This window comes from Acinetobacter sp. UBA3106, assembly GCA_002365595.1.
GTDB lineage: Bacteria > Pseudomonadota > Gammaproteobacteria > Pseudomonadales > Moraxellaceae > Acinetobacter.
Genome location: DFAM01000006.1, coordinates 1 through 52,985, shown reverse-complemented (window position 1 = coordinate 52,985; position 52,985 = coordinate 1). Strand labels below are relative to the sequence as shown.

The window sequence follows — 52,985 nt, the reverse complement described above, 5'->3', positions numbered from 1 at the left end:
ATGTGCATTCTACAGTATTTCCAATCCAATGCAACACCCTTTTTTAACTTTTCATACTGTCAGGATATTTTTTAGTCGTTTTATCATTTTTTCCTACATATTTTGATCAAATTTGTTTTAATACCTGTATTCAAAGACCTGTTAATATATTTCATTACGTATTTTTAGCTTTAAGTACCGACTTAAATAAAGCTCTAGGATTTTTTATGCGTCACTTTCATTATATTTGGGTTAGTCTTTTATCAGTAGGATTAAGTTCTCCTGTATTTGCGCAGGATGTAGCTTCTCCTTCTGAGCCGGAAACTACATCAGAGCTAGAATCTACTACAGCACAGCCGCAGCCTGCACAGTATCCCCGTATTGAAGCCTTAAAAGAATTAAAAAATATTAAAGCCAAAGATTTGAAAGTGAATGCAAACGCAACTCAGCCTGAAAACCAGAAAGATCCTTTACAACCTTTAAATAGACAGATTTTTGCTTTTAATGATGTATTAGATCGTAACGTTGCCCGTCCTCTCGCTATTCAATATAAAGAAAAAGTTCCTACTGAAGTGCGCGGCTCTTATCGCCAGTTCCGTAAAAACTTAGGCGAACCGTGGAATGTGGTAAACCAGTTAATTCAAGGTCGTCCTCTTCGTGCTGCTGAATCTTTAGGACGTTTTACCATTAACACCCTGACTACTTTAGGCTTTGCCGATCCGGCCCGAAGAATCGGGTTATCTGCTGAAGACGAAAACTTTGGTACAACGCTGGGTTATTACGGTATTCCTTCTGGGCCATATCTTGTGCTACCTGTTTTTGGCCCAAGTACATTTCGTGATGGATTGGGCACCCTTGTAGACAGTCAAGCCCGCCCACAAAAATACCTTCTGGAAGATCATGACGGAATTTATTGGGCCGACCAAGCTTTACGCGGTATTGATGCCCGATCACAACTTTTAGAAATTGAAGATGTGTTACAAGGAGATAAATACGCTGCAATACGCGATATTTATTTACAGCGTAAAAATTTCTCCATTGCTGAAAAGAAAGGGCTCGAACCTGAAACCATGTTCATTGAAGATGATGAAGACAGCTCTGAAGATCCGGATCAACCAGATAACTCCGATCAATCCAATAATGAAACATCTGAGGATAATTTAGACACGACAACGACATAAGTCGTATCTATTTAATAGAAATATGATCAGTACAGCATCTTCCTTTGCTGATCATTAGATTGTTATAGTACAACTCTAGATGTTATCAATTTAAGGATCATACAATTTTTTTATGTATTTCATTCAACCGACTCGCAATATTCCTTATTTAGATCAGGTACTCAGTACACTCCCCAGTGTGCAAATGATTCACATAGATGATATTGATTTGTATGATCCAACTATCTTGGCTATTGCTGATGTGCAAGACTATCTCGCGCATCAGTGGTCACTTCCCACGATTGTGCTGGCTTTTGAAAATGAAGGCACCGCTTTAGCCCAAGCATGGGAATTGGGCGCTTTGGCTGGCTGGATCTGGAACAAGCTGCCACGTGATCCGGAAGACTCCTTACTTAAAATTGATGCGCAATATAAACGCAATCAGGATAGCCGTGACTTGCCCTCTGCGGCTTATTTACAAAAGTGTCTGCTTCCCAATCCTATAGAACTGATGAATTATAAGGTTGAAACCTTATTCCAACCGTCTGCCTATCTGTCTGGCGACTGGTACGATTACTGGAAAATCAGCGATAAAGAAATCATGTTTTATCTGGCAGATGTTTCCGGACATGGCGTTACCAGCAGTTTATTGACCTCTTGGATGGCGGCTTTTCATGGCCGATCCAAAACACCGCGCGAGTTGATTAAAAAACTCAATGGCATGCTGGTACAGGAAAATATTGAAAAGCACATTACCATGATTGCCGGAGTTCTCAATTTAGAAACTCATCAATTACGCTGGTCAAGTGCCGGACATTATCCACCTGCCATCATTATTGAACCCAACCAGGCGCCGAAAATCTTAAATACCAGCAGTTTTCCTTTGGGCCTGACAGAAGACCTTGAAGTGGAAGAGTTTGAATGTGTGCTGAATCGTCATGCCCGGTTTATTATTTGTTCTGATGGTGCACTCGAACCTTTTGATGGCGGACTGAATGAACAATTTGAAAAATTAGTCTTTCATTTGCAAAATCAATCATTCCAAGCACCTGAACATGTGGCAGATGACATCGCCATCTTAAGTTTACGCCGAATGAATTAATCGTATAATCAATACGTTAACTTTCAACTAAGCTATATACGACTGTTAGCTACTTGAGTCTATAGTGGCCCTATGTGATAATTTTAAGATCCTTCTCTGCAAATGGCATTTATATGTCAACAGGTCATGTTGAATATGCAAGCTTGAATGGAACGCATATTTTTAAGCTTATTGGCGAAGTGCGTGCTCAATCTTGTATCAGTCTAGACAAACTTCTTAGTCGAATTGAACAGCAATCAAATGTCGTTGGGGCAATCGTAGATTTAACCCAAACTACATTTATTGACAGTACGGTTTTAGGTGTACTTGCCAAGCTTGGTTTAAAGCTGAAGCAAACTCATCAGATTCAGGCTGTCATGTTATCTACCAATCCAGATATTACTACCTTGGCCAATAGTATGGGCTTGGGGCAGGTTTTTGTGATTTTAAATTACTGCGGTGATCCGAAAGTATGCACCCGTGAGTTAATTGAAGAGCACATTACCCATAATGTTATGTTAACCACTGTTTTAGATGCCCATAAAACATTGATGAAGTTAAATGAAAGTAACCAAAACATGTTTGAGCCTTTGGTGAAACAATTACAAAAAGAACAAGAGAGCTTAGAACAAGTGTCTCAGCAAAACGTATAAAAATATTTTTAGAGCTTATCTCCTATGACTTTACTCTCTGTTGTACAAATGAATTCCCAAGATGATATTGAAGCCAATTTCATTGTGATCGAGTCATTGATACAACAAAGTAAAGCCGGTGGTGCAGAGCTGATTGTTTTCCCGGAAAACTTTGTCTGTTTTGCCGCGGGAAAACAACGCGACACCGCAGCGCAGTTCGAAGCTATTCAGCAGCGTCTGGAAAAGCTGGCACATCAATATCAAATCTGGATTGTGGCAGGCACTCTCCCATGCCCGTTCCGTCCAGATGGCTCTACTATTACGGATGGTCGGGTACGTACGGTCAGCCTGTGCATTAGCCCGGAACGCACTGAAGCACGTTATGACAAGATTCACCTGTTTGACGTACAAGTGGGTGATGCGGTTGGTGGATATCAGGAATCGCAATTCTTTGAACCTGGAACAGATGTGGTCGTTGCCAAAACCCCGTTTGGTAATATTGGTCTGATGGTGTGCTATGACTTACGCTTTCCTGAATTGGCTTTAACTTTACGTAGCCAAGGCGCTCATATGCTGACTGCACCAGCTGCATTTACCTACACAACCGGTCAAATGCATTGGCAGTTACTGCTTCAGTCACGTGCGCTCGACAGCCAGTGTCAGGTTTTAGGCGCAGCTCAACAGGGCTGGCATGGCGAGAAACGTCAGACTTGGGGACATGCTGCCGCAACCAATAGTCGCGGTGAAATTTTAGATATCGTGCATACTGAAGGCGCAAGTTTGATTACTGTACCTTTTGATCTAGCTGAACAAAATGCCATCCGCAGTTCTATGCCTTTAATTCAGCATCGTAAAATCATCAATTTCTAATTCACCTGCCTTAAATTGAATTTTTAGCTTTAAATTTCTATAAAATTACAAAATCACTGCTTATTCTTTCTACAAAATCCCACACCATAACAGCTTAAATAAAAACGTAGAGATGATAAAAATGGCCTTAGAAAAAGCAGTCTATACAGCAAAAGCCAAAGCAACCGGTGGTCGTGACGGACGTGCAACCTCATCTGATGGAATTCTGGATGTTCAGTTAGCCGTGCCTAAAGAAATGGGCGGACCGGGTGGTGGCACCAATCCTGAACAACTTTTTGCCGCAGGTTATTCAGCCTGTTTTCTCGGTGCCATGAAATTCGTTGCCAATCGAGATAAACTCAATATCAGTAAAGATGCTTATATTGAAGGTGAAGTTGGAATTGGTCCGATTCCAACTGGCTTCGGAATTGAAGTAACCTTGAATATTCATTTAGAAGGTATGGATCAAGCAGAAGCACAAAAACTGGTGGATGCTGCGCATATTGTCTGCCCTTATTCCAACGCAACACGTAATAATATTAATGTGACTTTGAATGTGATGACCTAAGTAGAATCTAAATCTATCCTAAAATAAATCAGATAATTTTAGGATAGAGTCTATTCATCACATCTCAAATTTCTCATCCACATAAATTAAACTTGTTGATCTGATTCACTTAAAAAGTCAGATAAATGTCAGGTGAATCTAGCCATTTAGGGAATATCTCCAAACCCCATAAAATATATTGAGTTTTATTAAAAAATAATTTGCTGAGAAAAAGTCTCAACAGCATCATTAATTGAGATAAAAAGCTCAGAATCTAAGATATTTTTACTTTGGAGATGATTCGAACTAGGTAAAAGTTTTATCAAAATGAAGCCCAGCTAATCCCAGTCATCCGACTGCCCCATTTCGCGCTCAACTGATGAAAATAATTACCGAACTTTGTTAAGTTCGGCAATTTATCAAATCATAAACAGTAAACAGAACTTCGTTTTAATCCGCAGCTTCATTGGTGACGCGTAGTACTTCTTCCAGAGTGGTTTTTCCTGCCAGTACTTTACGCAGACCATCATCACGGATTGAACCGGACTGTTTACGTGCATAACTTTCCAGCTCATATTCAGCCGCATTGCCATGAATCAGACGGCGCATCGGTTCATCGACAGGGACAATTTCATAAATCGCTGTACGTCCCATAAAACCGGTATGCGCACAGTGATCACAACCTTTCGGTTTCGGTAACTTCAGTTCAGCTCCGACATCCAGATGCCTGAAAATTTCGGTTTCAAACGCATCTGCGTCATGCCAGGTGGCACAGCGTGGACATAAAGTTCGAACCAAACGCTGGGCAATGACGCCAATCAGAGAACTGGCCAATAAGAAAGGTTCAATGCCCATATCTTTTAAACGGGTGACCGCACCAATTGCCGTATTGGTATGTAGTGTAGATAAAACCAAGTGACCTGTTAATGATGCCTGAACCGCAATTTCTGCCGTTTCCAGATCACGAATTTCACCGACCATTACCACATCTGGGTCCTGACGCAGCATGGCTTTTAAAGCACGAGCAAAGGTCATGTCCACTTTAGTATTGACCTGAGTTTGTCCAATGCCTTCCAGCTGATATTCAATCGGATCTTCTGCCGTTAAAATATTTTTTGAACCATCATTCAAGTCTGATAAAGCTGCATATAAGGTGGTGGTTTTACCCGAACCGGTGGGTCCGGTCACCAGGATAATGCCGTGTGGACGATGCACCAGATGAGTTAAGCGTTCATAATCCGGTTGCATCAAACCCAAGTGGGTCATATTGAGGCGTCCAGCCTGCTTGTCGAGCAAACGCATCACCACACGTTCCCCATGCGATGACGGCAACGTCGAAACACGGACATCCACTTCACGTCCAGCAAGGCGTAAGGAAATACGGCCATCTTGCGGAATACGCTTTTCAGCAATATCCAGTTTAGCCATAACTTTAATTCGTGACACCAACAATGGTGCCAGTTCACGCCGCGGCTGCACAATTTCACGCAGCTGCCCATCGACACGTAAGCGCACCGACAGTTTTTTCTCAAAAGATTCAATATGAATATCGGAAGCGCCCACGCGAATGGCTTCTGACAATAAGGCATTGATCAGCCGGACAATCGGTGCATCATCTTCCTGATCCATCAGGTCTTCAGCTTCGGGTACCGAGTCGGCCAGACTGAGTAAATCAGGATGATCTTCCAGACCGGCAGCCACCTGTTGCGATTCACCGGTATCGCCGGCAAAACTGGAACTGAGTAACTGGTGAAATTCCTGTTCACTACACAACTGGTGCTGTGCAGGATGACCCAAATAGCGACGGGCTTCCTGTATTGCCAGCAACGGCGTATTTTCACGACGTACAATAAATGCCTGATCACCCTCGTAACGCAGCAATACGCCATGACGCTTGGCAAAACTATATGGTATTTGTAATTGTTTAAGTACTTGCATCAAAGTTTATAATGATGAATAAATTGATTTGAGTGTACTCTAAGCATAGGACAGCGTGAAGTCTGTTTTTCATGATTAAGTTATAAAGGAAATATGCCGTTGTCTAAAAACGATGAATTGATAGATGCAGAGCAGCCCAATTTAATCAAATGGTGGGGCGAACAAAGCTTTGAACTGAATCAGCCTAAAGCCTGGCAGTTTGGTTCACTGTTATTTCGTCTGACTCGTGGTCTACAGGAATGGCGCCTAGAATACCATCGCCCTCAAGTTCAATATGACTATGAACAGAAGTGGCATGCGATTGAAGATCCCAATTTTGGCTTTCCACAGCCGGTCAAAGTAGAACGTTATATGTTTAAGTCAACGCAAGATAAGTTACAGCTTATGCCGCGTTTGGCGGATCGCTCGGTGGTGATTAAACCGGTTGATCCTATTTATATCCCAGCAGGACAGCGCGGTACGCTGTATATCAGTACCCCGTTATGGATTGCAGGTTTTGTCGAAGGACAAAAAGATCCGCTGTTTGATATTCCAGTCATTCTACCTAAGGACACCTGGTTTGGCCCGAATCATCGTACCGGTGAAATTTGTTATGCCACCTCGGTCGATGGCCGTACTGAATTACATCAACTCAAGCCACGCGCTTTTCGCGCGGTGACCCCGATTGAATTCCATAATACCAGCCATCAACAACTGCGCTTTGACCGGATGAATGTGCCGGTTTCTGCACTTCCCCTGTTCTATAGTGAAAGTACCGGACGCTTATGGACTTCACAGATTAAAGTCTTACATGAAGGTTCGGATCGACCGCCACGCATTCGAATTGAAAACCGTACCCCGCCTCATGCAGGCGAAGTGATGTATCTGCATCCGCCACGTGCTCCAGCCAGTGCTTTGTTTAATATGTTTGACTCGTTTTTCTAGGGGGCATTATGGCAGACTCCAATATTCCAAAAGAAATTACCAGCAGCATCAAAGGTATTTTTACCAATATCAATACCGAACGCCTGACTGAAATTATCGTTGCCATTGTGCTGTGTTTTATCGGTTTTTTAATTGCACGTTTTGTCTCCAACACCTTTATTCGCACCATTGGTTCACGTTTTAATGCGCACCAAAGTCTGGTTTGGCGCCGCGGGATTTTTTATTTCATCTTCCTGATCTTTGTGATGGCCAGCCTGAAAGAAGCCGGTTTTAAACTGAGTGTATTTTTAGGGGCGGCAGGTATTTTAACGGTTGCGCTGGGTTTCGCATCACAAACTTCGGCCTCGAACTTGATCAGCGGTTTGTTCCTGATTGGGGAAGGTTCTTTTGAAATTGGTGATACGGTACAAATGACCTTGATTCGTGGTCATACCATTGAAGGTGAAGTGATTTCGATTGACCTGCTTTCGGTAAAACTGCTGACTCAGGACAATGTGTATGTCCGCGTGCCGAATGAACAGCTGATTCGTGCGCCCGTCTACAACCTGTCCAAATTCCCGATCCGGCGGATTCCAATTACCTTAGCCATTAATTTCCATGAAGACATCATTAAAGTTCGTGAAGTACTACTGGATGTAGCCAATAAATATCCATTGGTTCTGGCTGACCCTAAACCGGCGGTTACGGTTACAGCCTTCCGCGAATCATCCATTGAACTGTTATTTGCGATTTGGTGTGATCGTGAAAACTTTTTAAAAGTGCGTGACGAAATGCAGGAACGCATCCGTAACGGCTTTTTGGATAATCAGATTGAAATTCCTGTACCGAAAATGGGCTTTGTGGACCGTCCTGCAACTGTTCAGCCATTGAATGAAGAAGATATTGATCAGTACGCGAATGCTAAAGAAGTGAATCGTGAGGCGCGCTTGAAATAGTTCTTTTAATCATTTAATCCTCCCCGACCCTCCTTTATAAAAGGAGGGAGAATCCAGTCAAATACTTATTAAGATTCGAGTCCCCCTTTTATCAAAGGGGAATTTAGGGAGATTTTTGCGGCAGAGAACTTTCAGGAATCGGGGCAATATAGGCAATCAGCAACATCACAAAACCTGCACCCAGAAATGAAATCACCCGGGTTAAGGTCCCGATATGCGATAAATCGAACAGCACCAGTTTCAAGGTCACAATCACCAAAATACTGCCACCCAAAATCCAGACTGAACGCAACTTTTTACGACTGGCCAGACTCATGGTCATAAAGGCCAAACTGACCCACAACAAAGTCAGACTCAGTTGAACGGTTGCATTCCCCCATACCGCCAGCTCATTAAACGGCGTACCCAAATAAACATGTAATGCACGCAGCACGATATAACTGCTGAGCCAAAGCAAACTCAGCACCATCAGCACCGCGACAATGCCTTGATCCAGTCCCGATTTAACCTGCAAGGACAACATCCAGATAAAGCACGCCAGCATGGCAATACTGACCAGATCAAAAGGATTGATGATCGGCAGGATATAACCCTGAAAGGCCTGCTGGGTAAACAGTTGCGAACAGACAATCCAGGTTGCCATCAGCAGCAAACTACTGCGCGCTTGCCAGAACATTTTCCAGTCCGGATTATCCAGTTGCCAATAACACCAGGCACAGAACAGTAAAGGTAAAATTACCACACTGATATAAGGCATGCCGGGAAATAGCGTTAAGCTGGTCATGGCCAGACTGGTCAGGGTACCGAAACTGACCCATTCTTTTTCAGTACGTACGCCCAACAGCGGACGCAGCCACAATATAGTCAGCATCAATCCGGAGAGTGCAAAACCTAGACGGTCAAACATCGTGGGCCAAATAATCATGCCCTGCTGACTTTGATCAATCACAATAATCAGGGCAAATACAAACACCGGAATGAGGCCCAGCCATTTCGGAAACAGCCATGACCATGTGGCTTTACAACGTAGCAGGACTTCATTCATCAGCAGATAGAAGCCACTGACAATCAACAGACTCATCACCAGCTGGCTGGGATGCTCAATTTCATCGAGTAACAGCACAATCAACATCGTAGTTGCAGACAACATCTGCAGACAATGAAAAGCGATGGTTGAATTGGTCAGCTGATTCCTAAAAGATTCTCGGCCATTCGCGACTAATACCACAGCAAAATAGCTCAGACATAAGCCCCAATACATTTCATTGGGAAATTCATTTAGCTCTACCAAGTAATACAAACTAGATAAGCCGGCAACAATCATCAGTCCCATAGCCAGATAACGACTGATCTCTGACTGACGATACAGGGCATAAGTAAAAATGATCAACCCTTCCACCGCCCAGCCAATCACGCTCCATTGTTCATGCAACAGAATCGGTGGAATCAGGGCCAGGAAAATCAGCATTAAACTGAAATAGCTTTGTGAAATCAGCTGCACCGTCTGATGGCGTTTTGAAAGTTGATACAGACCTGCGTACACAGCTGCAAAAGCCAGACTCGCTCCGGCTTGCCATCGTATCTCTTCAAAATGCATCAGATAAATAAAAATATAACCGACCAGAGGTGCACCAAAAATCAGGGCAATATCTAAAGCAGGTTTCAGTTTAAACTGAGCCAGATCTTCTTTGGCCAGCAGCTGGCTGAAACGAAAACTCAGCCAGACAAAGATTGCCGTATGCACCGCCACCAATATGGTTAAAGTATTTTTTTCAAATTCTTTGCCGTGATAAAAGGCATAACCCCCTCCCACAAAAACCGTCATTAAGAAAGCAATTTGATTCAGCATTTTCCATGGGCGTAAGGTACTTAAAATCGCAACGGCCAGATTGATCACCACATAATAGGCAATCAGTTCAATCGCTGTCGCATTGCGCACCGGCAAGGTAAAAGGAGCAATATAGGCAATGATCATGGCCATCAGCGCCAGTTCAATGGATTGCTGTTTTAGACTGAGGATCAGGGTCACGCCCATAATCAGGGCAAAACATACTCCAGCGATGGCGAGCGTTGGAATCACGGCATTGTAATAGGCAAAAAACAGGGTCAGAAATAATGCGGCTAAGCCTAAACCTTCCAAGGCTAAGGCAAAGCTGCGGTTTTTACTTTGCATCCAGTAACCAAGTCCCGTCACTGCCGCACTGACCGCTGCTACAATCGCCAGTTTCAAGGCCAGACTGAGTTGCCAATGTTCGGTCGCAAAGCGCAATAACAAGATGATGCCGATGACCAGCACCAAGATCGCAACTTTTAATACTGGATTGCCTTGAAAAGTCCACTGCTTTAACTGTTCAATCAATCCCGAGTTAGATGGGACAACTTGAGATTCAGGAGGTTGAGCTGGTGGATTTTCAACAGTCGAATAAGCCAGCGTTTGAGTATGCTGCAATCGCGTTTGAATCTGGTTTAATAAGCCTTCTAAACGGCGTAACCATCTGAGAAAGAAAAAAATCCAGCCTGTGATCCCCACCGCAATTGCAAACTCCCAATCGAGAATGCCACCGACAATGGCAATAATAGAACACAAATATAAAGGAACTTTAGAGGTTTCCTGGACAGAAAGATTTTTTGTTTCAGCTATTTGTATAGTTGGGGACTGAATGGCATCGACATATTGCATGATACTCACCACAAAGGCCAAGCCACACAAATAAGTAAATGTGCGTGCCTCTAGAAACCATGCACCCACCCCGACAATAATCAGCACCATCAGCCAAATCATCCGGATTTCGCTCTGCCCTTTCCCCATTTTTTATTTATCTCAATCCTGATTAACTTGATCATACATCAGCTGTGACTTTGATTTTTAAGCATTCATCAGATATTCGGTAACATGCTTGTTTGATGATGTGTCTATGTTCATCGGCAAAATCACGTACAATAAGCTCGTTATTTGAATTAGGAATCTTTCAATGCCACCATTTGTTTTGGTCGATGGCTCATATTTTTTATTTCGTGCATACCATGCACTACCGCCCCTAACCACTTCGACTGGTTTACAGACCAATGCAATTCGTGGTGCCATTTCTGCCATTCAAAAGTTGATGCGCCGTATTCAACCGACGCATATGGCGGTGATTTTTGATACGCCTGAGCCGACGTTCCGTCATCAGCTTTCACCGATTTATAAAGGTGACCGTCCAAGTATGCCGGATGAACTGTCGCAGCAGATTCCCTATCTTCACAACCTGATCCGCGCTTTGGGTATTCCTTTACATACCCTTCCCGGTGCTGAAGCGGATGACGTGATTGGTACTTTGGCTAAACGTGCCGAAGCTAAAGGTTATCAGGTGCTGATTTCGACCGGCGATAAAGACATGGCGCAGCTGGTTACGGACAAAGTCACTCTGGAAGACAGCTTTAAAGATAAGCCGATGGATGTAAATGCTGTCTTTGAAAAATTCGGGGTATGGCCAAATCAGATTATCGATTATTTGACTTTAATGGGCGATGCTTCCGATGGCATTCGTGGTGTACCGGGTGTCGGAGCGAAAACCGCGGCCAAACTTTTGAACGAATATGGTTCAATCGGTGGCATTTTAGAAAATGTCGATAAAATTAAAGGCAAAGTCGGTCAAAGCATTAAAGACAATGTGGAAGGCATTACCCTGGATCATCAGTTGGCCAGTATTGTCTGCGACCTGGATATGGGTCTTTGTTATGAAGATTTAAAACTTGGCGATCCAAATGTTGAAGAACTGCGCCGACTCTATACCGAACTTGAGTTCCGTAACCAGTTACAGTCGCTCGATCATCCTAATAATCCGAATAATTCAGTCTATAAACAGGCGGCTAAGAGTATTGAGACTGATATAAATACCACAGCTGTCATTAACACTGAAGATGAGGCAGAGCTGACCAGTGTGGATGATCAACTCGGAAAAGCCAATTATCATACCGTTTTAACTCAGGCTGACTGGGACAACCTGTTTACTCGTTTCAGTACTGAAAAACGCTTTGCCTTTGATACCGAAACCACCAGTCTGGATTATCGTATTGCGGAGATGGTTGGCTTTTCGGTGGCATTTGATGCCAATGATGCTTATTACATTCCGCTGACCCACGACTATGAGGGTGCACCGGAACAGCTGAATCGTGAAACCATCCTGGCGCAAATTAAACCGATTTTAGAAGATGCTAGCGTTGAAAAAATTGGACATCATTTAAAATATGATGCGCACATTTTGCAAAATCACGGTATTGAACTGCAAGGCTGGTATTTCGATACCATGCTGGCCTCTTATGTTCTAAATTCAGTGGCGACCCGTCACGGTATGGATGATGTGGCCCGTGTTTATCTCAGTCACTTAACGACCACTTATGAACAAGTGGCAGGTAAAGGGGCCAAACAGAAAACTTTTAACCAGATCGAGATTGAAACAGCTGCGCATTATGCCGCTGAAGATGCGCATGTGACCTATCGTCTTTACGAAGTCTTGTCGAAGAAATTACAGGCCATTCCTGAACTGAACAATATTTTGCACAATATTGAAATGCCGGTGGCGCGTGTACTGACTGTCATGGAAGAAAATGGCATCGAACTGGATCTGAAGTTTTTAGATCAATTGAGTGTCGACTTTTCTAATACCATTCAAGACCTTGAAAACCAGATTATTGAGTTGGCAGGTCAACCGTTTAATGTCAGCTCGCCCAAACAGGTCGGTGAAATCCTGTTTGACAAACTCGGACTGAAAGGCGGCAAGAAAACAGCAACCGGTCAATACAGCACCAATGAAAGTATTCTGGAAAAGATTGAACATCCGATTACCGATTTAATTTTGCAATACCGTGGTCTTTGTAAACTGAAAAGCACCTATACCGACGGTCTGCAAAAACAGGCCAACAATGACAGTGGCCGTGTGCATACCAGTTATCATCAGGCACTGACAGCTACAGGTCGTTTATCCTCAACCGATCCAAACCTGCAAAACATTCCGATTCGTGAAGAAATTGGCCGCCAAATTCGTAAAGCCTTTATTGCTCCTGAAGGCCGCATCGTGCTGGCAGCCGATTATTCACAAATTGAACTGCGTTTAATGGCCCATCTTTCCCAGGATGAAGCCTTGGTCGATGCCTTTAATCACGGTCAGGACGTACACCGCCGTACTGCTGCCGAAGTGCTGGGAATTGCGCTGGAAGATGTCACCAATGACCAGCGTCGTCAGGCCAAAGCTGTTAACTTCGGTCTGCTCTATGGCATGTCCGAATTTGGTCTGATTCGTCAGCTTGGCTTTACCCGTGAAGAATCACAAAACTACATCAAGCAATATTTCCATCGTTATCCTGGCATTTATGAATATATGCAACGTACGCGTCAGATCGCTTTGGAACAGGGCTTTGTCGAAACCATTTCAGGTCGCCGTTTATATACCCCTGATATTGATGCGCGCAACATGATGGTGCGTAAAGCTGCTGAACGTGCTGCCATCAATGCCCCACTTCAAGGAAGTGCTGCAGACATCATTAAAATAGCCATGATTGAAGTCGATAAAATGTTACCGAAAGATCAGGCTAAAATGCTGTTACAGGTACACGATGAATTGGTATTTGAAGTTGATGCCGAGATTGCCGATGATCTGGCACCGAAACTGGCTGAAGTGATGCAATCGGTAATCCAGCTTTCCGTACCGCTGATTGTCGAAGTCGGTAAAGGCATGAATTGGGATGAGGCGCATTAATCCACAGATTTCCCCTCTTTTTAAAGAGGGGTTAGGGGAGATTCCTTTTCCCTCCTTCTAGAAGGTGAGGAATATATTCAGCAAGAGGATGGAGGTCATTTTTTAAAGCCCCTCTCTTGCGTAGCAATGCTACTCATCTCTCAGAGTGAGAGGAATTTTTCCAATAAAAAAGGACTCTATCGAGTCCTTTTTTATTGTCCAGATTTTACTGGCTAAACGTTAAAGTCCGGTCAAAAGTGCAATTGCCACTTCATTCATAATAATTTCAGCAATATATAAAGCAAAGAATGCCACAATTGGAGACAGATCAATCATGCCCATATTCGGCAAGATACGGCGGAACGGTGCCAGTAAAGGTTCTGCCAGTTCCTGAATCACTTCAATATACGGTGAACGGGACTGGGTAAACATCACCACCCAACTTAAAATAATCGTTGCAAAAATCAGGTAACGACAGAAACGGATCAGGTCTTGAATCATGGTGACGAAGGTTAAAATCACCAGATGTACCGGACTGTTCGGCATAGCCCCTGAAAGGTACATTACCCCAAAAATCTTGAGTAAATATAAAATTACCACCAATGCTAAAGCTGCCAAATTAACGCGGCCTTTTGCTACTGTTGGAAAAATACGCCCAAACACATCCACGATTTTTGTCGCTTTTACCGTAGACATGACCACGGGATTATAAGCATTCACCGCTGCAAGCTGCATAAGAAAACGGAAAAACACGAGCAAAATCGCTACGTTAATGATAATGCCAAAAATTAGCGCAGAGTTTGCACCCATACTGGAACTTTCCTAAATAAAAACGAGTTATTTGCTACTTTCACTTAGCTCTTGAGCAAGTTCCTGACTGCGCTTTTGTGCTGCAGCCAAAGCGGCCTGAATATTTTGAGAGATTTGTGCACGGTCAAACACTTCAAGTGCAGCCTGAGTCGTGCCGTTTGGAGAGGTCACATTTTTACGCAGTTCTGCCGGAGTATTGGAACTGGTAATCGCCATTTGTGCCGCACCTAAAGCGGTTTGTAAAGTCAGTGCAGTCGCTACTTTCTCATCCAGCCCCAAGTTTTTACCTGCACGAATCATGCTTTCCATCATATAGAAGAAATAAGCGGGACCCGAACCTGACACTGCCGTTACCGCATCAATCTGTGCTTCAGAATTCACCCAAAGGGTTAAACCGGTTGCAGCTAAAACCTGACTGGCCAATTCACGATCTTGTGCATTCACCGCTTCGGTTGCATACAAGCCATGTGCTCCGGTTTGTACTAAAGCAGGCGTGTTCGGCATCACGCGAACAATGCGATCAGTTTCTAAAAGATCGGCAATGGTCGCAATTTCAGCACCCGCCACAATCGACATCACCAATTTACCATCAAATAAACCTTTTAGTGGTTTTAATACACTGGCCAATACTTGCGGTTTTACTGCAAAAAGGACGATATCGGCATCACGAATGGCAGCAATATTATCATCGGTCACCTGTACATCTTTTTCTGCTAACAAAAGACGGACTTTCTCGACCGGATCAGAAACTGTAATACGTGTTGGTGCTAAACCCCGTGAAATGAGCCCGCCAATTAAGGCTTGAGCCATATTTCCGCCACCAATAAAACAAATATTACAATTTAAAGCTGCACTCATGGATTTATACTCGACTTAGAATTTTTTAACTAAGAGATTAAATTTGGTTGCCATCCACCGACTTCACAATATTCAGATTGAGCTAACCAAAACCCTTTTGGTGTAAAAACACCAAGCATAACATTATCTATGCTTAATATTTGAATTCTATGACGCTGCCAGGGAAAAATTTGTGCTTGCTGAATGGCTTTTTTTAGTGGCCAGGTCCCGACTCGTCCATATAAATGTATTTTTTCTCCACCTTGTCGCAGCACCAGATTCAGTTTTTTTCCCAGCAATGCGGCTGAAAGACCTATTTTTGCAGTTTTAGTAACATAGTTTCCTGAAAGAACGTCAATCCTTTGATTTAACTGCAAACACAGGGTTTGTTCAGCAATATCCCTTTCATTTTTTTCAGCCAAATATTCTGCGGCACTTAAGCGGAAAAGTGTCTGCTGATAGCGCAGATAATAATATTGATTCCAGTGCAATGCAGCCTGAGCATCAGCTTTGGACTGAATTACTTCATGTAACAAGCGCTCCACCATCTCAAAACTCGGACGATAGCTATCCTGCCCCTTCATCCAAGCGGATAGCAGTTGTCTTTGACGTGCACTTGATAATTGAGATAATTTTTTTAAATCCAGTTCAGTGGCCGATCCGCAAAGTGCTAAATCTTGTTGCAATACTTCTTGCAGAATTTCGTCAGCATCCTGCATAAGATAACTGGTTCGGCTGAGTGCCTGCTGCATTTTAGGATAACGTTGTTGCAACAGCGGCCACAATTCATGACGGCACCAGGCTCGATCATAATAAGTATCTAAATTGGTGGGATCTTCAATATTCTGCACATTCAGCTGGGCGGCCCATTGGCAAATCTGCTCACGCGAAAGATCCAGCAGCGGTCGCCAAATGGTGAATTGCTCACGTACATCCACCTGTTTCATCGCAGCCAGTCCATGCACACCGGCACCTGAAAGTAAGCGCAACATTAAGGTTTCAGCCTGATCTTGCTGATGATGCGCCAGAACTAAAATTTCATTGGGTTTGAGATGTTTTGAATAAGCCTGATAACGTGCGTTACGGGCTTGATGTTCCAGATTTCCTGCTTGCACATTGACCGCTTCAACAATATATGGGACTTTCAAGGCCGCGCATTGATCAGATACAAACTGGCCCCAATCGGCACTGATGTTTTGTAACTGGTGATCGATATAGATCGCGCGGATTTTTTCAGGAAATAAATCAGACATCAGATGTAAAAGCAGCATGGAATCCATGCCGCCGCTACATCCAATTAAGAAAGTGCTCTCGAGAGGAAAGCACTGGATTTGCTTTAAGACGCTAGACCGGAATTGTCGCTGCCAAACTTCATTAAACGCTGGTAACGTGCTTCGCATCTTTCATTCGCATCCATCGATTGCAATTCTTCTAAAGCCTGTTGTAACACATCTTTAAGGTCTTGCATCACTTTTTCAGGCTGCAAATGTGCGCCTTCACCTTCATCAACCACGTATTCAACAATGCCCATTTGTTTTAACTTTTCAGCAGTTAATGCCAGGGCTTCACTGGCTTGTTCTGCTTTCTCGGCTGTTTTCCATAAAATGGATGCACAACCTTCAGGAGAAATCACAGAATAAATACTGTGAGACAGCATCACGACACGATCTGCCACACCAATACCCAGTGCACCACCTGAACCGCCTTCACCCAATACAGTTGCAATTACTGGAACTTTCAGGCTTGAAAGCTGTGCCAGACTGGTGGCAATGGCTTCTGCCTGACCGCGTTCTTCTGCGCCTACACCCGGATATGCACCCATAGTGTCAATGAAGGTAAATACCGGTAACTTGAAACGCTCTGCCATATCCAGCAAACGCTGTGATTTACGGTAGCCTTCAGGATTACTCATACCGAAGTTGTGTTGCAATTTTTCACGCGTGCTGCGGCCACGGTGTTGCCCAACAATCATCACTGGCTGACCATTAAAACGTGCCAAGCCACCGATCATTGCACCATCGTCACCAAATACCCGATCTCCATGTAAAGCATCGAATTCAGTGAAAATTTCACCAACATAATCCAAAAATTGCGGACGTTCTGGATGACGCGCAATTTGAACCGTTGTCCATGCTTTAGATTGAGCAGCTTTATTTTTCATAGGTCGACCATTATCCCTAAATTAACAATAACTTGTTAACCAATCACTTGTTAATAGATAAATTGTTCCGACTGAATATTCAATTCAATATCCCAATGCTTAAACTGCACCTGTTCATCATGCAAGTCTGCTACAAGCAAAGGCCATTGTTTGGCATCGCCAGAAACGCTGAGTTGCCATTGTTGCTCATTGACAACACTTAATTCAATGGCAGGAAGCATCTCATCGCTACGACTATGATTCAGCAAAACAGCTAAACGAAGCAATAGACATAAGTACACAAGTTTGCTACCACCGACTTTTGAAACATCCACTCGTGCATCACCACGAAGTTTACGACGATGATGAGCGACCAAATGTGACAAATGGTTTTGATCAATTTGCGAGAAACCGGGAATATCCGAATGTTGCAATAAATAAGCCCCGTGGCGATGGTAACCACTGTGACTAATCGCCAAACCAATTTCATGCAAACATGCAGCACGACGCAGTAAGTCACTGTCATCATTGGTTAAATTCAGAGATTTCGCAACACCGTTAAACAATTGCTGCACCGTATTGGCTACACGTTCAGCTTGTTTGGTATCTGCATTATAGCGTCCCATCAAGGCATGCACAGAACGGTCACGAATATCTTCATGCTGGAAACGTCCCAACAAGTCATACATCACGCCTTCACGTAAAGCCCCATCTGAATAGACCAGTTTGTCTAAACCCAAGACATCAAATACGGCATATAAAATGGCAATCCCTGCTGGCAAAACTGCTCGGCGGTCTTCTTTTAAGCCATCAAATTCCATTTCAGTGACATGCTTATATTTAAGCAGCTTGTCTTTAAGTTTTTCCAGACCTTCACGGGTAAGCTCTTCTTTTTCATTGCTCCAGCCCATGTTCACTGTAATCTGACGACAGGCTTTAATGGTTCCGCTTGAACCGACTACGGTATCCCACCCTGCCGCTTTATAGGTATTGGCAATTCCTGAAATTTCTTTGCGGGCAGCAGTCACCGCTTTATCGAAACTTTTCTGGTTAATTTCGCCATCCATAAAATAGGCTGTGGTAAATGCCACACAGCCCATTTGTACAGATTCAGTATGAATCGGCTCAAATGCTTCGCCAATAATCAGTTCAGTTGAACCACCACCAATATCAATCACCAGACGACGGCCACTGTTGGCCATGGTGTGTGAAACGCCTAGATAAATCAGACGGGCTTCTTCACGACCGGCAATAATCTCAATCGGCTTGGGTAAAATTTCAGCAGCTTTCTGAATGAATTCGTGACCATTTTTTGCCTGACGTAACGCATTGGTCGCGACAATACGCAAGCGGTTGGGTTGCACAGAACTCAGACGCCCGACAAAACGTGCCAGACAGGCCAAACCACGTTGCTGTGCAGCTTCGGTCAAATTTTTATTTTCATCCAGACCCGCTGCTAATTGTACTTTTTCTGACATCGAAGCCACTTTTTTTACTTCGCCATGATCTACACGGGCAATAGCCAAGTGAAAGCTGTTCGACCCCATATCGATGGCAGCAAGTAACTCTTCATCAATCAAAAAATCAGACATTATTCAAACGAACCTATAAGAATTATGCTTAGAGTAATTCACATACATGCAATTTAAAAGCCATTTATGAGCTCAAATGAAGCAGTTTTTTAATCCATTAAAAAATAAACTTCTTTGCTCAATTATTTTTTCAACAATGCCCCGTAATTCCTAAAGTCAAAATAACAAATAGATTTTTAGCAAGTAATGAATTTGTGAGTGCAATAAGGAGGCTATTTATTTCCTATCGTTTACCCTGCATTTTAAAGCAGTGTTTAAAACTGGCTTAAGAAGTCATTTATGGGAAACAATAGGTTTTTCTTAGTGCCTTAAACGATATTTTGAGATTTTGATTTTGAACTTTCAAAACTAGATAAACTCCCTCCACAAACGCATTAGAATTGAATCAATTCAATAAAGCAGTGAGGGTTTAAAAATTCAATATTCAATCCTTTTGAGGTATGAAAAGATCAATTGTAGGACACGATAATCAATATCGTGAGCATCAATTAGACAAACTCAATATAATGGTTGAAAATTTACATATCCCTCTACATAGTTAAACGAGGCTATGTAATACTTATAGTTATAGAACTAACTTAAAATTTTATTTGGAGCATATCCATGTCTGGCAATATCGTAAACACAACTGATGCGAACTTCGAAGCGGACGTTTTACAATCTGACGTTCCTGTACTTGTCGATTTCTGGGCAGGCTGGTGTGCACCGTGTAAAGCCATTGCCCCTGTACTAGAAGTACTGTCTACAGAATTCGAAGGTAAAGTTAAGATTGTTAAAGTTGACGTAACTGCTTGTGAAGCGACTGCCGTAAACTACAATATCCGCAACATTCCAGCTTTATTAATGTTTAAAAATGGTGAAGTTGTCGCTCAACAAGTCGGTGCTGCGCCAAAATCTAAATTGACTGCTTTCATTGAAGAAAACATCTAATTGAAACCAGTGTAATTTGATACAATACGCTATCTCCGGATAGCGTATTTTTTTCGTCTATAAATTGACAAAAATATGATTAGCTCTTATATTGCTTGTTCAAGGAATAAAGGATTTCTAATCCGCCATTTTCTTACAAGACACAACACATAAGATCGCCGCTCGGCAACAGAAATTGTTTTTACACTTTTCTCTTCGAAACAATGAATCAGACCTCTGAATTGTTATTGTGCAAATACAATTGCGTTACTTTTATTGCGTGTAAGCGGCTCAATGTTGCTCCCTTTTCTCATCCATATCCCAGAATTTTAATTCTATCTGACCCCCTATGAATTTAACTGAACTCAAGAAAAAACCGATTGGCGAACTCATCAAGATTGCCGAGTTTATGGGCCTAGAAGGAATGGCTCGTAACCGTAAGCAAGACATCATTTTTGCCATCTTAAAACGCCATGCAATGAATGGCGAAGAGATTTTTGGTGATGGTGTTCTGGAAATTCTGTCTGATGGTTTTGGTTTCCTCCGCTCAGCAGCAGGCTCTTATCTTGCTGGCCCAGATGACATTTACGTCAGCCCATCACAAATTCGCCGTTTCAACTTACGCACCGGTGATACCATTACCGGCACAATTCGCCCACCTAAAGAAGGCGAACGCTATTTTGCTCTTTTAAAAGTTAATCAAATTAACTACGACACGCCTGAAAACTCACGTAACAAAATTTTGTTCGAAAACTTGACCCCATTGTTCCCGACTGAACAATTGGTGATGGAACTGGGTAATGGTACCACTGAAGATTTGACTGCCCGTGTGGTTGACTTGGTAGCTCCTATTGGTAAAGGCCAACGTTCTATTATTGTTGCGCCGCCAAAAGCGGGTAAAACCATGTTGTTGCAAAACATCGCCCAGTCGATTGTACGTAACAATCCTGAATGTTTCCTGATTGTGCTTCTAATTGACGAACGTCCTGAAGAAGTAACCGAGATGGAACGTACCGTTCGTGGTGAAGTGATTGCTTCAACCTTTGATGAATCACCAGCTCGTCACGTACAAGTGGCTGAAATGGTGATTGAAAAAGCCAAACGTTTGGTAGAGCACAAAAAAGATGTGGTCATTCTGCTTGACTCGATTACCCGTCTTGCACGTGCCTATAACACCGTAATTCCTTCTTCAGGTAAGGTTTTGACCGGTGGTGTAGATGCACATGCGCTTGAACGTCCAAAACGTTTCTTCGGTGCTGCACGTAATATTGAAGAAGGTGGTTCACTGACCATTATCTCTACTGCCCTGATCGAAACAGGCAGTAAGATGGATGAAGTGATCTACGAAGAATTCAAAGGTACAGGTAACCAGGAAATTACACTGGATCGCCGTATTGCTGAAAAACGTGTATTCCCGGCCATGAACATCAAGAAATCAGGTACGCGTCGTGAAGAGCGTCTCATGAGTGAAGATAACTTACGTAAGGTCTGGATTTTGCGTAAATTATTGCACACTCAAGATGAATTGGCTGCGATGGAATTCTTGCTGGACCGCATGAAAGAAACCAAAACCAATGATGATTTCTTCGATCAAATGAAGCGTAAAGCCACCAACTAAGCTGGTTGTTATTCTTTTTTATATTAAAAGGCTATCTCAAGGATAGCCTTTTTATTTGGTTGACTTAACTTACATAAAGCTACAATTGCTCAGTTTCTATGTAAACTTAATATGTAGGTTAATCTTCCTTTTAAATCTTAATTTTAAAAAACTTTAGTTTTTAGCGAGTTATTTAGTACTTATCCAATATAAACCTTCCAATTGATTGTTATTTTCTGTTAAAAAAACGCTCACTTTTTGTCTTTTTTTGCATTTTTTAACACACGCCTAGTAGTAATTCAAAATGCGCAGTGATAGCATATTCGCAGACCAGTTAGACTGCCTTTGCATTGTTACTGCCTAACAAATTTTAGGAAGAATAAAAGCACTCAACAGGCTAACATAGGTTATTTTTAATCTCATATTTTAGAGAGTGATGCCATGTTATTCAAAAAAATCGCTATTGCTGCTGCAGTTGCTACTACTTTAGCTTTCGTTGGTTGTGCTAAAAAAACTGAAGAAGCTCCTGCTGCTGATGCTGCTGCATCTGAAGCTACTGTAGCTGCTTCTGAAGCTACTGCTGCTGCTTCTGCTGCTACTGTTGAAGCTTCTGCTGCTACTGAAGCTGCTGCTTCTGCTGTTGACGCTGCTCCAGCTTCTGAAGCTGCTGCTTCTGCTGCTCAATAATCTTTACGATTATTCAGTAAAAAAAGAGAGAGCCTTTTGGCTCTCTTTTTTTATGACTTAAATAAAGTTCAATCATATAAAAATGCATGAAACGATCTAATTTACAAACACCACTGTTCCGTACTGTTTGAAACAAAAGACCCTCTTAAAATTTAAAACAAAAAAAAGCAGATCAATCGATCTGCTCATTTCCAACGCGCTGGCGGAATTTCTGTCCTGCACGGAAGGTAACTACACGGCGTGCAGAAATTGGAATTTCTTCACCCGTTTTCGGGTTTCGACCTGGACGTTGGCGTTTATCACGCAACTCGAAGTTACCGAAACCTGAAAGTTTAACTTGCTCGCCTGAGATTAGCGCTTGGCTAATCTCATCAAAGAACAACTCGACCATTTGTTTAGCTTCACGACGGTTTAAACTCGTGAGCTCACTTAAATGATCAGCCATTTCTGCTTTTGTTAGTGCTGTCATGAAGCCCTCAATGTCGCTTGGTAAGTGTTTTCCAACACTTGAAGGATATTATCCATACCTGATTTAATTTCAGCATCTTCCAGTGTACGGTTTGGATGCTGCCAGAGAAGTGCAAATGCCAGTGAGCGTTTCCCTTCTTCTACTCCTTGTCCAGTGTACACATCGAATAACCATGTCGAGTCTAGCAGCTCCCCACCTGTTTTTTCGATAAGTCCCTGAATTTCGCTAACATTAATCTTATCATTAATTAAAAGCGCAATATCACGTCTTACCGATGGAAAACGTGATAATTCTGTAAAATTAGATACATAAGTTTGCAAAATAGCCTTTTGATCGAGTTCAGCGACCCAAGACATGCCCAAATCGAGCTCATCTTCCAGAGATGGATGTAGACGACCGAGATAACCTACTGATTTTCCATCTACTAAAATTTCAGCAGATTGACCAGGATGTAACCAGCTGCGCTCCGAACGCACATATTCAACTTTCACTCGTGCTGCCGCTAAAATTTCTTCCACTTCACCTTTAAGGTCAAAGAAATCCATCGGCTGTGCTTTACCATGCCAAGATTCAGCAGTTTTAGCACCAACAGCAATTAAAGCCAAAGTCGGAATCTGTTTTAAATCATGAATGCTTTTTGCATCCTGATAATCAAAACGTAAACCCAGCTCAAAGAAACGCACGCGGCTTTGCTGACGGTTGATATTGTACTGTACACATGGAATCAGGCTAGATAGCAGCGTCGAACGCATCGCAGCCAAATCACTTGAAATTGGATTCGCCAACATTAATGGGTTAACTGCCGGGTTCAATTGCTTTTCAAGCTTGGCATCGGCAAAGCTAAAGCTAATCGCTTCTTGATAACCTAAAGTCACCAAGGTTTGACGAAGTTGAGGCAATTCAAACTGGTCTTGATGTTTTGCCAGTTTTACATCAATTACAGGTAAGCTGATTTGAATATTGTCATAACCGTGAATACGTGCCACTTCTTCAATCAGGTCTTGATAAATAGCCATGTCATAACGGTGTGAAGGAGGAACAACACTCCACTCGCCTTCTGCTTTGACAGTGACTACACAACCTAAACGCTGCAAGGCATCGGTAATAAAGTCAGATTCAACTTTGTAACCCAATAATTGATCGACTTGAGCTTGATTTAGTTCAATTGCATCACGTGTTGGTAGTAGCTCAGCTTTTTCTGCCACGGTAATTGGACCAAACTCACCACCTGCCAGGTCAGCAATCAGCTGTGATGCGCGGTGCATAGCGATCAATGGTAATTCAAAATCGACACCACGTTCATAACGCTGAGAAGCATCAGTATGCAGGCCAAAGCTACGCGCACGACCGGCAATATGCAGTGGCGCGAAGAATGCTGATTCCAGGAAAATTTCAGTGGTTGCATCACTGACTGCTGAAGACAAGCCGCCCATGATCCCGGCAATTGCTAATGCTTTTTCATCATCTGCAATCACCATGACATTATCTTGCAGCTCAACTTCTTGCTCATTCAACAGCACAAGTTTTTCGCCCGCAGTCGCTTGACGAACATGCACAGCACCTTGAACCTTGCCACCGTCAAATGCATGTAGCGGTTGACCCAGTTCCATCAAGACGTAGTTGGTAATATCCACCAAAATGCTGTGCTGACGGATACCAGAACGGGCAAGTGCACGCTCCATCCATAGTGGTGTCGCAGCTTTGGTATTGACGTTTTTAATGACACGGCCTAGGTAACGTGGGCAACCTTCAGTATCAAAAACAACTTTTTTCTCATCAGAAATGGTCGCAGCCACTTCCTTGATTTCAGGTGCGTTAACTGGAAGTTGATTGATTACCCCAATTTCACGGGCAATACCGCAAATACTGAAACAATCACCACGGTTTGGCGTAATACTGATATCAATAACGTTGTCATCAAGGTCTAAGTATTCACGGACGTTCACGCCTACAGGTGCATCGCTTGGTAGCTCTAACAAGCCATCAATTTTATCTTCAAGATCAATTTCCGAAGCACCACAAAGCATACCTTGTGATTCAATACCACGAAGTTTGCCTTTTTTGATTTTAAAATCACCTGGAAGTACAGCACCAATGGTTGCCACTGGGGCTTTCATGCCGGCACGTACATTTGGTGCACCGCAAACAATTTGTAATGGCTCGCCAGAACCAATATTTACCGTGGTCACACGTAAACGGTCAGCATCTGGATGTTGTTCTACAGTCAGTACTTCACCTACAACCACACCTGTAAAAGGTTTAGCCGCTGGCGCCAATTCATCCACTTCCAGACCAAGCATAGTCAATTGATCAGACAGTTTTTCACTATCAATAGCTGGGTTAACCCAGGTGCGTAACCAATTTTCGCTAATTTTCATTTCTATAAAGACCTATAAATCTAATTTCTTGAATCCCGTCTAACTCTCTATTTTTCAAAGAGAGACCCCTGTTTCATATTGAAAATCCCCCTCTCCTTTTAGGAGAGGTCAGGGAGAGGTTAATAAATTCGTTTACGCAAACTGGCGTAAGAAACGCACATCATTTTGGAAGAACATACGTAAGTCATTCACACCGTAGCGAAGCATGGCAAAGCGTTCCACACCTAAGCCAAACGCAAAACCTTTGTATTTTTCAGAATCAATACCTGCTGCCTGAAGTACATTCGGATGCACCATACCGCAACCTAAAACCTCTAACCAGCGACCGCGCTCATCCATAATATCGACTTCTGCACTTGGCTCAGTGAACGGGAAGTAAGATGGACGGAAACGTACGGTTAAATCTTTTTCAAAGAATTCGTTCAACAGGTTAATCAACAAACCTTTCAATTCTGCAAAGCTGGTATTTTCCGCAATGTATAAACCTTCAATTTGATGGAACATTGGCGAATGGGTTTGATCCGAGTCGCAGCGATAAACACGGCCCGGGCAAACAATACGAATCGGTGGTTGTTGGGTTTCCATGGTACGAATCTGCACACCAGAAGTATGGGTACGCAATAAATGATTCACATCAAAATAGAAAGTGTCATGCATGGCACGTGCAGGGTGATGACCCGGAATGTTCAGGGCTTCAAAGTTGTGATAATCGTCTTCAACTTCAGGGCCTGTCGCAACAGTGAAACCGGCTTTGGTAAAGAACTGGCAAATACGTTCTTGCACTTGAGTCACAGGGTGAATACTGCCCACACTTTGACCACGGCCTGGCAAGGTAATATCAATAGTTTCGCTAGCAAGCTTTTGTTCTAATGCAGCTTTTTGTAATTCAGTCTGACGAGCCGTCAATGCGCCTGTAATGGCTTCACGAACCGCATGAATTTTGGCCCCAAAAACTTTACGTTCTTCCGGGTCCATTTTACCCAGTGCCTTGGATTGTTCCGCGAGCTGGCTTTTCTTCCCTGTAAATTGCACTCGTACTTGATCGAGTGTAGCAAGGTCCTCTGCTGCTGCAATCGCAGCGAGCGCTTCAGTGGTCAGGGCTTCCAGTGACATAGTAACTCTCAAAGCAACAATTTAAAAATATAATAAAACCCCATATTCTAACAGTTTTTGAACGTATTGATGAAGTTCCATATAGAGGAAAAATTAGATTAGCATCCAGATTTATAAAAAGTATAAGATAAAGCCAATATTTATGAGATCAATAACAATGGCACTCGATCAAATTTGGAAACAACAACTGACATTGGTTACATATGGCAATGAGTATCTCCGCCAAAATTTGAGTTTTACTCATTGGGTACAACATGCCATTTTTAACCAGCATAATTTACGTTTCCGTGATCTGATGTCACAGCATTTACTGGCCCAGCATTTTCAAATCTGGCTGGAAGGCCTGAAAAAACGAGGAACTCAGCGCATCAGCCTGCATAGTTCCAGTTTATTAAATGATGAGCAAAACCCGAATGCCAATATCGAATTGCTTGCCATTCCGCATTTTATTGTCAGTCACGAGCAGAATAAAAAGACCGCCTGGATTTTTGGCAAGGAATTAGCTGAATGGTATAGCGCCGATCATGACTATGAAGCACCCAAGCCGCAGCAGGAACAGTGCCGTCAGGAAACCTTCTGGCGTTTCGAGCTAAACTCAAAACTGGCAAAACGTATTGAGGCCGATCTGCAACAGCCGAATTGGGATGACATTCAGATTTATACCAATAATGAATTATTCGACAGCAAGTTTGCGCAGGGCTTTATTGAACCTGCAAATCGCGACTATCCTTATTATGGCATCCCGAAAACTGCAAGCGAAAATGCGGATGGCTCACCATTGTTAGAGACTAAATATCTGCCTTTACTGCCAGGTGAGTATCAGGCAGATTATGCACATATTACCTTACATCGTTTAGAGGCTTTATCTGGTTATATTAGACAACAACAGCAGCATCCTTATCATGCCGATGGTAGTGAACTAACACCCGAAGAACAGCTGAATTTACGCCATTTCTCACAGAAGCTGGACGATTTAACTGCAAAATTTATTGTTAAAGTTGCCAATCATTATCAGTCCGCACGACTGACCAAAGTTGAAGTTGCCAACCCTCTGGATGGTGCAGCGGCTATTCCGCCTAGCACAGCACAGCTAAAAAGCCATCCTGCACATACCTCACATAAGGTGGGCACATCCGGGGTCATCAAACTGATTTTGCTGACAATCATCATTTGTGTACTAGCTTACTATTTTGGGCTTTAATTTTTATAAAGCGGCTAAAAACTGCTGAGCCTGTCTGGAGGATTTCAAATGGATCCAGCGAATATGCTGATACTGCGGATCCTCCATCATGCTCAAATATTTTTTCCGGTTTTTCTGGTGGGTTTTGATCATTCACCAGATAATTGAATCCCGGCTTAACATTCGACCGAAACTTTCTGTGTTATTGGAACTTGGCCAAAGTGTTCGGCCCGTTACTGCACGTTGTATTGCCCGCTTTAGCGATTGCCACATATTGACATGAAAGGGAATGTCCAGCCAGATTACCACATCAACCTCGCGCCATTTCACCGGAATGCTTCGCGAGTAATTGCCGTCAATCACATAACCCGTTACTGTGTGATTCATTTGTGTCGTCAATTTAGCCAGGAACACCTCATCTGCACTTTGTTGCCAGTTGTCCTGCCAGAACAGATCATCCAGCTCAATGTGCTGTAGCCCGAGTTTTTCTGCAATCGCCTTGGAAAATGTGGTTTTACCCGATGCAGATGTCCCGACCACATTAATGCGTTTCATCATGATGTAGCCTTTAGCAATTCAATAAAATGATCCAGATTCATAAGTGGTATTTTTAGGTCAAATAATAGAAAAATACTTTGGCTTTTTTGTTGAAGTAGGTTGAATAAATTTATACGTGATTTATGCATTTTTATTTTATATACAAAGTTTGAATGAACCCGAATAGCTAGAATCGCGTTCATCCATCTTCATCTTTTTTTCTGTTTAAACTGATGGAGCAGTTTCAGTTTTAGGCTTTTTCAATGCCAGTTTTTTTAATACTTCTGCCACGGCCACCATGGCAAAACTTGAAGTCACCACTACAGCCGAGCCATATCCGCCACAGCGCAAGCCGGCACTGGCACACACCTCTGCGCCTGAAAATGGATTATCAACCGAATAAACGCAGCTAATGCCAAATTTTTCTTTGGGCTTTTTGCAAATCCCCTTGGCACGTAACTGACTACGCAGTTTCGCCAGCATTGGGTCTTGTTCAGTTTTAGACAAATCGGCAACACGGATTTTTAAAGGATCCAGTTTTCCGCCAGCCCCGCCCGACACAATTAGAGGAATTTTGTTAAAGCGGCAATGCAGCATTAACGCCAGTTTGGCTTTAACGTCATCAATACAATCGAGAACGACATCGGGGGCGTTGGCCAACAGTTCTTGGACATTGTCTGGGGTTAAGTAATCATCCACCAGATTAATCTTGATCCGTGGATTAATCGAATGACAGCGCTCAGCCATCACTTCAATTTTTTCCCGGCCCAAGGTCGAGCCCATGGCCGGTAATTGACGGTTAATATTCGATGCAGCCACCACATCCATATCAATCAGGGTGAGTTCACCAATACCGCTACGTGCCAGGGCTTCAACCGCCCAGGAACCGACGCCACCAATCCCGATCACTATCACATGACTGTGTTCGTAGTGACGAAAAGCCTCATCTCCATAAATTTTTTCCACCCCGGCAAAACGGCGCTCATATTCATCATCTTCAGGAAGATCAGTCATTCGTCATCTAACATCTAAAAAAACACCGCTGCATTTTATCAAATTCCAGCTGAATCCGATAACCTATCTCTTCGGAATCGTTCAGCAGTTATAACAAAGCATAAAAAAGAGGCTTTCGCCCCTTTTTCTTTGAACCCTGTTCACTCCTCTTTCATCACTGTTTATGCTCTCTTTATTTTTCTCCCAGAGGAAGAACTAAAAAGCATGATGAAAGAATCCTGTTACTTATTCATAATGAAAAAATATTCACGATAATATTTAAGCTCTGCAATCGAATCGCGGATGTCATCCATCGCCAGGTGTGAAGCATTCTTTTTCAAGCCGCTCATAATTTCTGGACGCCAGCGTTTTGCCAGCTCTTTCACTGAAGATACGTCCAGGTTACGGTAATGGAAGAACTGTTCCATTTCCGGCATTAAACGGTGCAAGAAACGGCGGTCCTGGCAAATCGAGTTACCACACATTGGAGATGATTTTGGATTAACCCATTTTTTTAGAAATTCCAGGGTTTGCTGTTCGGCATCTTGCGCGGTCAATTTACTGCGGCGTACCCGCTCAATTAAACCTGACTGTCCATGCTGACGGGTATTCCACTCATCCATTGCATTGAGTACGCGATCCGACTGATGCACAGCGAGCACCGGACCTTCCGCCAGAATATTCAGGTTATCGTCAGTCACAATGGTTGCAACTTCAATAATTTGGTCGTTATCTGTATCCAGACCTGTCATTTCCAGGTCAATCCAAATCAGGCGGGTATCAGGAGTGCTGCTCATAAATGTGCAATCTTATTAGGCTTAAAAACCGCTATAGTAGCAAATTTATTGCAACTTGGCTGTAACTCCTACCCCGCTTCATGCTATTTTTGCCATTCTTAGTCCATGCTTTTTTTAGGATATGAATGGCTTTAATTCGTAAACGTCGTTTAACTGAACAGCAGCAACGTCGCATTCAGAAACAACATCAAACACGTCAAGAAGAAATCGACACTTCAAGTGACCTAGAAGGCTTGGTGGTTCAGCACTATGGTCGTCAACTTGAGGTGCAAGCCCTCTCAACGCCTGATGAGCATCCGGTCAAGCCTGTCGTTGCAGCAGGTGAACCAGAACCTTTTTGGAAACCGATTGAAGTCGGCAGTGTATGGCGCTGTCATACCCGTACCAATCTGGAAGCGCTGGTCACAGGTGACCGGGTTAAATGGCAGGCCGATCCGAATACCGGTCTGGGTATCATTACCGCCATTCACCCTCGCCAGTCCTTGCTGACCCGTCCTGACCGTTATCACAAGGTCAAACCGGTCGCAGCCAATGTCAGCCTGATCGTGATTGTTTTTGCATCTTTCCCGGAAGTTGCACCGAGTTTAATTGACCGCTATCTGGTGGCCTGTGCCGATGCAGACATTCCGGCACTTCTGGTACTCAATAAATCTGATTTAATTAAAGAAAATGACCCAATTTTAGACTTGGTCAAAGAATATCAGGCCTTAGGTTATGAAGTGATGCAAACTCAATCGGATGGTGATTTAACTGAACTAGCAAAACGCCTAGCCGGTGAAACCGTGGCCTTTGTCGGTCAGTCGGGCGTTGGCAAAAGCTCACTGATTAATGCCATGGTTCCAGATGCCGCACAAAAAACCAATATCATTTCGGAAAACTCGGCCCTTGGTCAACACACCACCACATCTACCCGCTTAATTGCATTTGGTGAAGGTGCGGCACTGATTGACTCGCCGGGAATTCGTGAATTCGGTTTATGGCATTTGGAACTAGACAAGGTGCAGCACGGTTTTCCTGAAATTGAAAATCTGCTCGGACATTGCCAGTTCCGCAACTGTACGCATAAGCATGAAAAACAATGCGCTTTGCGTCAGGCAGCCGAGTCGGGTGAAATCTTGCAACGCCGTTTAGATAGTTATTTGCGTTTAATTGATGAAATTACCGAAGCGCAGCAAAAAAATTAATTTTTCTTAACCCTTAGCCCTTGAAGCGGTGATTTTGATCGCCATATTTATAGGCTATACTCTACGCAATTTTGAATTGTAATTAGGTGACTTGTGGAACGTTGGTTCGAATTTATGGGTAATCACCCCTTCTTGTTTGGAACACTTGGGGCGTTGGTTGTTTTGTTCTTTGTTTTAGAAGGACAACGCAATGGTCGTAAAATTTCACCACAATCTTTAGGCATTTTAGTGAAAGCTAAAAATGCCATGCTGATTGATTTACGTGATGCCAAAGATTTCCGTGAAGGTCATATCAGCGGTAGCCGTAATATTCCATACAGCCAGATTGCAAGTCATATCGAAGAGTTAAAATCTGCGGAGCAACCCCTGGTATTTATTTGTAACCTGGGACAAATCGCAGGTACTGCTTTACAACAAGTCGGTCATGCTGACAGCTATCGTTTAGATGGCGGGATCAACAACTGGAAAGTTCAAGGTTTACCCCTGATTAAAAGCAAATAATACGCTTGGAGAATTTGAATGGCTGAAGTAATTATTTATTCCACCACCGTATGCCCTTATTGCATTCGCGCAAAACAACTTCTTGAGCGTAAAGGCATTCAATATAAAGAAATTAACTTATCTAACGAAGCGCCTGAAGTACGTGTTGAATTGATGCAGCGCACCAATCACCGTACTGTCCCACAAATTTTTATTAACGACCAATTTATTGGTGGTTTTGACCAACTTTATGCTCTAGAGCGTGAAGGAAAATTAAACGAATTATTGGCTTAACATTTTATTAAGTCACCTCTTCATATTAAGGATTAAAGAATGAGTGAACAACAAGCTCAACCGCAATTAGCACTAGAACGTATTTATACTAAAGATATTTCTTTTGAAGTACCTGGGGCGCAAGTTTTTACCAAGGAATGGCAGCCGGAATTAAATATCAATCTGTCTTCTTCTGCAGAAAAAATTGATGCAACGCATTACGAAGTGGCCTTACAAGTGGTTGTTCAAGCGAATAATGCAGGCGATACTGCATTTATCGTAGATGTGACTCAAGCTGGTATTTTCCTGATTGATGGCGTTGAAGAAGAACGCCTTCCATATATTCTTGGCGCTTACTGCCCAAATATCCTGTTCCCGTTCTTACGTGAAGCAGTGAATGATATGGTCACTAAAGGCAGCTTCCCGCAATTGCTGCTTACACCAATTAACTTCGATGCTGAATTTGAAGCAAACATGCAACGTGCTCAAGCAGCCGCTGCTGAAGGTCAGGCTTAATCGCTTAAGCCTGAATGTAAAAAAGACCGCAAATGCGGTCTTTTTTATTGGCTTTTTAAAGCCTCCCCCTTTGCCAAAGGGGGAATGAGGGGGATTTTTAACAGTTCCCTCTTTATGAGAACAGCACCCTTCATTTCCCTGTGGAAGAGAGGTTTGGGGAGATTACAGAATCCCTCCCAACCTCTCTTTAAAAAAGGGAGGAGCTTTTAGATGAATTTATTCACCATCCATCATTAAATCGGCGCTCATACCCACAGTATTAAAGCCGGCATCAACATACATGATTTCGCCGGTAATACCATTCGCCCAAGGAGAGCACAGGAATAATGCGGCATTACCGACATCTTCAATGGTTACATTACGTTTAAGTGGTGCAACTTTTTCATTCAGGTCGAGCATTTTACGGAAAGACTTGATGCCTGAAGCAGCCAAGGTACGGATTGGACCTGCTGAAATCGCATTTACACGAATGCCTTCACTACCCAAGCTAGACGCCAAATAACGTACACCCGCTTCCAAAGAAGCTTTAGCCATACCCATGACGTTGTAATTCGGCATAACACGTTCAGAACCTTGATAAGTCAACGTTAGCAAGCAGCCTTGGCGAACTTTAAGCAAAGGTTTAGCTGCACGTGCCATGGCAATAAAGCTGTAAGCACTGATGTCATGGGCAATGTTAAAACCTTCACGATCGGTAACATCGGTAAAATCACCATCTAAAGTATGCGCTGGTGCAAAGCCGATTGAATGAACCACACCATCTAAACCATCCCAATGTTTTGCCAATTCTGCAAAAGCCTGGTCAATTTCAGCATCTACCGCCACGTCACAAGGGAAAACCAGATTTGAACCAAATTGTTCAGCAAAGTCATCAACACGTTTTTTTAATTTTTCATTCGGATAGGTAAATGCCAATTCAGCACCTTCACGGTGTAAGGCTTGAGCAATACCAAATGCGATCGATAATTTACTTGCAATACCCGCAATGAGAAAACGCTTACCCGCCAATAGTCCTTGTGCCATGTGAATCTCACTCAAAATAATTTACCAGCATAATGCCAACTCTGGAGCATTTGCGAAATTGCATAATGCGCCTTTTTTTAACCTGTTGTGTAAAAACCATAAAAAATGCTCCATCATTGGGGAGCATTTTCGGATTGATCTCGTATTTAGCTAATCGACATGGTGAAAAGGATTAATCATCTCCTGATAGCATTCCTAGCAAACGCAGGAAGGAGTAATACATCCACACCAAAGTCGCCAACATGGCAATGCCACATAACCATTCCATTGCTTTTGGTGCATATTGTGCAGCAGAGGATTCAATCAGGTCAAAATCCAGAATCAGGTTTAAAGAAGCAATCACTGCGACAAATGCAGCAAAGCCAATCCCCAACCAGTTGCTTTCAAAAATGTAAGGAATACTTGAGCCAAACGCCAAAGCCATGACCATTTGCACTACAAATACCATAGCAATGGCAATGGAAGCAGACATCACCACCGCTTTAAATTTTTCTGTGGCACGAATAATCTGAAAGCGATACAGGCCAAACATCACCAAGGTAGTGATAAAGGTAGCTAGCAAGGCTTGTAAAGGAACTCCAGGAAATTTTAGCTGGAATACCACCGAAATTCCGCCTAAAAATGCCCCTTCAAACAGCGCATAAGGAATGGCCAAGGTTGGTGCAGTGTTCGGCTTGAAGGTAGTAATCAACGCCAGAATAAATCCACCGATTGCACCCACTATGGCAGCGGAATAGGCAATCGAGATATTCAGGGTCATAAAGCTATATAAAAACAGTGATAAACCAACCACAGCAGCAATGACTGTCAAAAGCACCGATTTTTGAATCGCACCTTGCACCGTCATGGTGTTGTTAAAATCGCTATGGGTTTCCACCCGGGTCAAAATGGGGTTATTACTTTGCATAATTCGCTCATTCTTGTCATTTAGATTTTAAAAATAGTATAGACAGCTTTTAAGTATAGAAAATGGATTTTTTAGCATTGCAAAAAAAGAACGTTTATCCATCAAGCTCTATTCATAGCAAAGCATGTGCCTAAATACGAATATTTATCGATAAAAGGTGATTTTATAATAGCTTTTATGACCCTAGTCTTAATGCATCAAAGGAATTCTGCCACAGCTGTGCGGCAAGCCTGGCCTGATCCATATTCAGCGTTTGCGCCAATCCATCCAACACATAAGGTAAATTGACTGGCGTATTGCGTGTTCGATGCTCAGTAGAACTTTGACAGCATAAAGGCGTCATATCGGGACAGTCGGTTTCCAAAACCAGATGTTCAGCACCAATGGCCTGAACGACTCGATGCAGTTTTTTGGCATTCGGATTGGTAATTTGTCCGGTGACACCTATTTTAAAACCGAGTTTAATAAAGGCCTTGGCTTCTTCTATCCCGCCACTAAATGCATGCGCAATCCCACCTAGACTAAATTGCTGCTGTTTTAATAGGGCCAGTGTTTCTGCATGTGATTTCCGGATATGCAACAACACCGGTTTATTATACTTTTGCGCCAACTCGAGCTGTGCAGCAAAAAAATCTTGTTGCTTCTGAAAAAGTTCAGCCTGCTTGTGCTGCTTCAAAAAAGTATCTAGGCCAATTTCACCAACCGCGACACAATTTTCTGTTTTTAATAATAATTCTAAATCTGCAAGATGTGAGGTTTGATGCTGTTCAATATAAAAAGGATGCAAGCCCGGCGCCAGATAACTTTGTGGTGCATCTTTTAATTGATTGAGAAAATGCTGACTGTAGAGCAGATCCTGAAAGCGCGACTGGACAAAACCAATCAGAATTAAGCGTTCAACCCCCACTGCCTTTGCCGCATGCGCCAGTTGTTCCCGATCCGCATCGAAATCGGGAACATCAAAATGGGTGTGGGTATCAAACAGTGAATAAGACATCAAGATTGGGCTTTATTTGCCACAGGCGTACTTGTTGATGCAGCATCATTTTTGACTTCAGCCTGAGGCAAATAAGCTTTCTTCAACACGGTTTGCAACTGCGCATATGGAATGGTTAAACGTGGCAATCCCACCACATAAGGTCCGATTTCATATTCGTCATATTGTAAAATCAGGCCCTGATTCGATAAATAGAAATTATCCGATAACGTAAATTTCCATGCCTGTTCGTATTCGTCCACACTGTTGGCCAGTTTGGAATCGATGACCCAGCGCTTGAACTCTTCATGGGCTTTTTGTTCCAGTGCGGCTTTCTGGTTGGGTGCCAAAATATCATCCAGTTCGACTAATTTTTTCTTTTTCAGGTCAAAATTATAATAGTGCTGTGAAGATGATCCATGCGCGCCGCCCAAATAACTACTGGAATTTAACACCACGGTTGCCAAAGGTTGGCCTGCATTGAGAATTTTCGGTTTAATCATCAGACTAATCTGATGATTGGCACTTAAGGCTTTGAGCTCTTTATCGAGTGATAAGAATGTGGTCAGATAAGGCGCAACCTGTTGTTCCAGTTTCTGCTTCGGTGTTTGAATTGAGGTGGATGCAGCAGTTTCATCGGCTGGAGCTGGAGTTAAATCTTTCGATTTTTCAGCCGCAGTCGTCTGCTGGTCTGTCTTCAGCGCTTTTGGCGAAATATCTAAAGTTTGATCCAGCTGTTTTAAAATTTTTTGATCGATAAATTCATCAATAAACGCCTGGTTACTGGAAAGACGCTCAATATTTATTTCAGGGCAACTATTCCCATCACATTCAGGCAAATTTAAAGTTAACTTTTCAGTGTCTCCAGCCAATTTTAAAACTTCAGCTTGAGCAGCTTGGGAGTGGGTCGCCTTGTCCTCTTTAGGCTCAGGCTGTTTAGGTTGGCATGCCGTTAATGCAATTGCTGTAGCAATAAGACTGAGGGTAAATATCGTTTTATTTTTTAGCATCATCTGACCTATAAACTTAAATTTGGTAAATGGAGGTTTACTTGATGTCTGTATTTTTTCCGGATGACTAAAACATATGCTGATACGCGTCAGCTTTCAATACCTGTTGAGTTTGCGCCTGAGTTAAATAAATATCCAGCTGAGCGCCATCTTTCACAATTTCATGGGTACGATAATGTAAACCAATCCCTTCCTGATCAAAGAACCAGTCTGCCTGCCCCCAATACAGTTTTTTCGGCGCTTTCTGCTTCACTTCAGCCTTTTGCTGCTTTAACCATTTTTGATAGGCCTGCTGCACAATATCATTCATTACACTTTGCTGTTTCAAATCAATCACATCCAATACAGTCACAGCTTTCTGTTTTTTACGATCTGCCACAAAAAAGTAATAACGTTCTTTAACTTTAATCCCTTCTTGGTTGGTATCTACCCCTAACTGCATCAACACATATTGATTACGCTGATAGGCAATTCGGGTATACATGGCCAATTCATAGGGTTTATTTTTGGAAAATTCATCCTGCCAGGCATCAGACTTTTTCACATAGGCATTAATGGCCTGTTGAAGACTCATCTCCTGTTTGAGTCCAATCTGATCCTGAATGACTTTGGCTTGACTCTTGGCAATCCAGTCATTTAACCAGGCATCTTCGGTATGTACCGTTTGAATACTCAGGTCAATACAGTTCTTGGTTTCACAAAAAGGCAAGGCAATTTTTGCCTCTTGTTCCTGAATATTTAAATACGGCAACACATCAGCCTTCTCGATTTTAATGACCGAAGCGGGCGACTGCTCTTGATCTTGTTGTTTGGAGTCTTGTTTTGAAGCATCACAGGCACTGAGCATCAGACCAATGGCGATTACGGATGCAGCTCCTATTTTCCCGTTCATGCTCACTACTCTTCTTCTTTAGTAATTCATTTATCTGAAGGATTTTAATAAAACAGCTTCATAAAGAAGCTGTTTTATTTTTGGTTATTTTAGTGCTCGCGTGTCGCACGGAACTGGATATCCGGATAACGCTCTTGCATCAATTGCAAATTCACACGACTTGGCGCCAGATAAGTCAAATGACCACCACCATCTAAGGATAACTGATCATGTGCCTTTTTCTTGAATTCGTTGAATTTCTTTTCATCATCACATGAAACCCAACGTACGGTATTGATGTTCACAGGCTCGTAAACACAATCAACCTTGTATTCTTCTTTCAGACGATACGCCACCACATCAAACTGTAGCACACCGACTGCGCCCACGATTAGATCATTGTTAACTTGTGGCATGAATACCTGAGTAGCACCTTCTTCTGAAAGTTCTTTTAAACCCTTTTGCAACTGTTTAGATTTCAAAGGATCTTTTAAACGTACACGGCGGAACATTTCCGGTGCGAAGTGTGGAATACCGGTGAAATGCAGGTTTTCACCTGAAGTAAAGGTATCGCCAATCTGGATGGTACCGTGGTTATGCAAACCAATGATATCCCCAGGCCATGCTTCTTCCAGCTGCTCGCGCTCACCCGCCAGGAAGGTCAAGGCATCACTGATCCGTACATCCTTCCCTAAACGAACATGATTCATTTTCAAGCCTTTTTCATACTTACCCGAACAGATACGCATGAATGCAATACGGTCACGGTGTTTTGGATCCATATTAGCCTGAATTTTGAAAACAAAACCGGTAAAGCCCTCTTCAGTCGCTTCTACCGCACGTTCATGGGTAGGATGCGCTTTCGGTTTTGGTGCCCATTGAATAAAAGCATTCAAGACATGATCGACTGCAAAGTTACCCAATGCGGTACCGAACAGTACCGGTGTTTGACGACCCGCCAGGAATTCTTCCTGATCTAATGGATCATTGGCCATCTGCACCAGTTCCAAAGACTCTTCGAAAGCAGCAAATGCCAGCTCACCCACTTTTTCACGCAAGTCAGCATGGTCATAGCCATCACGGATTTCAATCTCGGTAATGGTCGATCCAAAACCGGCTTTATAAACATAGAATTTTTCTTCGAGGATGTTATACACGCCGGCAAAATCACGGCCTGTACCCATTGGCCAGGTAAGCGGTACACAGCGAATTTTCAGAACACTTTCAATTTCATCAAGGAGTTCTAATGGCTCACGGATTTCGCGGTCCATTTTGTTAACGAAAGAGATAATCGGGGTGTCGCGCATACGACACACTTCCATTAATTTAATGGTCCGTTCTTCGACCCCTTTTGCACCGTCAATGACCATTAATGCAGAGTCAACGGCAGTCAAGGTACGGTAGGTATCTTCCGAGAAATCTTCATGCCCCGGAGTATCTAACAGATTAATCACATGATTTTTATAAGGGAATTGCATCACAGAAGTGGTAATCGAAATACCACGTTCTTTTTCCATTTCCATCCAGTCAGACGTTGCAGCACGATCTGACTTACGGCTTTTGACCATCCCTGCAACCTGAATTGCCTTACCCCATAACAGCAGTTTTTCTGTCATGGTGGTTTTACCAGCATCGGGGTGGGAAATAATCGCGAACGTCCGTCGCTGTGCGACCTGCGCCGCTAATTCGTCTTTAAAACTCATGAAAGATACCTACTGCAGAATGGCAGTGCAAAAAGATCAGAACTGATCAATATAAAAAATTGGCCATATTGTAGCAGATCATAAAACTTTTGAAATGAACTAAACTTGTTCAGCCCGCATCAATCTTAAGTAAATAATGCCTTGTCCATTTTTTCCAGACGTTTCACATCCATCGGCATTCCCAGCAGAAAGCCCTGCAACTGCTGACACCCCAAACGGGTCAGTATGTCTGCCTGCATCGGTGTTTCGACCCCTTCAGCAGTGACCACCAGACCCAATTTGATCGCCAATTGAATAATGCTTTCTAAAATCATTTCATCTTTTGAACCGACGGCCAGGTCGCGTATGAATTCGCGATCTATTTTCAATTCATCTACGGGCAAATTCTTCAAATATAAAAAGCTGGAATGTCCGGTTCCAAAGTCATCAATGGCCAGTCTAATACCCATCTGACGGAGCCGCTCAAAACTTCGAATGGTCGAATCAACATGATGCATGGCGGTCGATTCTGTAATTTCGATAGCCAAATGATTCGGATTAATCTGATATTGATTAAATAAATTTTCCAGCGTGGAAAACAAATGCTTATGCTCAAATTGCACGGCAGATAAATTCACCGCAAGAGGAAAATAATTTGACTCATTTCGTTCCCAAATTTGAATTTGCTTACAGGCTTGCTCTAATGCCCAATAGCCCATTTGAATAATCAGTCCGGTTTTTTCAGCCCCGCTAATAAACATGTTCGGCGTCAACATTCCCAAACTTGGATGATTCCAGCGAATCAGGGCTTCTACCCCACAAATGGCATAATTTTGAGTAGTAAATTTGGGCTGATAAAACAGAACAAATTGTTGTTCCTCAACTGCCTTATACAGATCATTAATGAGTTTGGTCTGACTTTTGGTTTCCTGTTGATCGACACTGTAACTAAAAACGGAATATGTGTTTCTGCCTTGATATTTTGACATTAACATGGCTGCATCGGCATTAATCAGCAGATCCTGCAAATTATTGCCATGATCTGGATACATGGCTATACCAATACTGCAGGAAATATTAATCTCTTTCCCTGCGATTAAGAAACTGCCCTGAATCTGCCCCAATAGCTGTTCTGCTTTTGCAATTGCCTGATCGATAGTGGCCTGTTCCAGCACCATCAAAAACTCATCTCCCCCAATACGGAGCAGTTTTTCATTTTGCTTCAGGTGATGCTGAATACGGGTAGCCAGTTGCACCAGCAATTGATCACCCACATGATGTCCAAAGACATCATTCACCGCTTTAAACCGGTCTAGATCTATATAAATAAAAGCAATTTTATTATCGCTATAACGATGATCGGTAAATAAAAAATGTGAATATTCTGCCAGGAATAAACGGTTGGGTAATTTGGTTAAATTGTCCTGTACGGCCTGATTGGCAAGCTCTCGATTAGCTTTAGAAAGCTGTTTATTTCGGATTTCCAGTTTTTGTTCCATTACCGCAACACATAATGCAGCAAGAAAAATTAAGCTGGTAACTAAAATAACACATAATAAAATTAGTCCTTGCCCGGTTTGATAATGTGTAACCGGCTGATCTGCCGCAATAGCATAAAAAACAATTGCCCCCATCCCGACATAGTGCATCCCAACAATGGTCAGCGCCATCATCAATACCAGGGAAATCTTGATCATCAGCTTTTTTTGTGCTGCATTTTTATATTTAAAGGTGAGCCAGAACGTTAAACCTGCCCCCGCTATTGCAATTAAAACGGAAAAAATGGTCAGCAGAGGATCGTAATAAAGGCGATGCTGATTTACGACCAGTCCCATCAGGCCGGTATAGTGCATTCCGGCAATTCCCATCCCCATCAGTACCGCACCTAAAACAAGCCGGCCAAAAGGTAAGGTTTCTCTGGTAGTCAACCAAATGGCAAAAGTTGATGCCATAAATGCAATCACATACGAAACAAAAGTAAGTCCATAATCAAAAGAGTAATCTGCCGGTAAATGACAAGCGAGCATGCCGGCAAAGTGCATACACCAAATTGCGGCCCCGAGCATCAGACCGCTAATGATGAGCAGCATTTTTTCATATTTCTGACCCAAGCCACGAAATAATAATTGTTCAAGGGAAATTGTAAAATAACAGGCCAAAATAGCCACAACTATCGAAGCAATTACCAGGCTAAAATCATAATGTATATGAACCATATTTAGTTCCGTATAAGTTATCTTTCTTGTTTTAATCCACGTGATTCATACTCTTTATACAATTAAAAAATTTTTATCTTTTAAAGAGTAATTATAAAAACAATCAATTAAAACAAGAATCTAATACTCTTCTATTTTGGTCAAGTGATAATTACTCTATTCTTTTTTATTTCTAATTTATTCATTTTACAAAAGAAACCTAGTTCAATATTTTTACCATTATTCCTACACTGTTCATATTTTTTTTAAAATTGTTCTAAAAGCAATTTTTTTCTTTTCGTGCATACATAAATAAAAAACCAGTCAGATCAACTGACTGGTTTTTGAATATTTAAAATAAAAATACCGAATTACAACTTCTACTGACTAGCAGCTTTAGAGGATTGTAATTTTGCATAATCCAATAAAATATTGGCAGATTCGGTAACAAAGGTTTCTTCTTCCGCCAAAGCCGGTCGTTGGTTTGCCTTCATTTTTGCACGAGATTCAATCAAGGCATCAACTGAAGCCTGATAGCTTTCCCAATTGGCATAAGGCTTTTGCCCGGTTAAGCTACGACGTTGATTTTCCGCCTCTAGCGTTTTCTGCTCAAGTGCATTCAACTCGGCTTTGCGTTGATCAATATCCAGCACTACACGCTTTTGCTCATCGGTTTTTTTCGCAATGGCTTTACGTTGCTCCAGATATTTAAATTGGGGATCAACACTTACCCGCTGCTGTGACATTTGCGCCAGATTTTGCACATAAGGTTGTACCGAACCTTCACGCTTAAATGGTGCCGTTGGAATGGTATCCCATTTCAAGGCATTCTTGGCTTTACGCTCGCCAAACTCTTCGTTATAGATATCCACCAGTTTGATGTCTGGGACTACGCCTTTATTCTGGGTACTTCCCCCAGTCACCCGGTAAAACTTACGCTGGGTCAGGGTAGCCTGACCATAGGCCAAGGTATCCAGTTGCACCTGAGCTGTACCTTTACCAGTAGTGGTACTACCAATCACGATTCCGCGCTCATAATCCTGAATCGCCGCAGAATAAATCTCACTGGCCGATGCTGATGCCAGATTAATCATGACTGCCAGTGGACCTGCATAAGTTTGTGCACCACCGTCATCGTCTTCAAATACGCTGACATTGCCATTACCGTCTCGAATTTGCACCACTGGACCGGACTTGATGACCTGTCCCAACATGCGGGCAACTTCTTCAAGTGAGCCACCGGGGTTATTACGCAAATCGATAATAATCCCTTCTACATTCTTGGCTGCCAGGCTTTTTAAAGCATTGTTGGTATCTTCAGAAACTGAACGATAATCCGTACCGGCACGGCGCGCACGATAATTCAAATAAAACGACGGAATTTCAATCACACCAAAGATATGATTTTTACCATCACGTTTGATCTCTACGGTACGTGAACGGACACCGGCATCTTCTTCCTGAATCACATCACGAACCAGACTGACTGTACGTGCCTGCCCCATGGATGCACCCGCTCCCAATAAGCGCAGGCTGACCTTGGTTCCGCGCTTGCCACGAATCAGACCGACTACTTCATTACTGGCCCACCCGACGACGTCCACCATTTTATCGCCGTCTTGCGCTACGCCAATAATGCGATCGCCGGGCTTGATCTGACCTGACTTGCTGGCCGGCCCACCTTCAACAATGGTTTCAATCTTGGTGTAATCTTCATTACCGCGTTCAGGACGAATCGAAACCCCGATCCCTTCTAATTGCAAGGTCGTCTGACGGTTCAATTCCATCGCATCTACTGGCGGGAAATAGTTACTATGCGGATCATAAGTCAGCATCATCGCATTCAAAGTCTTGTCCAGGACATCATCACTTTTCACACGGCTGGCGCGTTCAAGCTGGCGAGTATAACGCTTGGTCAGAGTTTGAACTGGCGTTAAATCTTCAGGGCTTGCCAGATCCTGACCATTAGCCAGTGTCGGATCATCCTTTAAGGCTTTTTGCTTCGCCAGCTCTTCTTCTTTACTGATGGTCAAGTTAATCAGTTGAGATACCAGCATTTTTTGCCAATGCTTACGCTGCTCTTCAGCAGTCGCAAAATAAGGTGCTTTTTCCCGGTCAGTTTCAATATAAACATTTTTTTGTTTCAGATTTTGCGGCTTTTTCAATTCCGCCAACATAAACTCATAAAACTGTTTTAAGCGTTCACGATACTGTGCATGAATTAAATACGGACCCGATAAATCTCCAGCTTTTAAAGCCGCCCCAAAATTTGCACCATACTTTTTCTTATATTGTTCTACTTCAGGTGCCAAAAATAATGAGTGATCTGCGTCCAGACTATCCAGATAAAAATCCAGAATACGATTAGACGTTGCTGCATCAAGACGCTGATTTAAATAATGCTGACGATCCACCAAAGTCGCCAATTGGCGCGAAACCAATGCCTGTTCTTGGGTAGGTTGAATCGATTGAGAAACTGCCTCTGTATTATTAGCTGCAATTGCCTCGTTCATTACATGAGAAAAGAAAAATCCTCCAGTCGCAATTGCAACTGCACAAGCTAATGTCTGAAGTTTCATAAATAATTCGTACTTCCTTGGTCTTTGACCAATATTACAACGTCATTTTTCAACATGAATCGAGTATATTCAAAATCTTAAACAACTTAATATGTATGTCGTGTAGTTTTATCATATTCTGTACTGTCAAAATGTAGCAAATCATTGCAGAATTCGGGTATTGTTTTTCTTTATAAAATTCCAACACGGACACCGATATGATTGGCGCATTGATGCTAGACATCGCTGGCACAGAACTTACTCAAGAAGATATTGAACTATTACGAGCACCGCAAGTAGGTGGCATGATTTTATTTTCACGAAATATAGAATCACCACAACAAGTTCGCGCTTTAACCGATCATATGCGTCGTATCAGACCGGATATTTTAATTGCCGTCGATCAGGAAGGTGGTCGTGTACAGCGTTTAAAACAGGGCTTTACCTTACTTCCTGCCATGGGACGTTTGGGTGAACTTTATCTGACCGAACCTGAAAAGGCCGTTGATTTAGCCGAGCAATGTGGCTGGTTGATGGCTACGGAAGTACTCGCAGTTGGTATTGATTTTAGTTTTGCACCGGTACTGGACTTGAACGATGTCAGCGATGTCATTGGCGACCGTGGGTTTGCCAAAAACATTGCTGATATTGTTCCGCTTGCCAGTGCGTTCATCAAGGGGATGAAGCGTGCAGGTATGGCCAATACTGGCAAACATTTCCCGGGTCACGGTTCTGTTCAGGCAGACTCGCATATCGCCGCACCAGTCGATTCACGTTCTTATGAGGAAATCTATCAAAAGGACATGCAGACTTTCATTCAGCTCATGCCGCAACTGGATGCCTTGATGCCTGCGCATGTGATTTATGACCAGGTCGATCCAAATCCTGCTGGTTTCTCCCCTTACTGGATTCAAAATATTTTGCGTCAGCAACTCAACTTTGATGGCGTGCTGTTCTCCGATGATTTAACCATGCAGGCAGCTTGTGTTGCCGGTGGTGCAGATGCACGCATTCAGGCTGCACTTAAAGCCGGTTGTGATATGGGACTGGTCTGTAATGACCGCTCAGCAGCATGTACAGCATTAGAAGGGATTGGTGATTTACCTTTACCTAACCAGGCACGTCTGGAGCATATGAGAGGGAAAATTCCAGAAATTACGGTTGGAGAATCTTTGGACTTGGGTTCGGAATGGCAAAAAGTTCGTGATAGTATCGAAAACTTTAAAAAATCATTGAATTAATACGACAAAAGGAACACGACAAGGTGTTCCTTTTTCTTTATGATAAACACAAATAAGCCAGGTTCATTCGGTAACAAACCCAACAGAAAACAGTAATACATTAAAAACTAAAAAAACAGATAAGGTCAGGATGACATGACACAACAACTTTCAGAACATCGACATATTTCATTTACGGCCCATTACACCGGATATATCTGGTACACCATGGGCATTTCTCATCCCGTTTTTGCTACTTCTAAAGGGAAAATGCTCGCCAAGCTGGTTCACCCTTTAGAAAGCTGGGCTGAAAAATTTGTTGGTGGCAGTATGCGTACTACATTGAAACAACGCCACCGCATGATTGATCAGCATCTGACTCGGCTGATTGAACAACACTCGGATTTACAAGTGCTTGAAATTGCCAGCGGACTTTCTCCGCGTGGCTGGAATTTCCGGCACAAGTTTCCCCATATTGATTATCGTGAACTTGATTTACCCGATATGGCAAAAGTTAAAACCCAAGCTCTAAGACAGATTGATGTCCATAGTCCGGAAGTTTTATCCGTAGATTTATTCACGGCTGATTTTGAACAGGCTTTTCACGTATTTGATCCGAATCGCCCCTTGGTGGTGATTAGTGAAGGCCTGATCAACTATTTTAATAAAGACATGTTGTTACAACTACTTCAAGCTATTTACCGTTACGGTCAAAATTTTAAAGAACTGCATTACCTGACCGATATCTATCCAGAACCAGTCAAAAATAAACTGGCCAATTTTATTTGGGCCAGCAGCAAATTACTGAAATGGATGTCCAAGAGTGCATTCAGTTTCCATTTTATTAATCCTCAGCAAGCGCAGGATTTTTTCCAGCAAGCTGGTTTCGAACAGGTCAGTATTGTACAACCGCAGCAGTATTTTCAAAATCCGACTGTGCCCTTCCCCTCTGATGAAGAACATTTGGGTGATCTGGTCTGGATGATTCATGCAAGCAAAAAAAACAGCGTTATATAACGCTGTTTTTTATTGCAACTTAACCACAAACTAACTGACTGATTCTAAAACCGTCATCACTTCTTTTTGTCGTTGCACATAACGCAGTAAACGTTCAGCCACCTCAAAACTGCCATGCTTGAATAAAGCACGAACGCGTGTTGCATGAACTTCGAAAATTAAGCACTCAATTTTAAATTGGCCTTCTTCATCTTCCAGATGCAGAGCCAAGTCACGTGGGTACTGTCCAGCTTTTTCTGCCAATCCAGAAGTAAACTCCAGTAAAACGCCAAAAAAGTTTAAATCCACAATACGGGTAGACAATTGCAAATCTGAATGACGATGCGTCAATACAGTCATTGGTTTTTGTACAGCAATACGTTCTTCGCCACGGCGCTCCAGAGTCAGCAGCTGTGCACGTGTCATCGGGATAATCCCTTCTACCTCATGAATAGATTTCCCTTGCAGGAATGTTGCAAACAGACCCATGGTTTCTTTACGGCGCTGTAATTGCGGTACATGGTCGGCATTGGCAATCATGGCAAATTCCATATCTGGACATTGCAAAGCAAAATTGGCATTTTCATGCGGCAAGGTAAAGCTGTCGTATTGTCCACATGCCACCAGGACTTTACATTGCGGAATGGGTACATCGGTTAAACGCAATAACCGGCTACAGTTGATTTCATAGCGGTCTTGCTCGGTTGCAGTAAATTCCGCCATCTGTTTAAAGAACAAACGCTTTGCTGTTGGTGACATGCGGGTTTGATCGATTTTGGCGTGATTGACCAGATACAAAATCACTGCCTGACCAAACTCATCCATGCGCTGTTCATTCATTAAATGTAAAGACTCTTCCAGCAACATACGCCAGCTTTTACGGGTCTTTTGCATCACGCCCATCAAGATCATTCGATCAATCAATTCAGGACGTTGATGTGCTAAACCTGAAGCCACCACAGAGCCTAAAGACATCCCCATGACTGAAACTTTGGGAAGATTTTCTACATCTAGCCATTCACCGAGCATACGAGCCAAATCAGGTAATTCCAGTGTTCCTGCAGAAATGCCGGTATCGCGATTGGTAATTTGTTGATTGGCACCCATGGAAGGCAGATCAATTAAAATGATTGGCCCGGCACTCAGTAATTGTTCAACACAATACTTATAAGAATTAAAATTTTGGAATGCCCCACCCACAATGACAATTGGGGTGTTGTGAATGGTTTCTGGCTGAGCAATTGCCATATATTCAATTTTCCAGCCATCAATCCATGTGGTACGGGCTGGTTCTTTAAAACTGTTCCTATGGTAAAGATCAAAAAAACCAAAATTTGAGTTTGATTCTTCTACTTCCGAGTCCATTTGGATCATGGAATTCATATCCCTTCCTCCATTCTTGCCTTATTGTTATTTTGCAAGAAAATAAATATAGAATTTCTGCGCCATACTGCTTCCATTCTTCGCTGTAATTATCAGACGTCACTGTCTTTATTATTTCATAATATACAGAGGATGCTGACTCAAGCAACTGATTCTATGACCACTTATCTAAATTTACCTATAAAAGGATTTCAAAATATTAACAGCCGGAAAGTTTCAGGGACTTTTTTCTGAGCAGATGCTTCATTGTCGGGTTCCAGACTGTTACTATCGAAGGTGTAATTTCTAAGTGATCAAACCGCTATGCAAGATTCGATTGAACAATATATGCAAACGGTAGGACAACAGGCACGCCAAGCTTCTCGCGTGTTAGCAAGCGCTTCTACCCAAACAAAAAACAATGCCTTATCTGCAATTTACACTGCATTACAAGACAGTGAAGCTGCAATTCTGGCGGCCAACCAAATCGATATGACCAAAGGTCGTAACAATCATTTGGATAGTGCATTACTTGATCGTTTAGAACTTACCCCCAGCCGCTTTAAAGGCATGCTGCATGGCTTGAAAGATGTCATGAATCTGGTTGACCCGATTGGTGAAATCACGGATCTGGCTTACCGTCCTTCAGGCATTCAGCTCGGAAAAATGCGTGTGCCTTTGGGTGTTGTCGGCATGATTTATGAATCACGTCCAAACGTTACTCTGGAAGCTGCTTCACTGGCTTTGAAGTCAGGCAATGCCATTATTTTGCGTGGTGGTTCGGAAGCGCTAGAATCCAATAAAGCCATTGCCAACGCCATTCAACATGGCTTAAAAGCTTCAGGCTTACCTGAAACTTCGGTACAGGTGATTAATACTGCAGATCGTGCTGCAGTCGGCCACCTGATTACCATGTCTGAATATGTGGATGTCATTGTTCCACGTGGAGGCAAAGGACTGATTGAACGGGTTAGTAATGAAGCTCGTATTCCGGTAATTAAACATTTAGATGGTAATTGCCATGTCTTTGTTGAAGCACAGGCTGATTTGCAAAAAGCCCTGCCGATCGCACTGAATGCAAAAACCCATCGTTATGGCGTATGTAATGCCATGGAAACCTTGCTGGTTGATGAGAAGGTTGCTGAAGATTTCTTGCCAAGCATTGCTGAACTGTATGCAGAAAAACAGGTTGAACTGCGCGGCTGCCGTGAAACCCAGCGCATTCTCGGTTCAAGCGTAAAACCGGCCAGCGAAGAAGATTGGTACACTGAATATTTAGGTCCAATTTTGGCGGTTAAAGTGGTGAGCGGGATTGATGAAGCGATTGATCATATCAACAAATATGGTTCACATCATACCGATGCCATCATTACTGAAAACTATAGTCTTGCTCGCCAGTTCCTGGCTCGTGTCGATTCAAGTTCAGTGATGATTAATGCCTCTACCCGTTTTGCTGACGGTTTTGAATATGGTTTGGGTGCTGAAATTGGTATTTCCACCGATAAAATTCATGCTCGTGGTCCAGTCGGTCTGGAAGGTCTGACGTCACAAAAATGGGTTGTGTTTGGTGATGGTCAAATTCGCCAGTAATTCTCCTATTTAAAGTATATTTCAGTGTTCAGCTTCAAGCATGAGGCTGAACACAGTCACTACATTATCCCTGTCTTAAATTTCGTAACATGATAAAAATAATGAGAAAGATAAAGGGGAAATCGCATGTTTTATTATTTGATCATTTGTACCTTCTTACTGGCATTGCTGGTGTCTTTTGCAGTAATGAAAATTTTTTCTAATTCTATTAACGCCATTCTGGCCCGCATCATTCACGATCCGATTCATGAAGCTTGGGCAAAATACACCAAATTTGCTGGCATGGTGGTCGGCACTTCGTCAGGCATCCGTATTTATGATATGGAAAAATACATCACCCCGCTGACTTACACGGAAAATGACAAGAAAATTGTGATTGAACTGACCCAAGAGCGTTGGGTACTGGAAATTTACCGGACGATTATTGAAACATTACAAGGTTTGGCCTGGATGATGCTGGTGTTTTTTATGGTGGCGTTGATTGCTTATGTCATCGTACGCTGGTCAGAAATAAAATATCAAAAGTAGGCATTAAAATAACCTTTATGCTCTGCTCAAGTTGGCATGTACATGCTAGGCTGGGTATAAATGCAAAATAGACAACTGATGATTCAGTACTATTTTATTAATAAATGAAAACTATCAACTGATAAATTTTAATTATTATTGTTTTAGCGGTCGATAGTGCTTAAGTCTAATCTCCTAAAGTCTAGCTTGTGACAATAAAAAAGCTCATGGTACAACTATTAAACAGATCGAAAGATGCATACTAAAATGAATATCGACGATCACGGGTAATACAACAATTCAAGTACGAAAATTTTTAGTTAAGGAATACCTCATGCCTAAATCAGTATTAGTCATCAATTGTGGGTCATCTTCAATTAAGTTTGCATTATTGCTTGAAGACCAAGAATTCCGCATCCATGGTTTAGCTGAAAACTTAGGTACACCTGAAGCACGTATTAAAGGCGTGACAGTAGGCAATGAACCTGTTGATATTCGTATTCCCAATGCTGATCATAAAGAAGCGCTTGAAGTCGGTTTGGCGCGTCTAGCCAACTATAAGCCTGATGCCATCGGTCATCGTATTGTCCATGGTGGCACGCTCACCAAAGCTGAATTACTGACTGACGACATTATTGAAAAAATTCGTGCAGCGACGCCACTTGCACCGCTACACAACCCTGCGCATTTAGTCGGTATTGAAGCCACCCAACGTCTTTTCCCGGACTTGCCGCAAGTAGCCGTATTTGATACCGCATTCCACCAAACCATGCCGGAACACGCGTTCCGTTATGCATTGCCAAAATTCTTATATACCGAGCACAATGTACGTCGTTACGGCTTCCACGGTACCAGCCATGCTTATGTATCTGAACGTGGTTCAGAATTGGCGGGCAGCTTTAAACAAGGTGGCTGGTTAACGGCACACTTGGGTAATGGTAGCTCGACCTGTGCGATCTGGAATGGTCAAAGTGTCGATACTTCAATGGGCTTAACCCCACTTGAAGGCATTGTGATGGGCACCCGTAGCGGTGATGTCGACCCAAGCTTACACAGCTTTCTTGCCAGTAACCTGGGTTGGGATGTCTATAAAATTGACAAGATGCTAAACAAAGAAAGTGGTTTGCTGGGTTTATCAAACAATCTTTCAAATGACATGCGTACCCTGATTGAAGCCTCAGAACAAGGCAATGAAGATGCCACGATTGCGATTGAAGTATTCTGCTACCGTCTTGCTAAATCTTTGGCTGCATTGAGCTGTGGCTTGCCACGTCTGGATGGTCTGTTCTTTACCGGTGGTATTGGCGAGAACTCGGCGTATATCCGTGAAAAAACCATGGCTTACCTACCTCATTTCGGTTTCAACTTAAGCAAAGAACAAAACGATAATTTGAAACGCGGTACAGAAGGTCGTATTGATACAGGCACAGGCCCTCAAATTTGGGTCATTCCAACCGATGAAGAAGGCCGTATTGCCAAAGAGACTGCGCACGTTGTAAAAGGCGAGGTGAGTCAGGCAACGGCAAAAAAGTCTGAAGCAGATGTAGCGATGGCTTAAGTCATCGCATATTTTACAATGCGATTATTCATCCTTTTATTTAGAATCAAACTATGAAAACAATTTTACTCGTGCCAACTGGGGAAGGTGTAGGCTTAACTTCGGCCGGCCTAGGCTTAATCTATGCTTTGGAATGCCAAGGCATAAAAGCTGGTTTTCTGAAACCTTTTTCACAAGAACCGCAGCAAGACTTTGATCGCTCAACCGCACTTTACCGTCATTTATCGAATAGTGGAACGGTAGAACCGATTCCTTATACTCGTCTCACTCAGCAGCTCAGCTTAGGTGAAACTGATGAATTGCTTGAACAGGCTGTTCATTTGCACCGCCAAATTGCCAAAAAGCATGACCTGATTATTGTGGAAGGTTTGGTTCCAAATCATCGTGATGCCTTTGCTGCAGAACTGAATGCGACATTAGCTCAAGCACTGGATGCTAAAGTCATTATTGTCAGCAATGCAGACATCAACAAACCTGAAGTTGCGGCAGAAAAAGTTGAAAATCAATTACGCTATTTGGGTGGAGCAGCCTCTACCCGTAATGCTGGCGTATTGTTTATGCGAACCAAAGGCTTAGCCAAAGATTCAGCAGAAATCCCAGTCACGTTTAATCCAAACTTGCGTTTAATTAGTGATACCAACAAATTTGCTGCACAAATTCAAAAAACCCATGCCCATATTGGTTCTGAAAAACTGCCCGTGATTGGCCTGGTTCCTTTCAGTAACACCTTGAGTGTGCCCCGTATTTCCGACCTGGCAGCCCATATTTCAGCAAGCTGGATTAACCAGGGTGAAGCAGCCACACGTCGCATGTTACACAGCAGCCTCATCACTGCAAATATAGAACATGAACTGACTAAGTTTGTTGCAGGCGAACTAATTATTAGTGCCGCTGACCGAATTGACGTTTTATTGGCCAGCAGTCTGGCCAGCAGTAATGGTATTCCTTTGGCAGGATTGGTTTTAACTGAATATGCTGAGCCGAATCCCGCTGTTTTAGCATTTTGCCAGTCGGCCATGAACCATGGCTTACCGGTTCTGCATACTGAATTAAGTGCTTTTGAAACTGCGCAAAGTCTCGCAAATCTCAGCAATGAAATTCCAGTCGATGATATCGAGCGTGCAGAACAAGTTTCACGCTTCGTGTCTAGCCATATTAATGCGGACTGGATTGCTCAGCTGATCAATGGTTCATACAAAGCACGTTTGTCCCCTTCTGCATTCCGTCATGAACTGGTGCAAAAATCAATTGCGGCGAAAAAGCGTATTGTCCTTCCAGAAGGGGATGAACCGCGTACTATTCAAGCAGCAGCAATCTGTCAATCTCGTGGGATTGCCCACTGCATTCTGCTGGCAAAACCTGAAGCTGTGGTTGAGGCCGCTAAAGCACGTGGAATTGAATTACCGCATGATTTAGAAATTCTGGATCCAGACCTGATTCGCGAAAATTATGTCGAGAAAATGGTCGAGCTACGTAAAGGCAAGCTCAACGAATTGCAGGCACGTGAACAGCTGCAAGATACCGTGGTACTGGGTACCATGATGCTGGCTCTGGCTCAAGTCGACGGCTTAGTGTCGGGTGCGGTACATACCACTGCCAATACGGTTCGTCCTGCATTTCAGCTAATTAAGACCGCACCAGATTACTCACTGGTATCTTCTGTGTTCTTTATGCTGCTACCGGATGAAGTCTATGTTTATGGTGACTGTGCCATCAATCCGGACCCAGATGCAGAACAACTGGCAGAAATTGCAATTCAGTCTGCCGACTCTGCCAAAGCATTTGGTATTGACCCGCGCATTGCCATGATTTCGTATTCAACCGGTACCTCTGGTGCAGGTGCCGATGTAGAAAAAGTTGCGAAAGCCACTGAAATTGCCAAGCAACGCCGTCCAGACTTATTGATTGATGGTCCATTGCAATACGATGCAGCATCAGTTGAAAGTGTCGGTCAATCTAAAGCTCCTGGCTCACCAGTTGCCGGTCGTGCCAATGTATTTATTTTCCCTGACTTGAATACCGGCAACACCACCTATAAAGCAGTACAACGTGCTGCAAATGTGGTGAGTGTAGGCCCAATGCTGCAAGGTTTAAATAAACCGGTGAATGACTTGTCACGTGGTGCTTTGGTGGATGATATTGTATTCACAATTGCTTTGACTGCGATTCAGGCAGAGCAGCAAGCTGCTCAATAATTTTTTAATTCAAGTTTTCCGAACCATCTGATTGAAAAATCGGGTGGTTTTTTTTATGGGGTGTTATTCCCAAGTAGAAAT

The 52,985-nt window shown here is 42.8% G+C and carries 43 protein-coding genes and 1 pseudogene; 22 read left to right on the top strand and 22 right to left on the bottom strand.

All coding sequences use genetic code 11. The features are described from left to right. The first annotated feature begins 206 nt into the window (after positions 1 to 206). From B4C48_RS02035 to B4C48_RS02015, 5 genes are all read left to right on the top strand, one after another. Positions 207 to 1,160, top strand: a complete 954-nt coding sequence (locus B4C48_RS02035) for an MlaA family lipoprotein (RefSeq protein ID WP_291353765.1) — start codon at positions 207 to 209, stop codon at positions 1,158 to 1,160. 112 nt (positions 1,161 to 1,272) lie between these two features. After that, positions 1,273 to 2,241: an RsbU family protein phosphatase GigA gene (gigA, locus tag B4C48_RS02030; RefSeq protein WP_291353763.1), complete on the top strand. Its 969-nt coding sequence runs from the start codon at positions 1,273 to 1,275 to the stop codon at positions 2,239 to 2,241. A gap of 113 nt (positions 2,242 to 2,354) precedes the next feature. After that, the gene (gigB, locus tag B4C48_RS02025; RefSeq protein ID WP_291353761.1) at positions 2,355 to 2,873 is read left to right on the top strand and encodes an anti-anti-sigma factor GigB; all 519 of its coding nucleotides are present in this window, start codon (positions 2,355 to 2,357) and stop codon (positions 2,871 to 2,873) included. A gap of 24 nt (positions 2,874 to 2,897) precedes the next feature. After that, complete coding sequence (locus B4C48_RS02020; RefSeq protein ID WP_291353759.1) at positions 2,898 to 3,722, top strand: carbon-nitrogen hydrolase family protein; 825 nt, start codon at positions 2,898 to 2,900, stop codon at positions 3,720 to 3,722. A gap of 121 nt (positions 3,723 to 3,843) precedes the next feature. After that, a complete protein-coding gene (locus B4C48_RS02015) occupies positions 3,844 to 4,269 on the top strand; it encodes an organic hydroperoxide resistance protein (RefSeq protein WP_291353757.1) in 426 nt (141 codons plus the stop codon). 429 nt (positions 4,270 to 4,698) lie between these two features. Here B4C48_RS02015 and gspE read toward each other — a convergent pair whose 3' ends face one another. Next, on the bottom strand, positions 4,699 to 6,186 hold the full coding sequence (gspE, locus tag B4C48_RS02010) for a type II secretion system ATPase GspE (RefSeq protein WP_291353755.1): 1,488 nt from the start codon (positions 6,184 to 6,186) through the stop codon (positions 4,699 to 4,701). A 93-nt stretch (positions 6,187 to 6,279) separates the two neighbouring features. Between gspE and B4C48_RS02005 the strand changes: the two genes are divergently transcribed. Both B4C48_RS02005 and B4C48_RS02000 read left to right on the top strand, forming a co-directional pair. Beyond that, complete coding sequence (locus B4C48_RS02005; RefSeq protein WP_291353753.1) at positions 6,280 to 7,110, top strand: hypothetical protein; 831 nt, start codon at positions 6,280 to 6,282, stop codon at positions 7,108 to 7,110. An 8-nt stretch (positions 7,111 to 7,118) separates the two neighbouring features. Continuing rightward, positions 7,119 to 8,045, top strand: coding sequence for a mechanosensitive ion channel family protein (locus B4C48_RS02000; protein WP_291353751.1), 927 nt, complete (start codon positions 7,119 to 7,121; stop codon positions 8,043 to 8,045). A gap of 103 nt (positions 8,046 to 8,148) precedes the next feature. Here B4C48_RS02000 and B4C48_RS01995 read toward each other — a convergent pair whose 3' ends face one another. Continuing rightward, positions 8,149 to 10,854 (bottom strand): DUF2339 domain-containing protein, encoded by a 2,706-nt coding sequence (locus B4C48_RS01995; RefSeq protein WP_291353749.1) that lies wholly within the window; start codon positions 10,852 to 10,854, stop codon positions 8,149 to 8,151. Between the two features lie 163 nt (positions 10,855 to 11,017). Between B4C48_RS01995 and polA the strand changes: the two genes are divergently transcribed. Beyond that, positions 11,018 to 13,783 carry a DNA polymerase I gene (gene polA, locus B4C48_RS01990; protein WP_291353748.1) on the top strand — a complete coding sequence of 922 codons (2,766 nt, stop codon included), beginning with the start codon at positions 11,018 to 11,020 and terminating at the stop codon, positions 13,781 to 13,783. Between the two features lie 219 nt (positions 13,784 to 14,002). Here the strand turns inward: polA and B4C48_RS01985 are convergent, their stop codons facing one another. Genes B4C48_RS01985 through ppx form a run of 5 tightly spaced genes read right to left on the bottom strand, consistent with a single transcriptional unit; the run spans position 14,003 to position 19,141 of the window. Further along, on the bottom strand, positions 14,003 to 14,572 hold the full coding sequence (locus B4C48_RS01985) for a YggT family protein (protein WP_291353746.1): 570 nt from the start codon (positions 14,570 to 14,572) through the stop codon (positions 14,003 to 14,005). 27 nt (positions 14,573 to 14,599) lie between these two features. Beyond that, the gene (gene proC, locus B4C48_RS01980; protein ID WP_291353744.1) at positions 14,600 to 15,430 is read right to left on the bottom strand and encodes a pyrroline-5-carboxylate reductase; all 831 of its coding nucleotides are present in this window, start codon (positions 15,428 to 15,430) and stop codon (positions 14,600 to 14,602) included. A 29-nt stretch (positions 15,431 to 15,459) separates the two neighbouring features. Continuing rightward, a complete protein-coding gene (gene tilS, locus B4C48_RS01975) occupies positions 15,460 to 16,809 on the bottom strand; it encodes a tRNA lysidine(34) synthetase TilS (RefSeq protein WP_291353742.1) in 1,350 nt (449 codons plus the stop codon). Continuing rightward, a complete protein-coding gene (locus tag B4C48_RS01970) occupies positions 16,746 to 17,570 on the bottom strand; it encodes an acetyl-CoA carboxylase carboxyltransferase subunit alpha (RefSeq protein WP_291353740.1) in 825 nt (274 codons plus the stop codon). The genes tilS and B4C48_RS01970 overlap by 64 nt, the downstream gene beginning before the upstream one ends. Before the next feature lie 50 nt (positions 17,571 to 17,620). Beyond that, positions 17,621 to 19,141, bottom strand: a complete 1,521-nt coding sequence (gene ppx / locus B4C48_RS01965) for an exopolyphosphatase (RefSeq protein ID WP_291353738.1) — start codon at positions 19,139 to 19,141, stop codon at positions 17,621 to 17,623. A 603-nt stretch (positions 19,142 to 19,744) separates the two neighbouring features. Here ppx and trxA point away from each other — a divergent pair. The 3 genes from trxA to B4C48_RS01950 all read left to right on the top strand — a co-directional run bounded on the left by trxA (position 19,745) and on the right by B4C48_RS01950 (position 22,334). Further along, positions 19,745 to 20,071 carry a thioredoxin gene (trxA, locus tag B4C48_RS01960; RefSeq protein ID WP_004649742.1) on the top strand — a complete coding sequence of 109 codons (327 nt, stop codon included), beginning with the start codon at positions 19,745 to 19,747 and terminating at the stop codon, positions 20,069 to 20,071. Between the two features lie 328 nt (positions 20,072 to 20,399). Continuing rightward, positions 20,400 to 21,668: a transcription termination factor Rho gene (gene rho / locus B4C48_RS01955; RefSeq protein ID WP_005007569.1), complete on the top strand. Its 1,269-nt coding sequence runs from the start codon at positions 20,400 to 20,402 to the stop codon at positions 21,666 to 21,668. Positions 21,669 to 22,088: 420 nt separating this feature from the next. Next, positions 22,089 to 22,334 (top strand): hypothetical protein, encoded by a 246-nt coding sequence (locus tag B4C48_RS01950; protein WP_291353733.1) that lies wholly within the window; start codon positions 22,089 to 22,091, stop codon positions 22,332 to 22,334. Between the two features lie 172 nt (positions 22,335 to 22,506). On the opposite strand, the gene B4C48_RS01945 is transcribed toward B4C48_RS01950, so the two are convergent. The 3 genes from B4C48_RS01945 to pheS form a co-directional block, all read right to left on the bottom strand. Continuing rightward, positions 22,507 to 22,803, bottom strand: a complete 297-nt coding sequence (locus B4C48_RS01945; RefSeq protein ID WP_004649746.1) for an integration host factor subunit alpha — start codon at positions 22,801 to 22,803, stop codon at positions 22,507 to 22,509. Beyond that, on the bottom strand, positions 22,800 to 25,181 hold the full coding sequence (gene pheT / locus B4C48_RS01940) for a phenylalanine--tRNA ligase subunit beta (RefSeq protein WP_291353720.1): 2,382 nt from the start codon (positions 25,179 to 25,181) through the stop codon (positions 22,800 to 22,802). The genes B4C48_RS01945 and pheT overlap by 4 nt, the downstream gene beginning before the upstream one ends. 132 nt (positions 25,182 to 25,313) lie before the next feature. After that, on the bottom strand, positions 25,314 to 26,294 hold the full coding sequence (gene pheS / locus B4C48_RS01935) for a phenylalanine--tRNA ligase subunit alpha (protein ID WP_291353718.1): 981 nt from the start codon (positions 26,292 to 26,294) through the stop codon (positions 25,314 to 25,316). Positions 26,295 to 26,451: 157 nt separating this feature from the next. Here pheS and B4C48_RS01930 point away from each other — a divergent pair, with 157 nt between their 5' ends. Further along, entirely contained in the window at positions 26,452 to 27,495 is a 1,044-nt protein-coding gene (locus tag B4C48_RS01930; protein ID WP_291353716.1) for a hypothetical protein, read from the top strand. Positions 27,496 to 27,498: 3 nt separating this feature from the next. Here B4C48_RS01930 and B4C48_RS01925 read toward each other — a convergent pair. From B4C48_RS01925 to orn, 3 genes and pseudogenes are all read right to left on the bottom strand, one after another. Beyond that, positions 27,499 to 28,029: pseudogene (locus B4C48_RS01925) on the bottom strand (adenylate kinase). 207 nt (positions 28,030 to 28,236) lie between these two features. Beyond that, a complete protein-coding gene (locus B4C48_RS01920) occupies positions 28,237 to 29,025 on the bottom strand; it encodes a tRNA threonylcarbamoyladenosine dehydratase (protein ID WP_291353714.1) in 789 nt (262 codons plus the stop codon). A gap of 221 nt (positions 29,026 to 29,246) precedes the next feature. Next, positions 29,247 to 29,801 carry an oligoribonuclease gene (orn, locus tag B4C48_RS01915; protein WP_291353712.1) on the bottom strand — a complete coding sequence of 185 codons (555 nt, stop codon included), beginning with the start codon at positions 29,799 to 29,801 and terminating at the stop codon, positions 29,247 to 29,249. Between the two features lie 125 nt (positions 29,802 to 29,926). Between orn and rsgA the strand changes: the two genes are divergently transcribed. The 4 genes from rsgA to secB all read left to right on the top strand — a co-directional run bounded on the left by rsgA (position 29,927) and on the right by secB (position 32,254). Beyond that, positions 29,927 to 30,985: a small ribosomal subunit biogenesis GTPase RsgA gene (gene rsgA / locus B4C48_RS01910; protein ID WP_291353710.1), complete on the top strand. Its 1,059-nt coding sequence runs from the start codon at positions 29,927 to 29,929 to the stop codon at positions 30,983 to 30,985. A 93-nt stretch (positions 30,986 to 31,078) separates the two neighbouring features. After that, positions 31,079 to 31,486, top strand: a complete 408-nt coding sequence (locus B4C48_RS01905; RefSeq protein WP_291353708.1) for a rhodanese-like domain-containing protein — start codon at positions 31,079 to 31,081, stop codon at positions 31,484 to 31,486. An 18-nt stretch (positions 31,487 to 31,504) separates the two neighbouring features. Further along, entirely contained in the window at positions 31,505 to 31,759 is a 255-nt protein-coding gene (gene grxC / locus B4C48_RS01900) for a glutaredoxin 3 (protein ID WP_291353706.1), read from the top strand. A 39-nt stretch (positions 31,760 to 31,798) separates the two neighbouring features. Then, positions 31,799 to 32,254: a protein-export chaperone SecB gene (gene secB, locus B4C48_RS01895; protein WP_180080903.1), complete on the top strand. Its 456-nt coding sequence runs from the start codon at positions 31,799 to 31,801 to the stop codon at positions 32,252 to 32,254. Between the two features lie 216 nt (positions 32,255 to 32,470). Here the strand turns inward: secB and B4C48_RS01890 are convergent, their stop codons facing one another. The 8 genes from B4C48_RS01890 to B4C48_RS01855 all read right to left on the bottom strand — a co-directional run bounded on the left by B4C48_RS01890 (position 32,471) and on the right by B4C48_RS01855 (position 43,497). Next, complete coding sequence (locus B4C48_RS01890; protein ID WP_291353703.1) at positions 32,471 to 33,277, bottom strand: enoyl-ACP reductase FabI; 807 nt, start codon at positions 33,275 to 33,277, stop codon at positions 32,471 to 32,473. A 172-nt stretch (positions 33,278 to 33,449) separates the two neighbouring features. Then, entirely contained in the window at positions 33,450 to 34,184 is a 735-nt protein-coding gene (locus tag B4C48_RS01885) for a Bax inhibitor-1/YccA family protein (protein WP_291353701.1), read from the bottom strand. Positions 34,185 to 34,359: 175 nt separating this feature from the next. Beyond that, positions 34,360 to 35,181, bottom strand: coding sequence for a TatD family hydrolase (locus B4C48_RS01880; protein WP_291353699.1), 822 nt, complete (start codon positions 35,179 to 35,181; stop codon positions 34,360 to 34,362). Beyond that, a complete protein-coding gene (locus B4C48_RS01875; RefSeq protein ID WP_291353697.1) occupies positions 35,181 to 36,170 on the bottom strand; it encodes an RsiV family protein in 990 nt (329 codons plus the stop codon). The genes B4C48_RS01880 and B4C48_RS01875 overlap by 1 nt, the downstream gene beginning before the upstream one ends. A gap of 67 nt (positions 36,171 to 36,237) precedes the next feature. Next, positions 36,238 to 37,062 carry a hypothetical protein gene (locus tag B4C48_RS01870; protein WP_291353695.1) on the bottom strand — a complete coding sequence of 275 codons (825 nt, stop codon included), beginning with the start codon at positions 37,060 to 37,062 and terminating at the stop codon, positions 36,238 to 36,240. A gap of 89 nt (positions 37,063 to 37,151) precedes the next feature. Further along, positions 37,152 to 38,744 carry a peptide chain release factor 3 gene (locus tag B4C48_RS01865; RefSeq protein ID WP_291353693.1) on the bottom strand — a complete coding sequence of 531 codons (1,593 nt, stop codon included), beginning with the start codon at positions 38,742 to 38,744 and terminating at the stop codon, positions 37,152 to 37,154. Positions 38,745 to 38,869: 125 nt separating this feature from the next. Next, positions 38,870 to 40,939 carry a putative bifunctional diguanylate cyclase/phosphodiesterase gene (locus B4C48_RS01860; protein ID WP_291353691.1) on the bottom strand — a complete coding sequence of 690 codons (2,070 nt, stop codon included), beginning with the start codon at positions 40,937 to 40,939 and terminating at the stop codon, positions 38,870 to 38,872. A 359-nt stretch (positions 40,940 to 41,298) separates the two neighbouring features. After that, entirely contained in the window at positions 41,299 to 43,497 is a 2,199-nt protein-coding gene (locus B4C48_RS01855) for a carboxy terminal-processing peptidase (protein WP_291353688.1), read from the bottom strand. A 197-nt stretch (positions 43,498 to 43,694) separates the two neighbouring features. Between B4C48_RS01855 and nagZ the strand changes: the two genes are divergently transcribed. Both nagZ and B4C48_RS01845 read left to right on the top strand, forming a co-directional pair. Next, the gene (gene nagZ / locus B4C48_RS01850; protein WP_291353686.1) at positions 43,695 to 44,717 is read left to right on the top strand and encodes a beta-N-acetylhexosaminidase; all 1,023 of its coding nucleotides are present in this window, start codon (positions 43,695 to 43,697) and stop codon (positions 44,715 to 44,717) included. A 135-nt stretch (positions 44,718 to 44,852) separates the two neighbouring features. Further along, the gene (locus tag B4C48_RS01845; protein ID WP_291353685.1) at positions 44,853 to 45,713 is read left to right on the top strand and encodes a class I SAM-dependent methyltransferase; all 861 of its coding nucleotides are present in this window, start codon (positions 44,853 to 44,855) and stop codon (positions 45,711 to 45,713) included. A gap of 30 nt (positions 45,714 to 45,743) precedes the next feature. Here B4C48_RS01845 and B4C48_RS01840 read toward each other — a convergent pair whose 3' ends face one another. Then, positions 45,744 to 47,075: an alpha/beta fold hydrolase gene (locus B4C48_RS01840; protein WP_291353683.1), complete on the bottom strand. Its 1,332-nt coding sequence runs from the start codon at positions 47,073 to 47,075 to the stop codon at positions 45,744 to 45,746. A gap of 303 nt (positions 47,076 to 47,378) precedes the next feature. Here B4C48_RS01840 and B4C48_RS01835 point away from each other — a divergent pair, with 303 nt between their 5' ends. The 4 genes from B4C48_RS01835 to pta all read left to right on the top strand — a co-directional run bounded on the left by B4C48_RS01835 (position 47,379) and on the right by pta (position 52,904). Next, entirely contained in the window at positions 47,379 to 48,644 is a 1,266-nt protein-coding gene (locus tag B4C48_RS01835) for a glutamate-5-semialdehyde dehydrogenase (RefSeq protein WP_291353681.1), read from the top strand. A 126-nt stretch (positions 48,645 to 48,770) separates the two neighbouring features. Further along, complete coding sequence (locus B4C48_RS01830; protein ID WP_092820838.1) at positions 48,771 to 49,172, top strand: hypothetical protein; 402 nt, start codon at positions 48,771 to 48,773, stop codon at positions 49,170 to 49,172. A gap of 313 nt (positions 49,173 to 49,485) precedes the next feature. Further along, positions 49,486 to 50,709 carry an acetate/propionate family kinase gene (locus B4C48_RS01825; protein WP_291353678.1) on the top strand — a complete coding sequence of 408 codons (1,224 nt, stop codon included), beginning with the start codon at positions 49,486 to 49,488 and terminating at the stop codon, positions 50,707 to 50,709. 53 nt (positions 50,710 to 50,762) lie between these two features. Next, positions 50,763 to 52,904, top strand: a complete 2,142-nt coding sequence (gene pta / locus B4C48_RS01820; protein ID WP_291353676.1) for a phosphate acetyltransferase — start codon at positions 50,763 to 50,765, stop codon at positions 52,902 to 52,904. The last annotated feature ends 81 nt before the right edge of the window (positions 52,905 to 52,985 follow it).

Excerpts from the sequence above, each read along its gene's own strand:
- B4C48_RS02035 (WP_291353765.1), top strand. The coding sequence starts at position 207 with ATGCGTCACTTTCATTATATTTGGGTTAGTCTTTTATCAGTAGGATTA.
- gigA (WP_291353763.1), top strand. The coding sequence starts at position 1,273 with ATGTATTTCATTCAACCGACTCGCAATATTCCTTATTTAGATCAGGTA.
- gigB (WP_291353761.1), top strand. The coding sequence starts at position 2,355 with ATGTCAACAGGTCATGTTGAATATGCAAGCTTGAATGGAACGCATATT.
- B4C48_RS02020 (WP_291353759.1), top strand. The coding sequence starts at position 2,898 with ATGACTTTACTCTCTGTTGTACAAATGAATTCCCAAGATGATATTGAA.
- B4C48_RS02015 (WP_291353757.1), top strand. The coding sequence starts at position 3,844 with ATGGCCTTAGAAAAAGCAGTCTATACAGCAAAAGCCAAAGCAACCGGT.
- gspE (WP_291353755.1), bottom strand. The coding sequence starts at position 6,186 with ATGCAAGTACTTAAACAATTACAAATACCATATAGTTTTGCCAAGCGT.
- B4C48_RS02005 (WP_291353753.1), top strand. The coding sequence starts at position 6,280 with ATGCCGTTGTCTAAAAACGATGAATTGATAGATGCAGAGCAGCCCAAT.
- B4C48_RS02000 (WP_291353751.1), top strand. The coding sequence starts at position 7,119 with ATGGCAGACTCCAATATTCCAAAAGAAATTACCAGCAGCATCAAAGGT.
- B4C48_RS01995 (WP_291353749.1), bottom strand. The coding sequence starts at position 10,854 with ATGGGGAAAGGGCAGAGCGAAATCCGGATGATTTGGCTGATGGTGCTG.
- polA (WP_291353748.1), top strand. The coding sequence starts at position 11,018 with ATGCCACCATTTGTTTTGGTCGATGGCTCATATTTTTTATTTCGTGCA.
- B4C48_RS01985 (WP_291353746.1), bottom strand. The coding sequence starts at position 14,572 with ATGGGTGCAAACTCTGCGCTAATTTTTGGCATTATCATTAACGTAGCG.
- proC (WP_291353744.1), bottom strand. The coding sequence starts at position 15,430 with ATGAGTGCAGCTTTAAATTGTAATATTTGTTTTATTGGTGGCGGAAAT.
- tilS (WP_291353742.1), bottom strand. The coding sequence starts at position 16,809 with ATGCGAAGCACGTTACCAGCGTTTAATGAAGTTTGGCAGCGACAATTC.
- B4C48_RS01970 (WP_291353740.1), bottom strand. The coding sequence starts at position 17,570 with ATGAAAAATAAAGCTGCTCAATCTAAAGCATGGACAACGGTTCAAATT.
- ppx (WP_291353738.1), bottom strand. The coding sequence starts at position 19,141 with ATGTCTGATTTTTTGATTGATGAAGAGTTACTTGCTGCCATCGATATG.
- trxA (WP_004649742.1), top strand. The coding sequence starts at position 19,745 with ATGTCTGGCAATATCGTAAACACAACTGATGCGAACTTCGAAGCGGAC.
- rho (WP_005007569.1), top strand. The coding sequence starts at position 20,400 with ATGAATTTAACTGAACTCAAGAAAAAACCGATTGGCGAACTCATCAAG.
- B4C48_RS01950 (WP_291353733.1), top strand. The coding sequence starts at position 22,089 with ATGTTATTCAAAAAAATCGCTATTGCTGCTGCAGTTGCTACTACTTTA.
- B4C48_RS01945 (WP_004649746.1), bottom strand. The coding sequence starts at position 22,803 with ATGACAGCACTAACAAAAGCAGAAATGGCTGATCATTTAAGTGAGCTC.
- pheT (WP_291353720.1), bottom strand. The coding sequence starts at position 25,181 with ATGAAAATTAGCGAAAATTGGTTACGCACCTGGGTTAACCCAGCTATT.
- pheS (WP_291353718.1), bottom strand. The coding sequence starts at position 26,294 with ATGTCACTGGAAGCCCTGACCACTGAAGCGCTCGCTGCGATTGCAGCA.
- B4C48_RS01930 (WP_291353716.1), top strand. The coding sequence starts at position 26,452 with ATGGCACTCGATCAAATTTGGAAACAACAACTGACATTGGTTACATAT.
- B4C48_RS01920 (WP_291353714.1), bottom strand. The coding sequence starts at position 29,025 with ATGACTGATCTTCCTGAAGATGATGAATATGAGCGCCGTTTTGCCGGG.
- orn (WP_291353712.1), bottom strand. The coding sequence starts at position 29,801 with ATGAGCAGCACTCCTGATACCCGCCTGATTTGGATTGACCTGGAAATG.
- rsgA (WP_291353710.1), top strand. The coding sequence starts at position 29,927 with ATGGCTTTAATTCGTAAACGTCGTTTAACTGAACAGCAGCAACGTCGC.
- grxC (WP_291353706.1), top strand. The coding sequence starts at position 31,505 with ATGGCTGAAGTAATTATTTATTCCACCACCGTATGCCCTTATTGCATT.
- secB (WP_180080903.1), top strand. The coding sequence starts at position 31,799 with ATGAGTGAACAACAAGCTCAACCGCAATTAGCACTAGAACGTATTTAT.
- B4C48_RS01890 (WP_291353703.1), bottom strand. The coding sequence starts at position 33,277 with ATGGCACAAGGACTATTGGCGGGTAAGCGTTTTCTCATTGCGGGTATT.
- B4C48_RS01885 (WP_291353701.1), bottom strand. The coding sequence starts at position 34,184 with ATGCAAAGTAATAACCCCATTTTGACCCGGGTGGAAACCCATAGCGAT.
- B4C48_RS01880 (WP_291353699.1), bottom strand. The coding sequence starts at position 35,181 with ATGTCTTATTCACTGTTTGATACCCACACCCATTTTGATGTTCCCGAT.
- B4C48_RS01875 (WP_291353697.1), bottom strand. The coding sequence starts at position 36,170 with ATGCTAAAAAATAAAACGATATTTACCCTCAGTCTTATTGCTACAGCA.
- B4C48_RS01870 (WP_291353695.1), bottom strand. The coding sequence starts at position 37,062 with ATGAACGGGAAAATAGGAGCTGCATCCGTAATCGCCATTGGTCTGATG.
- B4C48_RS01865 (WP_291353693.1), bottom strand. The coding sequence starts at position 38,744 with ATGAGTTTTAAAGACGAATTAGCGGCGCAGGTCGCACAGCGACGGACG.
- B4C48_RS01860 (WP_291353691.1), bottom strand. The coding sequence starts at position 40,939 with ATGGTTCATATACATTATGATTTTAGCCTGGTAATTGCTTCGATAGTT.
- B4C48_RS01855 (WP_291353688.1), bottom strand. The coding sequence starts at position 43,497 with ATGAAACTTCAGACATTAGCTTGTGCAGTTGCAATTGCGACTGGAGGA.
- nagZ (WP_291353686.1), top strand. The coding sequence starts at position 43,695 with ATGATTGGCGCATTGATGCTAGACATCGCTGGCACAGAACTTACTCAA.
- B4C48_RS01845 (WP_291353685.1), top strand. The coding sequence starts at position 44,853 with ATGACACAACAACTTTCAGAACATCGACATATTTCATTTACGGCCCAT.
- B4C48_RS01840 (WP_291353683.1), bottom strand. The coding sequence starts at position 47,075 with ATGAATTCCATGATCCAAATGGACTCGGAAGTAGAAGAATCAAACTCA.
- B4C48_RS01835 (WP_291353681.1), top strand. The coding sequence starts at position 47,379 with ATGCAAGATTCGATTGAACAATATATGCAAACGGTAGGACAACAGGCA.
- B4C48_RS01830 (WP_092820838.1), top strand. The coding sequence starts at position 48,771 with ATGTTTTATTATTTGATCATTTGTACCTTCTTACTGGCATTGCTGGTG.
- B4C48_RS01825 (WP_291353678.1), top strand. The coding sequence starts at position 49,486 with ATGCCTAAATCAGTATTAGTCATCAATTGTGGGTCATCTTCAATTAAG.
- pta (WP_291353676.1), top strand. The coding sequence starts at position 50,763 with ATGAAAACAATTTTACTCGTGCCAACTGGGGAAGGTGTAGGCTTAACT.